This window comes from Yokenella regensburgei (assembly GCF_051486985.1).
In the GTDB taxonomy this organism is placed as follows: Bacteria; Pseudomonadota; Gammaproteobacteria; order Enterobacterales; family Enterobacteriaceae; genus CBFFRJ01.
In genome coordinates this window covers 57,672-115,342 of the sequence record NZ_JAHVDV010000013.1, presented here as the reverse complement: position 1 = coordinate 115,342, position 57,671 = coordinate 57,672, and the positions used below count along the sequence as shown (strand labels likewise).

Sequence of the window (57,671 nt, the reverse complement as noted above, 5' to 3'; positions counted from 1 at the left end):
CATCTTCCAGTGCAGCCTGTTGCGTTATTTTGCTCAAAAATAAAAAGGGATAAGAATGACTACACGCTATTTTTCGTCACTTATTGAACAATCGTTGTCTCGTTCAACTGAAGCAACACTGAGTATCATGGGGGTCACAAACCCGCAGTTGCGTGAGCACCTCGCGCAACAAATGGGCGCCGATTGTGGGAAATCAGGCTCATTCCTTGCTTCTCCCGTTTTCCAACAAATGTTTGGCTGGAAAGCGTCAAACAAAACGATGCGTAGCCTGACGGAAGGCAAGGCATTGCTCAGTAAAGCTGTGGTTGATTCGCTGGATGATCAGAACAATGGACGCTATCGTTTTGGTGCTGACTGGAAACCCTTTACTCACCAGCTAGCCAGTTGGAAGGCTCTGCTGGAAAAAAAACATTCTGTGGTAGTGACCAGCGGTACGGGTTCAGGCAAAACCGAATGTTTTATGGTGCCGGTGCTGGAAGACCTCTACCGGCAATTACATGAAAATGGCAACAACCCACTTATCGGCGTCAGGGCCCTTTTCCTCTATCCACTTAACGCCTTAATTAATTCGCAACGTGAGCGCCTGGACGCCTGGACACGTGGTTTTGGTTCCGGAATCCGATACTGCCTCTACAACGGAAATACCGAAAATCTACACGCCGCAGTGAAAAGCGAACAGGTAAAAAGACCGAATGAAGTACTCTCGCGCGAAAAAATGCGTGAAGAACCCGCTCCAATTCTAGTGACCAACGGCACAATGCTGGAATATATGATGGTCCGCCAGATCGACGCTCCAATTATCCAGCAATCTAAATCACAAAAATCATTACGCTGGATCGTATTGGATGAAGCGCATACCTATGTCGGCTCGCAGGCCGCTGAACTGGCGCTGCAGTTACGCCGCGTGATGACGGCCTTTGGTGTGACTCCAGATGATGTTCGCTTTGTAGCAACCTCTGCAACCATTGCCGGAAGCGATGCCGAAAAGCAATTAAAAAAATTCCTCTCTGAATTATCCGGTATACCGCAAGAGCGCATTGACGTACTGGACGGAAGCCGGGTTATTCCGGAACTGGAACCATGCAAACACGTTTTTATTCCGTTAGAAGAAATTGAGCAAATCCCTGATACAGACATGAAGGGCGTAAGCCCAGAGCGCTTTGATGCACTTACGCATTCACCTGAAGCGCATTACTTGCGTGAAATGTTAGTTACTCAATCGAATCCAATGAAGTTGGATGATATGACGCAGCGGTTGAACTCGCTAACAAAACAGCATTATAGCCAACAGGATGTGTTGCGCTGGATTGACGTCTGCTCTGGCACACAACCCAATACTAAGGATCCCGCATTTCTTAAGGTCAGGGCGCACATATTCCAACGCAATACCCAGGGGGTGTGGGCCTGTGTTGATAAAGAATGCAGATTAAAGCACGGTACCCCGCTGGAAAAGGGTTGGCCTTTTGGTTATGTGTATGTGAACAAACGCCAAAATTGCGATTGTGGAAGCCCGGTTTACGAGCTGGCATTCTGTAATGAATGTAATGAGCCACATCTTCTGGCGCGGGACAAAAAGGGAAAACTTGTCCAATGGGAAAATAAAGGCGGTGATGAGTTCTCTTTGCAAGATGATGTGCATATTGAAAATGATGCCGCAGAAGAAAAAGTTGATAAAGAGAGTCGTTTTCAGCCCCCACTCATTATCGCCGCAGAGAAGACCAGCGCGGCGGGTTATACCCAACAGCGTCTGGACCGTCAGACGCGTCGTATTGGTGTTATTAACAATGACAGCATCCCGCTGGTTATTAACGACATTGAACAAGTATGTAGTGCCAGTAGCTGTGGCTACAGAGGCGCGAGCGGAAAACAACCGTTCCGCCGAGCCTTATTAGGTGGGCCATTTTACGTCACCAATATTGTGCCAACCGTTCTGGAATATTGTCAGGATTTTATTAGTGAAGAAGGAAAAGAGGGCGTCGGACCTGATTCGTTACCAGGTCGAGGCCGTCGACTTATTACCTTTACCGACAGCCGGCAAGGAACGGCCCGAATGGCGGTGCGCATGCAGCAAGAAGCTGAGCGCAGCCGCTTACGCGGTAGTGTGGTCGAAATCCTGAGCTGGCATCAACGAACACAGACTTCTGCAACACCGAATGCCAATGCCGATCTGGAAAAGTTAGCGACGAGGGCAAAACAGGCCCGCCATGAGGCGAAAGAATATAGAAGCTGGGGAATGCCGGAACAAGCAAAACTGGCTGAAGCGCAAGCCGAACAACTTGAACAGGCTATTCAGGCCGCGACCGGTGGCAAAGCTGCGACTATTCTGGTTTCGCGGACCTGGATTGAAATGGTTAATGAACTTAAAGAGAAAGCCGATATTCGCGGCCCTATTCTGCAATATAACCACTATCTGAAGCCTGAAATTTTCAATGAAAATGGCGGGCCGCTGAAGCTTTCTGAAATGTTGTTATTCCGGGAGTTTATGCGCCGACCCAAACGAACTAACAGCCTGGAAACGCAGGGATTAGTTCAGGTTGGTTATCAGGGGCTGGAGAAGGTCCATAAGATGCCGGTGCATTGGCAAGAGAAAGGGCTGACGCTGGATGACTGGAAGGATTTTCTTAAGGTTACACTGGATCTGTACGTACGTGAAAGCAACTTCACACAACTGGACGATGAGTTGAAAAACTGGATTGGTAGCCGTTTTTCATCGAAATTCGTCCGTAACCCGGACACAAAAGATCCCGAAGATAATCAGAACAGACGCTGGCCACAAATTCGTAATGGCAATATATCCCATCGTTTAGTGAAGTTATTAATGCTTGGCGCAGGATTCAAAACCGTTAATACGGCGACGATGGATATTATCAATACGTGGCTGAAAGAAGCGTGGACCCAACTTACCGGGCCACTTGCAGTGCTGAAACCTGATGGTAACCGTTTCTATCTGCCAAAAGAGCACATGACTTTTTCTTTAATCATAGATGCCTGGATTTGTCCGGTAACCAATAAGATTCTGGATACAGCCTTTAAAGGCTTAACCCCTTATCTGCCCACCCACATTTCGTTTGAACACCTTACCAAGACACAATATGACGCTTTTGTCGCGCAAAAGGTCACCATGCCGGAAATCTGGAAGCTGGATCGTTCGCAAGAAGACTACGCTCCGGGTCTGGCGAAGGTACGTGACTGGGTTAGTAAAGAGCCACTAATCGCACAATTACGTTCGGAAAACGTCTGGACGGATATTAACGATCGTGTCGTGGAAGGCGGATTTTACTACCGCACAGCCGAGCACTCTGCTCAGCAATCGTCAGAACGTTTGCAAAGCTACGAAAAGATGTTCAAAAACGGGCAGCTTAATGTTCTCAACTGTTCCACCACCATGGAAATGGGGGTTGATATCGGTGGCATTACCGCCGTAGTGATGAACAACGTACCGCCCCATCCGGCTAACTATTTACAGCGTGCCGGGCGAGCCGGGCGTAGTCAGGAATCGCGTGCGATCTCTTACACACTATGTAAAGGGAACCCGCACGATCAACAGGTTTTTGCCAACCCACTCTGGCCATTTGAGACCATGATCCCCGCGCCAATGGTGGCAATGAATTCCGCCCGGCTGGTGCAACGCCACGTTAATGCGCTATTACTGTCCGACTTTTTATGTCACGTCATTGGCGAAACGGATAAAGAAAAAACCAGTCTTGATAGCCTCTGGTTTTTCGGTGAAGACGACGGGCAATCAAAATGTGAACGCTTTAAAGTCTGGCTCGAGCGTCCGGTTCTTGATATCGACGCGGCGCTGGAACGGCTGGTGAAAGGTACAGCATTACATGGCGCCAGACCCGACCTGTTGCGGGATAAAACAATCCATGCGATTACGTTCCTGCAACAGCGATGGCTTTCCGTCTACCGCGATCTTGTAGCCCAGGAACGAGAATCGCAGCCACAAACACCTTATCGCAAGCGCATAGAACTGGAGAAAAAACGGCACTGTGGCGAGTATTTGCTGCGTGACCTGGCGGCCAGGACTTTCCTGCCGGGATACGGCTTCCCGACAGATGTGGTGACGTTTGATAACTTCACTATGGAAGACTATATCCGTGAAAAATCACAGAAAAGCCGGGATAAAAAAGATCGCGAAGATAATGTTTCACGTTATAAAGGACTTCCCTCGCGTAACCTGGGGGTTGCCATCCGTGAATATGCGCCAGGCGCAGAGATCATACTGGATGGCCGGGTCTTCCGTTCTGCTGGCGTCTCACTGCACTGGCACAATATTAATGCCGATACCAATGAAGCCCAGCGTCTGGATTGCGCCTGGCGCTGTCACAAATGCGGGACCATAGGTTATGAAGAGGGGTTGAGCAGTTCCGGGACGCTATTTTGCACCAACAGCGCCTGTGGCGAAAAAATCATCCAGGATAATCGTCGCCAGGTGCTGCAGCCAGCCGGGTTTGTAACTGATGCGCATGCGCCGGTGACGAACAATATTGAAACCATGAAATTTATCCCGGTTGTCCCTGCCTGGGTATTTGTTAAAGCAGAACCCGTACCGCTGCCTAACCCGATAATGGGGTATATGGCATCTGGCGCTGATGGGCATGTTTTCCAGCAAAGCCTTGGAGAAGGTGGGCATGGTTACGCACTTTGCCTGAGCTGTGGTCGCGCAGAGTCGATGTTGAACGCAAACGATGCGCCGAAAAGTATGGAAGCCCACTACCCGCCGCGTCCGGGAAAAGCAGATCGCGACAGCCAGAATCAACGTCTAATTTGCCCCGGCTCGACGGCGCTCATGAAGAACGTCACGCTGGGGGCATTGGCACGAACGGATGTCTTTGAAATGGTTCTACGCAAGCCGCAAAACGGTGAATATCTCCCGGATAGCACGGAAGAAGGGCGGATTGTTGCCATGACTCTGGCGGTAGCACTACGTCAGGCGCTGGCCGGGGTTTTGGGTATCTCCGCGGCAGAACTGGGCTACGCCGTTCGTCCGGTCAGACTGGAAGATGGACAATCAGTATTAGCCGTTCAACTCTACGATGTGATTAGCGGTGGTGCAGGTTTTGCATCCAGTGCGCCAATGCACATTGAGGCCATTCTGTTGGGAATGGTGAAGCAGTTGGGTTGCCACCACTGCGATACGGCATGCAGTGAATGCCTCCTCGACTCCCAGACTCGCCACGATCACGATTTGCTGGATCGTAAAGCAGCACAGGCATGGCTTGGTGATGACTTCTCGTACTACATCGGTTTGCCGGATGATGAAACATTCTCGCTACCGGATGCCCGATATTGCCCGGGAGCCATTGGCGATACCCTTCGTCGGGCGATTAACGAGGGTGCTGAAAAACTCACACTGTGGATGAATGGGCCACTCAATGAGTGGGATCTTTATGCCCGTCAATTCCGGGCGGCTATTCAGAACTACCGGATTAAAGACAATGTTGCGGTCGACCTTGTCATTCCTGCTGGCGTCGATGATCCGGAGCTGTTGCATGAGCTTTCGCAGTTTACTGCTTTGGGCGTGCGTTTGTGTCATAGCGAACAGGCTCTGGAATTGCCGATTGTTGCGCAAGTCGCCTTTGCCGATCGCGTAATGACGCTGGCTTCACGCAGCCAGCAGGCAACTATCCCAGGGCCAGGCTGGCACCTGAATGACGAACTGGTCGTTCGCAGCCTCGGCTATAACACGGTAAAACTGAACGAGTTTGTTTTGCCGGGGAAAGCAGCGAACGCGGTTGAGCGTGTCAAAGACATAGAGATTCATAAACAGTTAAATGGTCCACTTTCGCAGTTCGGACAACGCTTCTGGGATTTGCTGTGTAACAACCATGAAGAAGCACAGTCACTGATGAAAAACCAGCGAATCACCAGCGTTCACTATACCGATCGCTATCTGCAAAACCCGGTTGCGCTGGCACTGCTGGGGGCGATACTGAAACCGCTAAAAACAAAGCTGACCGATGACGCGGAGCTTGAGCTTGATACTCTGTTTAAGCCCAAAGATCGTTCAGGAAATCGCCCCTCTCATGACTGGATGAGCGAAGCGGATTTTCAGGATTTCGCCGACCAGTGGTTTACTGCGGCAATGGGCAGAGCGGTAGAACTGACGGTGTTCGATTCGCCACGTGATATTCCACATCATCGTAAGCTGACGGTGACCTTTGAAGATAGTCAGATGTTGAAGATTCGCTTCGACCAGGGAATGGGATACTGGCGTATCGACTTCCCGTATGCATGGCGTAACTTTGACTTTACTGATGATGTGACTTATCAGCTAGTAAAACTGGCGCAAGCCTGCCAGGAGGGCAAAGTCCTTAATAGCGAGGAAAGCTGGGCAACGGATGTGCTGGTAGAGGTGATGCCGTCTTAATGCATTAGCGCTCCCAATAAAGAGTTGGGAGCGCTAAAACGACTCGAGTCAGCGATGGCCGATGACCATCATTACGCTTTTTTACGCGAGGTTTTTTTACCGCCGCTGGCGGCGCGTTCGGCCTTGATTTTTTCCAGCAGGGCGGCGGCGCTGTTTTCACCGCTGATGAGATCAGGGTTTTCAGCACGCCACTGGGCGGTCAGCTCGCCGCGGAAGGCTTTTGCCAGGATAGACTGGGTGAGATTGTTGACGCGGGTCAGGGCGCTGTTGACCTGTTTTTCAATGGTGTCGGCGTAGGCGAAGAGTTGCTCGACGCGGCGGACGATTTCGTGTTGTTCTGGGAGTGGTGGTAAAGGATACATTAATGATTCGACATCAGCTACCCGAAGGTGCTTAACTCCAGTACCTATTGCCTGAGACAACATTCTCGCCTGAAAACTAATTGATAGAATATTCAGCAAAACATATTTATTGCTGAGATAGCTCTGCATGGGGCGAAGTAGCATCATTCTTTGTCCCATGCAGAGACGTGTATTCTCAGGTACAATTCCAGCCTCTCCCATAGGAGCTTCTCGTGTGAAAATTATATCACCACTTCTTGGGGGGCATCGTTTTGACCAAAAATTATAGGTGTCTTCATTGACATATTTAGTATTTTTTAATGAAATAATACCGTTACGAATATCAGGTGTCCTGATAAGATAAATACCTTTCTCTGTATATGGTGCTGTTTTGTTATGACAGTCAACCACTTTTTCCATCGATTGTAAGAAAGTAGTCCATTTCCATCCAACTGGAAGAATAACATCAGGAATATTAAAATGATGGGCGTCAATCTTTGCAAGATATCGCTTAGACTCTGTAGCTAGAGAGTCTGCGCCACTGGTAAGATTTTTTTTTCTTGTTTTACTTATGGTAACGAGAAGTTCTTCCGCTGATTTTTCACTAATGCTCGCATCTCTCCAGTTTTCCGTTAATCTACCACTGACAGCTTCTTCAAGCACCGCCTGACGAAAACGTTTCAGGATTTGTGGGATTTGCTCAAGACGTGCTTTGGTGCTGTCTACCTGCGCCAGCAGCGTATCGAGTTTTTCGGCAATGATTTTTTGTTCGGCAAAAGACGGTAATGGGGCTTTTAATTCCTTAATAAACTGACCTGAAATAGCTTTGAAAGTAGACCCCGTGCCTTGTGTACTTAACCACGGCTCTATACATCTAAAATAGTAAAGAAGATATTTAGGGTCTGTTAAACCACTGTGAGCACTGATGGCTGCCAGCCCTCGACCAATCGCCGTTGTTTCAGTGGCAATGTTCGTTGGTCCAACCGGCGCCCTTATTGATAGCAAAATATCTCCAGCTGACGCAATTTTTGTTGGTTTTGTGCAATATTTTCTGGGGGTTGGATACAATTTTCCAAACTCAGCCTTCCCTTGGAAAAAGACAATACCCTCTCCTTGTTCATTAACATCTGAACTTGAGGGTGATTGTCCCATATTGATTCCAGCAATATCTGGCAGTGAGGATAATATCCATGAGTTGGGAGTATGGAATTTAAAATCACTCATGCCTTCACCCCGCCAAACGCTTCTTCCAGCAACTGACGCTGCGCATCCGCCTCATCCCCCGCCCCCAGCTCGCGCATCAGCGCGTCCAGCTCGCCCAGCGCCTGGACCAGTTCGCCCATCGCTTCTGCGGCGAGCACGTCCGGCTCAGGCAGGCTGTCGGCGTCGATGCTGTCTTTATCCTTCAGCCAGGAGATATCCAGTGAATCGGATTTCGCGCTGCGGATCCACTCGCGGCTGAACTTGCGCCAGCGGCTGGTGGCCTGGTGCTGGTCGGTGTTTTTATTCTCTTCGCTGTCGGCGACTTCGCTCTCTTCGGCGTTAAAGCTCCATTCGCCTTCTTCACGCGGGCTTAAGCCGTGTGGATCTTCGCCGTAGACGGTTTCAAACGGCTGCAGGTGCTGCTCGGTAAACGGCGTGCGCTTGCCGAAGCTCGGCATATTGGTACGCAGGTCATACACCCACACGTCGTCGGTGCAGTTTTTATCCTGATGCGGATTGGCCACCGTGCCTTTGGTAAAGAACAGAACGTTGGTTTTGACGCCCTGGGCGTAAAAGATGCCGGTCGGCAGGCGCAGGATGGTGTGCAGATGGCATTTATCCATCAGGTCGCGACGAATATCGGTGCCCTTACCGCCTTCAAACAGCACGTTATCCGGCACCACCACCGCCGCGCGGCCGCCGGCGTGCAGGGTTTCAATAATATGCTGCATAAAGCACAGCTGTTTGTTGCTGGTCGGGTGCACGAAGGTACGGGTGATGTTGGTGCCCGCGGCGCTGCCAAACGGCGGGTTGGTGGCGACAATATGCGCCTTCGGCAGGTTTTCACCGTCGCTGCCCAGCGTGTTGCCCAGACGGATGGCGCCGCCGTGGTCGAGGTTGCCTTCAATATCGTGCAGCAGGCAGTTCATCAGCGCCAGACGGCGGGTGCCGGGCACCAGTTCAAGGCCGATAAACGCGCGGTGGATCTGGAAATCTTGGGTGTCGCCATCCAGGTCATCGAGATCGTGAGTCTGGGATTTCACGTAACGGTCGGCTTCAATCAAAAAGCCCGCCGTTCCCGCCGCCGGGTCCTGCACCACTTCACGCGGCTGCGGCTTCAGCAGATGGATAATGGTTTTGATCAGCGGACGCGGGGTGAAGTACTGGCCCGCGCCGGATTTGGTTTCGTTAGCGTTCTTTTGCAGCAGCCCTTCGTACATATCGCCGAAGTCGTCGCGGGACTTGCCGTGGTCGCCATTGTACCAGTCCAGCGCGTCCATATAGCTGACCAGTTCCGTCAGCTGTTTGGGCTGTTCAATGGTGGTGCTGACATTATGGAATACCGCCTGCACCAGCTTTTTCTCATCTGAGCCTAACTGAACCAGCAGGTTACGGTAGAACTGCATCTGATCCTGACCAATACGCGATTTCAGGTCATCCCAGCGGTAGCCTTCCGGCAGGTAGTCCGCTTCCTGGCCGGTCTCTTTGCACATTTTCAAAAACAGCAGCGAGGCGAGTTCATTGACATAGTTTTGATAGGAGACGCCGCCGTCGCGCAGGTTGTCGCACAGTTTCCACAGTTTGGCGACCAGATCGTTATTGTTCATTGAAGATCCTATGTAAAACAGCGGCCCTTATCGGGGCCGCAGAAGAAGAAATTGCCTGGGATGATAACGCGTCAGGCGAGCTCATCCCAGATGTAAGCGCTGAACTTATCCAGCACGCTATCGAGGTTGTCGTCAAAGGCGCGCTGTAACATGGGCTTACCGCCGCGACGGTGGAAATTGCCGGTTTTGAAGACGTCGTCGTCGAGCACCACTTTCTCTTTGAGCGCCTGCGCTAAACGGTCGAGCCAGCTTAGCTGTTCATCGCTCCAGTCGTTCTCGCCCTTGATACGTGCCAGCGCGTGATCGACACGCTCGTCGAACGGTTTGAGCGCATCGCCCACCGCCGCACGACGGATGTGGCCGATCAGCCGGGCGGCGATATCCTGATTGCGCGTTGCTTTCCATGCGCTGCGCAGGGAGGACTCTTCAAAATGCTGGCGGTCAAACCACTCCTGCAATTCCACCAGCCCTTTACGGGTGAGGTCGCGCGGACGATTGATCACCGCCTGCAGCGCAGGCTGGGCGTTAGGAGCGTGCTGCACCAGCGCATCGAACGCTTCCAGGAAATCCTGCGGCGTGTCGTAATCACCGTACAGCGATTTAACGCTCACCACCTCATCGTCAATATCGAGGAAAATAGGGGCCTCGCGCAGGGCGTTGATATCGGTTTTCAGCCTTTCGAGGCGCGCGATAAAGCCGGGAAGCTTATTGAAAATCTCGGCGCTCCAGTGCGGTCCTTTTTCCCGCAGGCGTGAGGCCAGACCGCCAAAGTTGACGCCCGCGGCATCCAGGCACAGCTCGTCCAGACGGCGAACCTGCTTATCCACCGCTTCGCTGCGATCGCGGTTATAAATGGCGAGGCCGATGATTCTCTGCAACTTAGCGACCAACTGTTCATGGCTGTGCTCGGCAAAACTGCGGCCATCCGCTTCAATGGTTTTGTAGGTTTCTGAGTCGGTAATTTCATTGACCAGCGTTTGCAGTTCCACCTGTGGACGCACAACCACCGGGCGCATGGTATCGACGCTTTCCAGCGAGCTGTAGATATCAACACAGTCGAAAATCTTAAAGCTTGTTTTCCCCACCGACGGGCACAGACGCGTGGCACGGCCCTTCATCTGCTCGTAGAGAATGCGGCTTTTGACTTTGCGCAGGAACACAATATTACAGATTGACGGGATATCCACGCCGGTGGTCAACAGATCGACGGTAACCACAATATTGGGTAGCCGCTCTTTGTTGAAGCGGACGATCATGCTTTGCACTTTCTTCGCGTCTTTATCGGCATCACCGGTGATCTTGATAATGGCGTCGTGTTCAAGCTGCGGATACTTTTTCTTAAACGCGGTGCGCAGCTCGTCAACCACCATGTCGGCATGGGCGTTGGTGACGCAGAACACCAGCGTTTTTTGCTGTCCGGTGGGATCCAGGTATTTGGTGAGCTCACCGCATACCGCACGGTTAAACGCCGGGATCACCAGGCCGCGGTTAAAATCGGCAACCTCAAAATCCTGATCGTCAGCCAGCGTATCGTTGATCAGCTCGCCTTGCGGGTTCAGGCGCTCCACCTGTTCGCCCTCGGAAAGATAGACCCCATCCTGCGCGTTACGTGTGACAATCTGAATGGGGGGATCCTGGTCGATCAAGTAGCCGTCGATCACCGCCGTTCGGTAGGTGTAGCGGTAAACCGGCTCGCCGAAAATATCTACCGTGTGCAGCGCTGGCGTGGCGGTCAGCGCAATTTTTACCGCATCGAAATGATCGAGAATGCGGCGGTAGGCGGAAACATAATCCAGCTGGCTTCGGAACTGCAGCTCGCCTTCGGTCTGCTCTTTATCAAGAATGTAGCCGCGATGTGCTTCATCGACGACAATACAATCGTAACGGCCGACCGGCATCGGTTCATCTGATTGCAGCGTGCGTTTAACCAGCGACTGAACCGTGGCGACGTGAATTTTGGTGCTGTCTTCCGGGAATTTATCGGTCAATCCTTTGATATCGAAAATGCTGTTAAAAGTGTCGCCGTTAATCCGTGTATCTTCAAACGATCCCAGCGCCTGCTCGCCGAGCGAGCGACGATCAACCAGGAACAAGACGCGTTTGAAACGCTGCGACTGGATCAGGCGGAACATCAGGGCGATGGCGGTACGGGTTTTACCGGTACCGGTCGCCATTGCCAGCAGGATCTCTTGTTGGCCGTTAACAATGGCCTTCTCTACCGCGCGAACGGCATCCTCCTGGTAATAACGCAGACCCAGTTCGCTCATTCCGGGGTTATCGGCAAACCACTGATTCTGTTTTTGCGGGTCGCTGCCCAGCATATCCAGCAGCTCTTCCGGGCGATGCCATTCCGGCAGCGCTTTCGACATATTGGTGGTGTGGCGGACGTCGCGATACCAGATACCGCTTTTGGTCTTCATTGCCGCGCGGTATTCACGCCCGTTGGTGGAGTAGCAAAAGGGGATTTTAAAACGCTGTGTGCCGCTGGTGTCCTGCCAGCTAATTTCGTAAGCAGGTACCGCTTCATGTACTTCATCAGGAGAGTAGTGTTCTAACAACGTGTCGCGTAAGAACGCGTTATCGAAGTATTTACTGTAGCGATACGATTCGTTGAGTTTGCCGGGAACATCGATATTTTTACGTTTTGCTTCGACCACTGCGATAGGCTTAAGGCCCACGAACAGAACATAATCCGCAAAACCTTGCTTCCCGGTTTCATCTTTGCCAGTTGGCCATTCGGCAATGGCTTTATTTACACCCGGTTCTGGACGCTCACCTTTGGAGAAACGTAACGTTTTACTATCGGCCTGCCAGCCCGCTTTACGCAGTTGGGCATCAATCAGGAAGCGGCTTTCTTCCTCGCTGAGATTCAGTGTGCGCTTGATAGCCTGGTCGATAATCTCTTTATGATATGCCTTGCGTTCCTGTTCGGTTTGTTTTGCTAACTCGGCGTTTTTGGCGGCGAGTTGCGCTTCCAGTGCGGCCACGCGTGCTTTGGTTTGTGCTTCGGTTTCCTGCTGTTTGCCTTCGAGAACGGCAATGTAGCCGTTGAGTGCAATTAATCGTTGCTGCTGAGCTTCCAGTTCTGCCTGGCTTTGTACTTTTTCCTGTGTCTGCTGTTCCAGTTGCTGTTTGAGGGTGAGAACTTCGGCGTGGTAGCGATCCTCACCGTGCTCAGGCAGCACAAAAACCGGCACAGGAAAGTCGTAATCTTTGGTTACCAACCGGTAATACCAGACGGCAAGACGGAAACCCAGGCGCAGGCACATCTGGGCATCATCCAAATCATTATGGTATTCGTGGACGGCCTGGTTACCAATTCGGCGCAATTTATGGAATACAGAAAGGATGTTGTCATCAACAAAGGAAATTTTGCCCAGTTCACGCAGAAGATCGTGTTGATTCTCACAGAGGGGGATATCCAGCAGCAGGCCAAGGTGTTTAGCCGTCGCTTCGCCAAACATACGCATTTTCACCAGTGCGGTGTTGGGATCATCCGGGTAATTATTTTCCGCCGCACAGGCGATGGCATAGGTGAAATCGTTGACGCCCTTCAGGAACTCAAAATTGGATTTAGTCATCATTAGGTTTTAATCCATCGCTGTGCGAGCCTATCCATATATTTAAGGCTCATAACTCTTTATCTTAGCTTTCCACATCTTCCCGGGCAATGACCAACGTCACAGCAACTGACTAATTCTTAAGGGTTCGTCTATTTTGTAGTGTTGAACTAAACACAAAAAGTCCCAAACACTTCAACCACGTCAGCTGACCATATCGAGCGCACACTTTTAAATTATAAAATCGATAAATAATTAAATCATTTCAACACATTACCATTATTTCCAAAATCAAACGGACTAACCCCCTTCTCCCGATTCGCATCCAGATAATCCGCCCACCACTGCAGCATCAGTCTCCTCTCTCCCAGATGTTCCGCCTTATGGATGTAAGCTGCCCGTACAGAACTACGCTCTTGGTGACTCATCTGCCGCTCCACTGCATCCCTCGACCACAATCCTGATTCAATAAGTGAACTACACGCCATCGTCCTGAAACCATGTCCACAAACTTCAGTTTTCGTGTCATAGCCCATCACCCGTAAAGCCTTGTTCACCGTATTCTCACTCATCGGCTTACGCGGATCGTGATCGCCAACGAAGATCAGCTCTCGGTTTCCATTCATGCCTTTGATCTTTTCCAAAATAGCTAAGGCCTGACGCGACAAGGGAACAAGATGTGGCGTCCGCATCTTTGAACCACGCTGAGAATGTTTAACACCTTCCAGCGGTTCACGCTCACCTGGAATCGTCCACATAGCCGTTTCAAAATCGACTTCTGACCAGCGGGCAAAACGCAGCTCGCTTGAACGGATGAAAACCAATAACGTGAGTTCGACAGCCAGTCGGGTTAACGGTCTTCCAGAATAGTGATCGATACGGTGAAGCAATTCAGGTATACGATTGAGTTCCAGAGCAGCACGATGCTGTCTTTTCGCCGTAGCCACCGCACCGGCAATTTCTTGCGCAGGGTTGTAGTCGATTAAGCCGCTCTGAACGGCAAAGCGCATAATTGCGGTAGTACGCTGCTGTAAACGGGCAGCAACTTCAAGGCGCCCGGACGACTCGACTGCTTTGATGGGTACAAGTAGGTCTCGCGTTTTCAGTTCTGCAATGTTCCGCTTACCAATGGCAGCAAAGAGATTATCTTCGAGGCTTTTCAATACACGAGCACTATGCGATGCAGACCACTTTTGATTGCTGGCGTGCCAGTCTCTGGCTACCACTTCAAAAGTTATCACTTCTTGCTCCTGCTCTACCTTAACGGCTTTTTTGCTCTCACTGGGGTCGACACCATTAGCTAACTGCTTACGCGCATCGTCACGTCGTGCCCTTGCATCCGCCAGTGAGACTTCGGGGTATTTCCCCAGTGCCAGCATCTTCTCTTTGCCACCAAAGCGGTAACGTAGCCGCCAGTATTTTGAGCCATTCGGGTGAACCAGCAAAACCATACCGTCGCCGTCAGTAAGTTTATAGGCTTTTGCTTCAGGCTTAGCCGAACGAACCTTCACATCACTCAGAGCCATGATGAGTATCCTTTCAAGAGTTCTGTGTGGGTACAAACATTATCGAACCGGGATATACCCGCAGTTGTACCCGCATCAGTAAGTTGATGTAGATTGAATCAGGTTGACTTAGGTAGAGTGAAAAAGCGAGGAAAGCCTTGCGGATACTGGATTTCAGACACAAAAAAAGACGTCCGTTGACGTCTATTGATGTTCCGATGGTGCGAAGGCCGCACCGCGACTCTCTACGTAACCAACTGAAATAGCTTAAATTACAAAATAAGAGAACCGCTATGTATACTCACATGTATACTCATACGCAATTCTCTGAAAACTCAGCTAACTTAAAATCACTCCTCATCTTCTTCTACAGGCTCCAGCGCATCAAGTGGTACTCGCACCATCGCAATAGAACCAATACGGATAAAAGCATCTTCTCCATCTATGTCGGTTAACTGATATCGCTCTGTTGATTCCGGCTCTAACTCCAGAATGTCAAAAAATGCATTCAACTGACCGATATCGCCATCACTTTCGTCCTCAGACTCATCTGGCTCGCAACAAAGTTCAATAACTGGGCCACCATTCACCATGGTGATATGGACATTCCCATATCTTCCTTCATCTGCATCACCATCCTCGTCATCAGGGATAGGTGGAAACGCTTCAAACAAGAATTGGTGGAAAATCACCTCTCGCGCATTTAAGGCATAACGATGCTGTTCAGAGTCGAAAACAAAGAAATGCTCATAACCAGGCACTGCTCTTTCCTGAAAGTGTGAGTAAAAACGACGCTTATCAGCCGGGGAAATAGGTAACAGCAAATAATCTTGCTGCCCTCGTAACCAGAGTTTCACCATCCAAATGCAGCCATCCATTTCAATACCACTAGCAGCGATGCTTTCCAGATCATCATCACTACGGCTACTTTGATTACGCACTTTTTGCAATAAAGTATCGTTACCAGGAAAAACTGCATTCAATGGTTTCTTTAAGACAGCGCTTATCGCCTGCGCCAGTCCTAACTTGGCCGCAACTTTCCCTGTCTCTATACGTTGGATCTGTTGTTGGCTGGTACCAACCATATCTGCCAATTCACGCTGAGTGATTGATAGTTGAGTACGAAGTTCTTTGATTTTGTTTTGCATGATGCCCTCCTCACTTACCAAGAAGTAATGGATATCATTAAAACACAAAAAAGAGTAAAAAACACAAAAATGAGTTTTTAAACGAGTGGGCTGTACTCGCTAATGTGAAGAGCAACTTTTCAACGTTCTTCTCTGGTATGCCAGAGATCCACGATATAAATGTTATTGTCACGAAGTTCGTAGTGAACCTCATAGTCATCAAATAACACTTTTCGGACTTCCCGAGGTTCATACCGAGTCTGCTGTACGCCAATAGCCGGATGCGCTGTAAGACCAGCACAGCCAGTAATCAGGCGATCCAAAACGTCATCGGCGTGCTGGCGGCTGTACTGAAGGGCAAAACGGTAGATACGTTCCAGGTCATCCTGAGCTTTAAGCGTCCAGTAAATTTCCATTTATCAGGATTTCTTTAAACGATTAGCAAAATCCACCATGTCCGAGTGGCTCACCACGCGACCGGCATCCACATCCGCAAGACCGGCCTGGATGCTCTGGTGACGCCGTTCTCTTTCGGCCAGCATACTGGTCAACGCTTCCTTAATAATCCAGCTCTTAGAACGATCTAACTCAATTGCCAGATTCTCTACAGCAGCGGCCAATTCAATAGGTATCTGTGCGCTGATGGTTTGTTTAGTAAGCGAACCCATAGGGATTACCTCTTTTAATAACACTTAATAACTCCTATTAAGATTAGCATAGAGGTGCCTATAAAAACATCACATCTTATTTCGCAGGCAACATCCCCGGATAGTGTTTCGCCACAATATCATTCATCTTCTCCACCAGATCCAGACGCTTGAACGTGATATGCCCGCTGCCCTTCTGGAAGTAGCGAATAAAGAATAAATCATCCTCAAAGACCTGCTGATGCGGGTTATCACGCACAAAGTCCATAAACCGGATAGAGACATCATGCCGGTTGTCGGGAATAGTCTTCCCGTCAAGCAGATACAGCATCCGCTCCAGATCGGCGAGCTGATCGCGCCGCCAGCCCCAATTCAGGCTGTAGCCCCATTTGTCGTGCTTTACCAGGCCGTTAACGATGATCCGCTTACCAAAATAGCAGGGATTATTGGTTTTATAGTCCCAGCTTAGCCCTTTGAACACGTTGATAATTCCACGTTCAAAAACATCCTGCTTGTTATGGTGCAACTGTTCAAAGGTACTCAGGATATTGGCTTCGCTAATGGCCGGAAGATCGCCCTCCTCCAGATTCTTCGCCCACTGGCTACGGGCTTCGGCATCCATCAACGTTAACATCCCGGACTTCAGCATCAGATCGCGCCAGATGCTACGGTCGATATTGCGGGTGATGACAGGCATCGCTTTATCTACAGGTTGCACCAGCCAGCAGTCGAAAGCATGGCCCTGCCGCATCGCCCAATGACTCGCTACGTCGCCACCAATCCCGGAAGTGAGTCGGGAAACGTCATCAAGCTGACGAATTAGCGCCTCAATCTGTTTCAAGGCAGCATCACGTCCGGTGACGATACGCTCAATGCTGGTTGAGCAAATTAGCTCATTATGGTCAGTTAAGACTTCAGCTTCTGTTTGCATGTTTTTTTGTCCGTATAAAAGCAAACACGCCTGCCGGGAGTGGCAGGCGCATTATGCAATGAGTTAATAAGGAAATAAGATTGGTGATGTAATTCGGGAAGACGGCTCGCAAGATTCAGCGTATCGAAGGATGAGGGCTTTGCCGCAACAGGCCGGTTACCTGCCGCGCCCGCAAAATATCCACTGCACCCAGATAAGGGGACTGCTCCTGACAGTTAAACCCTCTGCGATCGATACGAACCAGTTCGTACTTTTCCACCAGAAAATTAACGGCATCAACCAGTGTGATGCCTGCGTTGATATGTTCCTGAATAGCGGTTTCATCGCTGAACGGCGTGTCATTCAGGGTGAGGCCATAATGCTGCTCCAGCAGACGGGTAAGTAGCATCTGCCAGACAGCCACGGGCGACGGGCACGACTTCGCCGCCCGCTGAGTTGTTGCAGGTATGGTTTTCATTTTGTTCTCGCGAATGAAAAAGATTTAACGTTGAGTGGGATAAATAACGATGTAGACGTAACCACAACTGCCGAGAGTATCGGCTTCACAGGTGAAAGCGTTGTGGTAGAGAGTGACGCTGTGCGCATGACGGGGATTAAGTTCGCCAGTGCTCAGCATCAGTTCCATCTGGCGGATAAAATGCGGGAATGCTTCTTCCAGCTTCTGACATTCGGCATCAACAAATTTACCGGTGATATTGGCCCGGTCAGCCAGGTAATGCAGTCGGTTGCCTTCCTGTACCAGCCTTGCGCCAAAATTTGGTGTGAAACTTCGCTGTAACCCCCAATGTTTTGCATCAGTCAGTGGCATCTTTTGCCCTCCTTCATAACCAGCCTCGTTCGGCAAATGAAACCACTGTCATGCCTCCGACGATACAGTGATCCAGCACCCGGACGTCTACCAGCGTAAGAGCCTTTACCAGTCTGGCGGTAATCTGCCTGTCGGCCTGGCTGGGCTCAGCTTCACCGGAGGGATGGTTGTGAGCAAAAAGCACGGCGGCGGCATTATGGTGCAGGGCTGATTTCACCACTTCGCGGGGATGCACTTCCGTACTGTTGATGGTGCCGGTAAACAGGGTTTCGTGAGTAATTAACTGATTTTGCTGGTTAAGGTACAGCACCAGAAACACTTCGCGCTTCAGCCCGGTCATTTTCAGGCGCAGCCAGTCCCGGACAACCGAGGTAGACGTGAATGCCACACCAGGCTCACGCAGATGGTGCTCAAGAAGGGATAACGCACGTTTTACCGTTCGCTGCGCGGTTAAAGGTAACGCGCTGTCTGTCGAATAAGAGGATATAACCATAATGTTCTCTCTGGTCATTCAGGATAGTAAAAAGGAGTGGGGTTTTACTGCGGTTTGCCATACAGTTTATGGGCCACGGAAAAGGCCGGGGCCATGGCTTCGAACCACATCCAGACCGTGGTAAGGTGCGTTCCGGCAGGAAAATGCAAAAAAGGTTCGCTGATAACAATATCTTCATCCTCCTCTGTGACCGGAATGCGTTTCAGCGATTCCCACAGGGTGTCTGATAGCGACAGTTCGGTTGTATTCATACCGGCCCCCTCAGTCGATGATGTGCATGATGGCGGAGCATTCCTGATGGCGCAGGGCATACTCACGCAGGCGATAATAATGCGTGGTCATGGCATCACACCCGGTACGAGAGGCGTGATGGCTGTACTCAATCAGGCAGACGGTAATTCCGGCGGCCTCTGCACTCATTTGCGCATCATTGCCATTCATGCTGTTAAAGAGTTGCCATTGTGCATCGCGGTCAGTGTACGGAGCCATAAAAGCCCCACCGTTGCTGAGTGTGTAAAAATTCCAGATACCGCCGCTGTAATCCGCACAGAAACGGTCCATCCAGGCAAAGATACGTGGCTCCAGTAATATCCACTGTGGAATGGAGCCAAAGTGCAGCGGCCAGAAACCGGGGCGCTGTTCATCTGCGACAGGCACGGCGAAAATAGTGTCTGACGATAAGGTGGCGTCAGTAATTGCAGTAGTCATGATTAATCACTCCGAAAATAAAAAAGCCAGCCGGTCAGGGCTGGCGTGATGATGAGTCGTTAAATCAGGGTGTTAAAACACGGTGAGCCAGTCATTTATGCCTGCTCTTGTGGTAGGTGATGCAATGAGTGAGGCGGCATAAAAGCAAAAAGGCCATGCTTCCCGATGGAGGCACGGCCTTTATGACTGAGTCAGAAATGATACCAGGGGGTTATTGCCCCATGTACTCCACCTTTGCACCGGTGGCGTTACCATCAGACCCTACAGTAACAACGATTTTATCGTAGGTGCGGTAAGCGGCATTGTAGACTTCATATACCACCGTATTTCCCTTCACTTCATAGCTGCCAAAATCAGCGGCGTCTGCCGTTTCACGGTCATATTCTTTCGTGTACGCCTGTCTGGCCGCTTTCATTACCGAACCTTTGTTGACTTTCAGCGGCTTGTTCCCGGTGGCTTCTGCTGATACGCCTGCAAGGGCGCTGACATATTTCGGGCAAACCTGGAGCATATCGCCACGGGTAAATTTCATTTGTGTGCCGAAGGCCTGTACGCTGGAAATATCCTGACCGGCAATTGATTCAATGGCTTTCCGGGCTGCGGCGGGTGCCTGCTCACCTTCAATTTCAACAGCTTTATAGCCTGTTTTTTGGTTACACATCTGTGAGGTGGGGATCAGATTCCCGTTAATACTGATACGGCTTCCCATCAGTTCCTGCTGACCGTTGGGGCAACCCTGCAACAGGCCGAAGATGCCGATGGTATCTTTTTTCAGCATAACCAGCGCCTGACCGTCTTCCGTCATGGTCTGGCACCATCCATTTTTCACCATCCAGTTGCCTGCCTGCGCAGAAACAGAGGCGGCGGAGAGTAAAAGAGCAATTATTGTTCTGGTTTTCATAAATCACCTGTGGATTGGCAGCAGTGGTCAGGAGAGAACCACTGCATAAGTTATTAATCAGTCGACATCTGTCAAAGGAGCAAGAAAACGGTGCTAAACGAACCAGAATATCCTTACTTCTTGATAGGTTAAGACGATCAATTCATGGATATCGAAAGCTATTATTGATAGATAATAACGATCAATTTATCATTATTGATCGTTTATACAGATCGATATATTCTTTTCTGACACACAATGCCCCTGAAAAGTGCAATGTTTGACCATAAGGCGCGTACCGGGGGAAATTCATAGATTCCAGGAAAGAGAGGAACAACGGATGTCAGGAACAGTACAGATTGAGTCGTTTAATGCAGAATTTCTAACCAGAGAGGAACTGAATGACCTGATTTTTTACCGGAAAAGTTTTGATATCACGAATGTTACTGACATCAGTGAAACCGTCAAAAGAGTGGAGTATGCGATAGAACATCAGCAGAAGAAGTTAACCTGCCGTGTATACACCGAATACAGAAGCACTGCGGTGGCAGGCTCCCTGTGGTCACCAACCGCACTTCTGGGAGCGGTGAGCGCCGCCGCAATCGGTGTCCATAATCTGGCGACATGGAACCCGGACTATGAAATTGGTAAGAATTACGTTAAAAGAACCATATCTGTAAGGTATAAAAAGTAACGGGTTTATGTCTGTCCGTGGCTGAGTCTGTCCGGTTCAGCCAAAAATCCTTTCCCATAATTCAGACGCAAGCTGTATCAGCTTTTTCCGTAGCCTCCTCAGCAACAAGCTCCAGCCAGAAGGCAGACGCTCAGAAGTGATCACCGTATCAAAAGCCGAACCGGCTATCTCACCAAAACGCTGACGTACAGCGACATCACTCTCCTCCGTATGATTTTCTGGCTTTAACTGACAATAAAATGCGCTACTGGCCTGTACGGGTAACGCATGTATCATCAGTTCCACCAGAGCATGCAGGTTGTAGCCGGTATGTGCTGAAACAGCCATCACCGGGAAAGAGGACGGCAACTGACCAGCAATCTGCGAACTGATAACCGCAAGTGAAAGGCACTGCTCCGTTGAAGGAACAACCTGTCCGGCAAGTTCTGGCAACGGAGGAATCCGGTCTGCCTGGCTGACAACAAACAGGAAACGGGAAGCATCCGCGCCATAAGCAAGCAGTGACCGGTGCGTGACGATATCGACCGCACGCGCACGATCATCAGCACGCAGGACCCAGATAATCAAATCCAGCTCCGTCAGCAAGTTCTGATACAACGCCGAATATTCTGCATCGTATTCCGGTGTCTCGCCAACTCCAGGCAAATCTACCAGTGTCATGCAGCGCTCGCCCACGGTGAGCACTATCCGCTGAGGTTCACGGGTACAGCCCAGCAAATCGCTGGTCAGACATACCGGTTGTTGAAACAGGGCGTTGCAAAGCGAACTCTTACCCGCACCGCTTTTGCCCATAATACCAATCACGGGCTCGTAGTGAATTGCCTGTTGCAGACGGGAAATAATACGTTCGGTCGTTTGTTGGGGTAAGAAATTAAGGCAAGTACGCAGGATATCACTGGTATCCTGCGATTCGGGGGTTTGAGGCATGTTTACTCCTGTGAAAAGCAAAGTCGGAAGATGAGTAACCGACTGTTCACATGAGTAATATAGCCGTGAGATTTTCTGGGATATGGTTTACAGGTTAATCTGAGAAAAATAAGGCATTGTAATAAAATCGAATAGTTTTCAGTCAATGCTGTCAGGCAGGAAATAATTTTTTAGCGAGGGGTATTACAGAAAGCAGGAGAAAGCTAAAAAAAGACCACATCACGGTACAGGTGATGTGGTCTGATTGTTTAGTGGTTAAAAAGGCAAATCACCTCCTATCAGATGCCATAATTCGATAGAGTTATCTTTGTCTTGGGGAGATATATAGAAAAACGTGCTGGTGGACCTTCTGACTCCCCTTGAATACTGGTAACAGATTACCAGATCCTTGACTGGGCTCACCGAGACTATCTCCTGTGAATAGAATTTATTGTAGAAAGCCACCACAGCCTCTTTACTTTCAATTTCCACGCTAAAATATCGACGTAGATATTTACGCAATAGAAGATACATCAGCCCTGCACATCGCTTGTGTGGACGGGATATCCGCGAGGTAAAACCGAAATACTTGTTAAACACGCGACATAAAAGTGCCATAAAACGATCTGGATCACCGGATAGAACTGCATGAAAACCGATGACAGCCAACAACTCAAGATATAAAGGATAATACGGATATAACTGCCGGATCTGCGCAAGACATTCTGTGATCTTCCGGTATCCCAGACGCCAAAGTTCTTCATGCAGTAAGGTAAATAGGGGGAGCAATTGATCAATCCCGCTGAAATCTATCTCTCTTACGGCATTCCCATGAAAACGCTTAACAGGGGTTATTTTAGCCAAGGAATTATTGACGGCAACTGAGCCGAAGCGTTCAACTAATCCTTCATAAAGGCTTCCACTGAATGGAATATATTCACCTGTTGATTTAATACCATCGAAACCATGTCCCTGAAAAGGTAGTATATCTCTGTTTCTGCGGTTTAATAATTCAGGAGCTATAATCAAATTACCTGCTATGTTTGCACCTCCTTTTCCATTTGGATACATATGACATATTTCAATACACAGCAATGCTACAAGCTTCAGTTTTCCCTGGTACCCCTCGTAAGCAGGAATGGCATAGCTTCGCTGATGACGGGCTTTTATCTGATATAGCTGGTGAAAATCCACCACATCCCCCGGTCCAGTAATAGAGCCTAATGAGAGTGGATTTCGTTTAATCGTTTCATCAATATGCTGCGAGTATGATGAACTCAGAATACTGACAACGCTATCAGAAGGGATTTTACGTGAACCTTTCTGGCGGCATCCAGTACTGCAATACTTTTCATTTCTTGTCTCTGCCAAAGAACAACCGCAATACTGGCAGATGCTTAATAATTTCTTCTCCTTATTTTGTTGATTAAACATAAACTTCTGATAATGCTCTTCACAAAGACCTACATTACCAGAAGCTGTACGTCTGAGTATATCCTTTTTACAGTTACCCCGATCACATTGTGTCATGATAGTATTCTTAATGATAATTAATAGATAGAATAGTTAATTATTAATAAATGATAGTAATAAGATAATGTAAGATGGGTTAAATGAGACAGAAGCCACCTAGAGACTATCTCATTAAAATTTTAAATATTCATTCATTATAAATTTTATATTTCCTCCCCTGATAGGTATATTTAATGAAGCCCTTCAGTTGCTACTAATGTACTCAAAGTGATAACAGAGTGACTATGAAGGGCGAGTTTTACTGATGAACAAATGCGTTCCACGTGACTAATTATTCGGTTTTGAAGGTTTTACCTTTTAGGTCATGCCGCCCCCAAAATAGCTTTACAACTCAATTTTCAACCAAAAATAAAAATGCAGACATAACCATTGCCGTGATCCTGCGAAAATTCGCAAGAATCAGGGCTTGTGAAGTCATAGTAATTGCATTTTGATGAAAAAACACTCAGCCGCCTTATGTGGATACCGAGACACACAGTGAATAAATAATCACATCGAGTATCCGGTAATGGGCACCGACTTCACCAAGAGAAAGTCAGATTAGGTAAGTTCAGTGCCACCCTTTCAGATAAATCGCTGGGCTCAAGGTATCTGCATCCCTGAGGGAATAAGTCTCGCTGCATGTCGGGATTCTGAAAAAAACCGAGTGAATTAGGCAGAATGATATAAACAGGTCCTCCTGTGTAATTCTGAATCAAATAAATTCTTTTTTGCCATGCCAGTTGTGCCAGGATGGGTTCCAGTTTGCTGGCTAACCGGAGATTATTATCCTTATGCGTGGGTCCCAGACGCATAATTTCGGACTTTGCGATTATCGCTCTTCCCTCTATCGTCATTCTGTTGTGGATCCAGTGGTATACTTCCAGCACATCTTTTTCAAAAAGGAAAAGACGTGAATTTCTATAAAACACTCTTCCAGCCTGTTGCATATACCAGTCAATGACCCTATGTGCACATTCCATTACTGAAAGCGATATTTCATTTTCTGGCTGCTCATCAAAGTGGTGAAGCATTGCAGCCAGTCGTATCGCGTTAGAGCCCGATTTAAGAGCAATATCCTTAATATGTTCCCATGGTCCTCCCTCGCTTATTTTTTGCTTCATTTCGGCGCGTTTTTCGCCCATAAATGCAATGGCCTGAGGTGACAGGATTAATTGCTGCTTATCAGTGATGCCATCATAAAAACGTTGCTTTGCCCGTTCCAATAGCTCCAGGACTCTGTTTTCAAATTCGTCAAGAGCGCGGTTCATATGACTAGAATCGCCATCCTGATATTGACATTCACCCTCGACTTTGACTGACAGAAAGCGGGCAAGGAAACCGCTCCCTCTCCCTGTTGTCTGATTTCTGGTGATATATTCATCAAAAATATCGGGCTGAACCATCAGGCAAAACATCAGGCGAAGATTGATTTCACAATCCACGCCGTCGCGTTGATATGAGTATGGAGCACCGTCCCACCCGAGGTTAAATATACCCGGATCGTTTTTAGCCCTAGATTTAAAAAATGTAACGGCTTCTTCAGAGAAAATACCCGCATCAGGATTATCTCCGAGGCTTTTGATAAGCTCACCGTTAGATATATCCTGATATAAGAATTTAAACCTGACAGGTTTCTGCGGTTTATTTTTCAGATGCTCCTCCATAGCCCCTTCTGCATCTTCACGACCATAATTGCGGGACGTCGCCTGCCGTAGGTTTCGGGCCAGGGCCTTTTTATTTTCCTCCCACAGGCTTGTATCGGCCTGAAATTGGTTCAATAGATTTTTATATTCTTCATTCACCTCTGATGAAAAATCATGAAAGACCTGCATAACAGCTCTCAACACCGTAGACTTTCCGCTACCGGACCCGGCAATAACCAGAAAATTGAGCACGGCGGGCTCAGGGATCTTTGTATGTACAGGTATCACTTCAACCAGCGGGAGGCAGGCAAGAGAAGCAGCAGCCAGAAATGAACTGGCAGCAATCTCTACAGAGACTCCTTTATTTACACTAGTAGCGATGATTGCATTACTGATTTTTTTGGGAAGAGACCTTATTGGAAATGATAGTGTTTCAGAGGCGTTAACAGACATATTTCGTTGTTCAGGAGTTTCCCCCTGATAATTCTGCAGGGGCAGATTCATGATAATGTTCCCTTATTGTTAAAGAGCATAAGCCATATACCAGCTGATGAACAGCAGGTATAGCTGTTCCCCTCACGGGGTTAATGTGATAAATATGCTGGTACAGATAACTTATTTTTCAATTACAGGCGTGCGTATTTTCTCGTACTTTAGATAATCCCATTAATACAAATCGTTTCAGTAAGCGATATTGCAGTCCAGATTACTTGCGATTTGTGTCCCGCTCATTTAACCATGCTTCATAGTCACTTTTTCTCCAGCGACTTGAGCGACCAATTTTCAGCGGTCGGGGAAACATACCTCTGGAAATAAGTGAATAGTAATGCTTGTCACTAAGGCCACTGTGAGCGGTGATGTCTTTCATGCTGAGCAGGATGTCATCGCCCATTGCAAAGTGGATCCGTTTTTCAACGTCTGGTAGGGGTGGTCGTCCAGTCTCTATGTTGTTATGCCAGCTTGCATAAACCGGATAATCGGTTCGTGGCGGGTTGATCATCGTTGGTTCCTCCTTAAGTTGATAGCCGGAGAATTCCCCGGAGTGCTATTGACTTTAAGAGCAAGATATAAAGGTAAAAATACGTGTGCAGAAAATATTTTCTTGAGATAGCGCACAACACCTGACACTTTTTCGTTTATGATAGAAAAATCATAATGTTGGCAAGGATACCCATGAGGCATGGTACGAAAAAGAAACAATAACTTTGAAGGTAAATTTGGTAAAACGCCTACTGATTACTATCTAGAACACTTTAATAAGCCCACACCGCCTGTTCCAGGTAGTTTCCTGAATGATCACTGGCTCAGTTTTTCCTCGTCAGAACAACGTCTGGTAAGTTATCTGAATGACTCGTATCCCGACTGGATACATCACATTACATTGAGGAAAAACTCGGTAAAGGAACGACACCCGTCAACTATTCTTCAAAACTACGTTGTCAGCACACAGTGCAATTTTGATACTTTTATGCGCTTCCTTCTTGAAGACTTAAGTGAGGAAGATGAAATTGAAACTGGACTTAGCGACCTGAAAAAACTTAACGACCAAGAATCTGTAGAAGACCCAGATTTTACTTCACTGCATGTCAAAGGCTTGCGCAAGGGACTTGATACGGTAAATGAGTTACTGAATACCAATGGAATGGACAGGTTTGAAGCAGCTTCTTACTTTTTTACTCTGGCCTTTCATTACCTGAGTGAAATGGGCCGCGAAGCCGAGAAGTCGAATGCAATGTTTGAAGCCTTCGAACAGCTGGGAGAGTTTCGGGGATGGTGCAGCAACGTGCAGGCCCTTGAGTCAGCGTTAAAAAAACACGAGGATGCAAAAAAAGCTGCAAATGTAAAGGCTGAGAAGAGTTTTGGTGCTCACAAAAAAGAAGTTACTCGCATCCTGAAAGAGGAAATACTGCCAGAACCAAACTCTAAACTGAAAACAGCTACTGCATTACACAATGAACTGGGTGGGAGGCTTGATGAATTCATCATAGCTAACAATTTGAATGAATCAGCTAACTCAGCAAGCATGATAAAAGGGTGGGCGCGTGAGGGGGATTTTAAAGAACTTTTCGATAAAGCTCTATCTGCGTGCAAAAGACAACACAATAATTAAAACCCATAGATAAATTCATGTAATCCAATAACAGGCTTTCCGAAGTATCGCCAGTTGCGGGAGAACGGACAGCCCGTTACCGTCTTCAGGGTTCTTCTGAGCCCAAAGTATAAAAAATCATGCTATTGACTGTAATTAATAAATGCTTGATCTCTTTACAGTTGTTACGGCAGTCAATTCATAGCCCCCATATGCCATCCGGCTCACTTCGTCAGCCAAAATAGTGTGATATTCTTTCCAGAATTCCTGTTGTATCCACGACATAAGGCGATGATTGATGGAGCAGTCTCTCAATTTTGAAATGTTGCGTAGCCAGTGGCCGGAACTGGCGGAACTCGCGTGTATGGCGGAACGCTATGTTCACTCCGATCCTGAAAGCTGTCTGGTTAAGCTGCGTAACTACACCGAATTGATAGTGCGCTGGTTGTATCGTCAGGAGCGGTTGCCGGAAGGCATCAAGGCTAATCTGTACGATTTAATGAACGCCGATGTGTTTACCAGCATGATGCCGGAAGCCATCATCATGAAAATGGATGCGCTACGTATCCACGGCAACCGTGCCGCGCACGGTGGTCGTATCAAAGCTAAAGATACCTACTGGCTGCTCAAAGAAGCGTATTTGTTGGGAATTTGGCTATATGTCCGCTACGCCCACGGTAATGTTGATAACTGCCCCAAATTTACTCTTCCTCCATTAACGCAATCTTCAGGTCGTGCAGATGATAAACGTCTGGAAGATGCAATCAGGGCTCAAGATGAAAGCCGTGAGCGAGAACTGGCGTTACAACGCGCACTACAGCAAGAGCAGGAAAAGGCCGAACACCTCACCCAGCGCCTGAATGAAGCCAGAGCGCGTAACCAGCATGTTGCCGATATCCTCTCTATTGATGAAGCGGAAACCCGCCGCCGCCTGATTGACTCCCGCTTGCTTGCTGCTGACTGGAATGTAGGGGAAGAGCTAAAAGATACCGATCAGGTTACGCAGGAACACCCTGTTAAAGAACAGCCTACCGCAACCGGTGACGGTTATGCGGATTATGTCTTGTGGGATGAGGCACATAAACCGCTGGCGGTGGTGGAAGCCAAAAAAACCAGCGTCAATGCCGAGCAGGGGCGAATTCAGGCCCGGCTGTATGCCGACTGGCTAGAGAAGGAATATGGTCAGCGTCCGGTCATCTTCTACACCAACGGCTACGATATCTGGCTGTGGGACGACCATAAAACTCATGGCTATCCGCCGCGTCGGGTATTTGGCTTCTACAGCAAGGAAAGCCTGCAATATCTTATTCAGCAGCGTGAAACCCGTCTGCCGCTCAACAGCGTGCCGCACGTTAAGGATAATGAAGGCAAAGCAGTTGCCGGACGTCTATATCAGCTTGAAACCATTGCCCGCGTCAGCGAACGTTTCACCAACAAGTATCGCCAGTCGTTGATTGTTCAGGCTACCGGTACAGGTAAAACCCGCGTGGCTATTGCACTGAGCAAACTGATGATTGATGCCCGCTGGGTAAAACGCGTCTTGTTTCTTTGTGACCGCAAAGAGCTACGTAAACAGGCGGCGAATGCCTTTAATCAATTCACCAATGAGCCGCTGTATGTGGTCGGGAAATCGAAGAAAGCAGACAGGCAGAATGCCAGGATCTACATCGCCACCTATCCCGGCATGATGAAAATCATGGACCATTTTGATGTTGGTTATTTCGATTTGATTATCGCCGATGAATCCCACCGCTCTATCTACAACGTCTACGGCGACCTGTTTAAGTATTTTGATGCCCTCCAGATTGGCCTGACGGCCACGCCGATCGACATGGTGAGTAAAACCACTTTCGGCCTGTTTGGTTGTGAAGGACGTATCCCTACCGCCAACTACAGCCTGGAAGATGCCATCGCCGATAACAATCTGGTTCCCTATGAAGTTGTTACGCACACCACGGAATTCCTGCGCGAAGGTATCAAACGGGAGAAGTTAAGCGACGCACAAATCCGCGAACTGGAAGAACAGGGTATCGATCCCAATACGCTGGAATTTGATGGCAAGGCGCTGGATGAGGCAATTTATAACAAAGATACCAACCGCTATATCTTGCGTAACCTGATGGAAAACGGCCTGAAAGATCAGGACGGCCAACTGCCAGGTAAAACCATCATTTTCGCCCGTAACCACAAACACGCGCTGCTATTGAATGCATTGTTCGACGACATGTACCCGCAGTTTGCTGGACGCTTCTGCCAGGTCATCGACAACTACGATCCCCGCGCCGAGCAACTGATTGACGATTTTAAAGGGCTGGATGAAAGCACCAACAAAGAGCTGACCATCGCTATCTCTGTTGACATGCTTGATACCGGTATTGATGTTCCGGAAATTGTAAATCTGGTCTTTGCCAAGCCGGTCAAATCAAAAGTGAAGTTCTGGCAGATGATTGGCCGTGGTACGCGCCTCTGTGCGGGGCTGTACGGCTACGATGACAACGGCAAACCGCTGGATAAGCAAAAATTCCGTATCTTCGATCACTGGGGCAATTTTGAGTATCACGAGTTGCATACCGAAGAGGCCGAAGTCACAGCGACAAAATCGCTGGCGCAAAAACGCTTCGAAGCGTGGGTTATGCTGGGGGCTGCTGCACAGCGTAAGTTCGACAAACAGGCGGTGGATTTAGTCGCTCACCAGCTCCGCGAACAGATCAACGCGCTGGATGAAAAGTCGATTGCCGTACAGGAGAAGTGGCAGCAAAAAGCGCAGTACAGCGATGAAAAAGTGCTGCGCCAGCTTTCCCCGAAAACACAGCAGGATCTGCTATCTGTCCTGGCCCCGCTGATGCAGTGGCTGGACGTTCGCGGGCAAAGCGATGCCATGCGCTTTGATATGGATATTCTGGCGGCGCAAACTGCCCGTTATACCAACCCGGAAGAGCTTGATGTGCTCTGGCCGGTCATCATCGAGAAAGTGGAACGTCTGCCGCCGCATCTGACTCAGGTGCAACAGCAAGGACAACGGATTAATCAACTTCGTGATTTAGGCTGGTGGAAGCAAGCCAGCCTGGAAGAACTGGAGGATATCCGCATTCATTTGCGCGGCATCATGCACCTGATGGAAAAAGACGCGACGCCGAAATTTGGTTCGATACAGGTGGATATTACCGAAGATGCGAACCTGATCCAGACGGAGACCCGCAAAACCAACATACGCTCGATTGATTTCAAACTCTATCGTCAGCAGGTTCAAGGAGCGTTGGAGCCCCTGTTTCAGCAAAATCCGGTACTGAAAAAAATCCGCAACGGCGAGCCGGTAACACAAGGCGAACTGGATGAGTTGGCAAAACTGGTACTGATCCAAAACCCCAACGTTGATATCCGAGCGCTAAAAGAGTTCTACCCGCAGGCAACCGCAAGCCTGGATAAACTTTTGCGTACCATTATCGGGATGGACAGCGACGCGGTGGAAGTGCGCTTTGCCCGGTTCGCCGCTGACAACAGCCTGACCAGCCAGCAACTGCGTTTCCTGTCATTGCTGAAAAACCACATCCGCGATTACGGCACCATTGAAATGCGACAGCTCTTTGAACAGCCGTTTACACACATCCACAACGAAGGTGTTACTGGTGTTTTCCCAGACATAGAGCAGATCGCCCGGTTGCAAAAGATAGTCGAAGAGTTGGGTGTTGTGACCGACGTAGCGACGGTATAATACGCATATGACAAGCCCCGGCTGCGGGGCTTTTATTTTTATAACAGGGTATAGACGTTAACAATGATCACCGGTGACTTAAAAAGTAAAATCGACGGGCTGTGGGAAGATTTCTGGGTGGGTGGTATCACAAACCCGCTGACCGTTATCGAACAGATCACCTACCTGATGTACTCCAGGATGCTGGATACCCAGGAACAACGGGACGAGAAGCGTAAGCAAATCGCGGGTATTGATTTTAAACCGCGCTTTGCGCCTGAGCAGCAGGAGTTTCGCTTCAGCCACTACAGCAACCTTGGCTCGGATGAAATGATGGACGTGGTGCGTGATGGCGTGTTCCAGCATTTCCGACAGCTCGGCCAGGCTGATGCATCAAAGGTGACACTGCTGGGCAACTTTATGAAAGATGCCCGTCTGGAGATCGTCAAACCGTCGCTGTTAACCAAAGCCGTAGAGGTGATTAAAAACCTGCCGCTGGATCGTGGCGACACCAAAGGCGATCTCTACGAATACCTGTTAAGCAAGCTGACCACCGCCGGAATCAACGGTCAGTTCCGTACGCCGCGCCACATTATCCGCACGATGGTTGAAATGATGGAGCCGAATCCAGCGCGTGGTGAGACGATTTGCGATCCGGCCTGTGGCACTGGTGGTTTTCTGGCGACCAGCTATGAGTACCTGCTGGAAAAATACAGCTCGCTGGAGTCCATCCATACAGAGATTGGCAGCAACGAACGCGGTGAGCTGGAAGAGCAAAAAATCTTTACTGGCGATCTGCTGACGCCGTGGCGTGACCATGTGGATAACAACATGTTCCACGGCTACGACTTTGACACTACTATGCTGCGTATCGCCGCTATGAACCTGATTATGCACGGCGTGGAAGAGCCGGATATCCACTATCAGGACACCATGAGTCAGAGTTTCAGCACCAACTTCCCACAGGCCAGCAAAAATGCTTTCAATCTGATATTGGCGAACCCACCGTTTACCGGTTCACTGGATGAGGAAGATATCGACGCCACGCTGTCGGCGATGGTGAAAACCAAGAAAACTGAGCTGCTGTTCCTGGCGCGCATCCTGCAAATGCTGAAAGTAGGCGGACGCAGTGCCACTATCGTGCCGCAGGGTGTACTGTTTGGCTCCAGTAAGGCGCACCAATCACTGCGTAAAACGCTGGTAGAAGATAACCAGCTGGAAGCGGTGATCAATCTGCCTTCCGGCGTATTTAAACCTTACGCTGGTGTGGCGACGGCGATCCTGATCTTTACCAAAGGTGGTCAGACGGACGAGGTCTGGTTCTACGATCTGCAAAATGATGGTTACAGCCTGGATGACAAGCGTAACCCGATAAAAGACAACGACCTGCCGCATCTGCTGGCAAGCTGGAAGCATTACCGTACTTTACGCGGGCTACCGGTTGATAACTTTATGGGTGAGAAATTAGCCTCATTGTTGAAACAACAGTCCCCGGAAGGGATTGATGCTGGCGTTGATTTTAAAGATCGCACTCAGGCGGTGTTTGTGGTGCCGAAGGAGGAACTTGCGGCGCAGAAATACGATCTCTCCATCAACCGTTATAAAGAAGTCGTGTATCAGACGGAGAAGTATGAAGATCCGAAGGTGATACTGAAGCGGTTGAAGGATCTGGAAAAAGAGATTCTGGCGGATTTGGATGAGCTGGAGGGGATGCTGTGAGCTGGCCAATGGTGAAGTTAGGGGATGTTTTATCAATCATTCGAGGAGTAACGTTTAAGCCAAATGATCAGGTTGAGCCATTGAGTGAAGGCTCAACCATTGTCATGAGAACAAAAAATGTTCAAAGGGGTGGGTTAGATATTTCGGATTTAATTGCCATTCCCGATAGTTTTATCAAGCGGGATGAGCAATATTTACGTTCTGAAGATATGCTTATTTCCAGTGCAAATAGTTGGGAGCTTGTTGGGAAAATTAGTTTTATTGAAAAATTACCGGCAAAATCTACTGCTGGTGGTTTTATATCAATCATTAGAGCAAAAAAAGAAAAAGTCATTCCAAAATATTTATACTTTTGGCTGACACTTGAACACACTCAAGTAATAATAAGAAATTGTGGGCAAAAAACGACTAATATATCGAACTTAAATCTTGAAAGATTTAAAGAATTGCTTATACCTCTACCATCTTTAAATGATCAGAGACGTATAGTTGCTATTTTTGATAAAGCAGCGAGCATACGCCAAAAACGCGAACAAGCCATCAAACTGGCTGATGATTTTTTGCGTGCTACGTTTTTAGCGATTTTTGGTGATCCTGTTGAAAACCCGAAGAGATGGGATGTGGCTTCTTTATTAGAATATGGTTCATTTAAAAATGGAATGAATTTTACGAAAGGTGAGTCAGGCTCTGTACTGAAGTGTCTGGGAGTTGGCAATTTCAAATCACTAGCAACGATTACCTGTATGGACAATATCGGTGAAATTGAATTAAATACGCTCCCTTCAGATGATTATCTTTTGAAAGATGGTGATATTGTCTTTGTCCGTTCTAATGGTAATAAAGCCTTGGTCGGAAGATGTCTTACTATTTATCCAAATAAAGAAAAAGTCACATTTAGTGGATTTTGCATTCGATACAGAATAGAAAATTCTGCAATCACGGCAGAATATCTTAACTTTCTCTTCCGTACACCTTCAATGAAACGGAAAATGTTAAGCGGAGGCCAAGGGGCGAATATTCAGAATATTAGCCAAGGTACCTTATCTGCACTCAGGATACCTGTACCTCCTTTAGAAAAACAACAGACATTTTCTAAAATCGTTAGTTTTCACTCTGAACTAATGAAAAAACTTAATATTAATATAGTTGAAACAAATGATATGTTTGGTTCAATTAGCCAAACATACTTCAATTAATCAGGGTGAGTATTAATAAAGATGAAAAAATGACCCACGAATACTGGTCTTGGCTATATTGGCAGTGATGTCTTTATAGCCTCATCTTTATATTTTCATGAGGGCTTTTCCCCGTCAGTGTCGTATCTATTAAAACAAACTCATCAAGCCTAGAAACCAGCGTGAAAATAATTCTATAACCATCATCAGATTAGCCCAATGCTTTCCCGCCATAGTTGAATGTCACATTGTAATGTAAGAACGCCAAGTCTGACTTAACCTGTTAACCATGTTGATATTAATACTATATTGACTATATGCCGTACAGGTGGTAATGGTTTGTTACAACCATACAGGAAAAGGCAGAAAATGACCCTTTTGGTAACGGCTGAGTGTGTCGACGATCTGATAAACGATGTTCATCAAGCTATCTTGGCTGATGGTCTCAGCAATGATCCTACAAAAGGATCAACTCTAGAGATTCTTGGTGCCTATCTTGTCCTTACCGACCCTCGGCGAAGAATAAGTAGAACGGAATCCCGAGGAAAACTAATTAGTTGCTTAGGTGAATTACTGTGGTACCTCTCAGCTCAGAACGATCTCGAGTTTATCAAACACTTCATACCACGTTACGCTGAATCCGCTGAGTCAGATGGGAAAATACATGGTGGTTATGGCCCGCGGTTGTTTAATATGCGTGGTTTATATAATCAGCTGAAAAATGTCATCAACCTTTTGCAGGAGAAAAAACCTACCAGACGTGCAGTAATACAGCTTTTCGATGCTTCAGACTTGGTGCCCTCAAAAACTGAACAGCAAGAATACGTAGATATTCCTTGTACAATATCTATGCAGTTTATTGTCAGACGTGGGGAGCTGCATCTATTTGTTTGTATGCGTTCTAACGATGCCTTTATGGGGCTGCCCCATGATGTATTTGCTTTCACGATGCTACAGGAATTAGTCGCCCGCTTGATAGGATGCGAATTGGGCCACTATCATCACTTCGTATCCAGTCTACATCTCTATAAAAATGATTTAGAAAAAGTGGAGGCACTTCAGAAAGAGGGGTTCATGAGCACTCTACCAGTCATGGGATCGATGCCTGAAATGCATTCCTTAGATGATATATTACCCCTGCTTGAGGCAGAAAAAGCTCTTCGAGAGAATAAGGAATTTGATATTGACACTACTTCCTTGAATGACTACTGGAAGGATTTACTGCGTATTTTAAAAATCCACTTTTTGTTACGTTCACGTACATCCAACCACAAAGAACTAGCCTTCCAAGAGTTGGCTGCAATGAAAAATCAGGAATATCGATTTATTTTTGATGGAAAATTACAATGAAAAGACACAATCAAATCAGTCAGTTGGTTGTTAGTTTGCAAAATTTTAGTCGCAATGAACACAACCTAAATGGCCTAAGTTCTCCCGCCTGCTTTGATGTTTTAGCCTGTCAGATTATCGACAGTATACGTCGTATACGCTATGTGGAAACTCTTGCATTACGGACTGATTATATGACTCCGTTACGAAAAGAGCCGAATTCTGATGTTTTTGATCCTCTCCGTGCTGCCTGCCTTCATCTTCGTGAAAACAATTATGACGAAGCCTGCTGGCTGGTTTTCCTTGCCACACATTTCGGCAAGAGTAACAAAACCGGCTGGATTTTGTGTCGAGATATATACAGTGGACTCGGTACACAAACGTGGACATGGGATACGATAACTGATGACTTTGCTGCTTTTGAACAATGGTTTGCCAGCGTCTCTGATGAGCTGACAGCAAACAGCAGCCTAAGGCAGTATGGTAACCACCGGAAATATGAAACGAAGAAATATCACTCTCGTCGTTCAATACCTGCGGTTTTTCGCTCTTATATCGGATTCATTGGTACCACACACAGTCATGAGGCTAGGTTTGCAGAGGCCAGGAGTTTTTCATCTTCACCCGAAGCTTTATTCGAACTTTTGTATTCAGGGCTGAATGCTGTGATCTCATTTGGAAGAACCGCAAAATTTGATTACCTAACTATGCTCAAGAAAACTGGACTTCTGGAGGCAGAACCAGGTCATGTCTTTCTGAATGGGGCAACAGGTCCCCTCCAAGGAAGCCGACTACTTTTCAGCAATAGCCGGACTGCTGGTGACACAATAGATGTATTGAATGAAAAACTGGCTGACCTTGCGGCAATTATTCCTGCACCCTACCTGAGAATGCAGATCATTGAAGATGCATTGTGCAACTGGCAGAAGTCACCTGACCGTTATGTCTATTTCGGCGGCTAATATCAGACGATATCTTCTTTACGGAATCTCACTTTAAACCGATTAAGGTGAGAAAAGGGTATATTACCTTCGTGCTGCAAATATCCCAGCACGATCCCTTTGGATACCCCCATTTTCCTAGCTAACCGGATGATCTCTTTCCAGTGCCGGACACCATAGCGACCAAGCTGCTGCCGGTATTCTTCTGGGATAAGAACATCAACGGCAAATTTATCAGCTTCCTTTTCCTCTTTCGTCGAAAGACCATCTTTACCTTCTACGCGAACTCGGACAGCTTCATGCAAGATAAGATGCCCAATCTCATGAAACAGCGTAAACCAAAAATGGTCATCGGTCAGATAACGGAAACTCATGACTAGGGTAGCACGGTCTGGTGTAAAAAAGCAGGTAGCACCACTTGCCCGACATCCCCTTGGCGTTGGCAACACAACAAGAGAAACTCCAGCAGTGGCGAGAAGGCCGCGAATGTAAGGGATAAAAATCCCCATGTCGGGTTCATTTGTGGCTTTGCGCAGTTCTGGCAATAATGCTAGCAGCACCTCTTTATCCCATACTGCACAGTCTTGGTTTGCGGTAAGTTGTGCAGCCCTAGTCAGCCACACCAAATCGGCTACAGGTTCGGTTGCCAGATTAAGAGATTTACGAAAAGCGACCAAAGGAGCATCTGTCTGAATTTTATAAAAAAAATCATTCACGGAATTAATTCCGAAAAATGACAGGCAGTGTCTGAATTTACTTTCCCGAGTTGTAGTTTTGGGGATCCAACCAAACTCCATCATATCACGTACGGGCAATGATTCGAGCCAATCACTATTCACTCTCTCGAGGTATTCAATTTGCTGGCGATAAGCGTCTTCGCGCTTGATCCAGAAGTCTGTCGATACGCTGAATAGCTCCTCAAGTTTGCAGGCCAGAGACTCATTGAGTCGGATTTTCCCTTCGAGAAGTTGCTGACCCCGGACAAGAGACAATCCAACTCTCTTGCTCAGTTCTTCACCAGAAAGCCCATGTTCATCCATTAGATCTATAATCGTATCACCGGGTGGAGATACCCAGTCAGGCTGGAAGTCCTGCGTTACCATCATTTCACGTCACCTATGAACACTAACCGTATCCGGCTGACTCGAGACCAGTCAATTGTATTGTCTTGATTTCTTGGCTGAATTGTATGCCCACAGACAAATCCCATTTCTACATCACCTAAAAGAGTAATTGTAATACACTCTTCCCCATCCTCAAAGCATACCTCCGGCGAACCCACTGGCAACAGTAATATGTTGTCCGTCACGGAAAGGTCGGAAAGTCGCGAGCGCAGTCTTGATGCCAGTTTGTCACCAAAGATCTCATTTGCCTCGTGCATACTCTCGCAAATAGCCCTTAACTTTTTGCTTTGAAAGGTAATGAACAAAATTATCCACTTTTATTTTTCTTGGTTGCTACGTTTATAGCAAACTCAACGCTCATTCACAAAATGAGATGTATCGAATTAATGGACTCTGCACATATTTAATGTTAATGATGGCCTTAAAATAGCAGATTCGTAAGGGAAACATGAAAGGTAAACATCAAGACACTAAAGCCCTATCTGACGTATTAGCAGAAATGCATCGGCAGGATGACAAATGGGGGGCAGACCGTAATCAAGACCCTTTTATCTGGGGAGCTATTCTCGGGGAAGAGGTGGGTGAGTTTCATCAAGCCGTCCTCCATGATCGTTTTGGTGGTAAAGCAGCCGGTACCAGTAGGGAGGAAGCGGTGCAAATTGCTGCCGTGGCACTGCAAATCATCGAATATTATGATCGCGTAAAAGAGAGATAAATAAGAATTAATCAACAAAGACTTTTGAACATGCAATGATTCGTTCTGGCAGTACATCTACCTTGATGGGCCTGTGGAGAGCCTCTAACTGCAATACCCCCTGTAAAATCACCAACCAGCCTCTCCAGTAAGGCTGGCCGACTAGGTTTAATTAAACAGGTATAATGAGCAACTCACTCTCCATTACCCCGGTTAATCTTCGCATAGTCAAACGGCGTAATCCCCTTCTCCCGGTTTGCATCCAAAAAATCGGCCCACCACTGCAACATCAGCTTGCGTTCATCCAGATGTTCCGCTTTATGGATATACGCCGCCCGCACCGAATTGCGTTCCATATGGCTCATCTGCCGCTCCACCGCATCCTTCGACCATAGCCCTGACTCAATTAACGAACTACAGGCCATTGTGCGGAAGCCGTGGCCGCAAACCTCGACCTTAGTATCATATCCCATCACCCTTAGCGCACTGTTTACGGTGTTTTCACTCATTGGCTTACGCGGATCATGATCGCCAATAAAAATCAGCTCATGCTTATCACCACAAAACTGTTTTATCTGCTTTAGGATCGCCAGCGCCTGCTTTGAAAGCGGCACCAAATGAGGTGTACGCATCTTTGATCCCCGCTGAGAATGTTTCACGCCCGGAATAGGCTCTCGCTCTGGCGGGATGGTCCACATTGACGTTTCAAAATCGATCTCTGACCAGCGAGCAAAACGCAGTTCACTGGAGCGAATAAAGATAAGCAAAGTCAGTTCCGTTGCCCAACGGGTTAGTGGCCTGCCGGTGTAGTCATCTATTTTCTCAAGTAACTCAGGGATGCGCTTTAACTCTAGTGCCGGACGATGCTGCCGATTACTGGAAGCTACCGCCCCCGCCATCTCCTGCGCCGGATTGTAATCAATTAACCCGCTTTGCACTGCATAACGCATGATGGCCGTGGTGCGCTGTTGAAGACGGGAGGCCACCTCAAGACGTCCAGACAGTTCCACCGCTTTAATGGGTGCCAGTAAGTCACGAGTACCCAATTCAGTAATGTTGCGAGTACCAATTGCCGGAAAGATATTGTCCTCTAGGCTCTTTTTTACGCGATTAGCATGATCTTCCGACCATTTTTGGTTGGTCACGAGCCACTCTCTGGCAACCTTCTCGAAAGTAATAATCTCTTTCGCCTGCTCTTCTTTCACAGCACGTCTATGCTCACGAGGATCGATACCAGCAGCTACCAGCTTTCTGGCTTCTTCCCTTTTCTTCCTGGCATCCGCCAGTGAAATTTCAGGATAGACACCGAACGCCATCAAATGCTGTTTACCGCCAAAACGGAAACGAAATCGCCAATACTTGGAACCGTTAGGTTTTACAAGTAAGAACATGCCGTCACCGTCAACAAGTGAATACTCTTTCTCCTCAGGTTTCGCAGAACGAACTTTAGTATCCGTTAGGGCCATAATGGTCCTCCTTCCATTGGTATTTCGTGAGTATACAAGCAATATCGAATCGGCAAATATACTCATTAGTATACTCACAAGCTTGTTGATGTGGGTTGAGTTAGGTTGACTTCAGTTGAGGAGAAAATCGTGGAAAGCCTTATGTGGCGCGGATTTCAGACATAAAAAAAGACCTCAGTTGAGGTCCATTTACATGCCTTTGGTGCCGAAGGCCGGACTCGAACCGGCACGTATTTCTACGGTTGATTTTGAATCAACTGCGTCTACCGATTTCGCCACTTCGGCACTGAAGGGGATGCTGATAGCGGGTTGCATTATACCTGTTGCTGACCCCTGCGCAAGCATTCCCCGGCCTTGTCGCGTCTGAGTGCCGAAAAAATCGACATATTCCCCATTCACTTAGCCTTTCTCTGGAAGGCAGCTCGCAAAACGCTGCAACGTGACGGTAGCGGTTTACATTTTTCCCGTCTTGTTATCTGATCCTGTTACAAGTTGTTGGTATTCACCGCATCTATAACTCAGGACAAGACATGCGTTTCTATCAGGTCGAGCCCACGCTGGAGAACTACTGGCGCGGCATCATCCTCTTTGGCAAAAATGTCGCTTCCTACAAGTTCGCGCTGGCGCATGCGATGTACGACGTAAAGCGCGACGGCAGTGACCTCATCCTGCTGGAAGACCTCGCCGTGCCGTTCAGCCAGCATCTGTGCCGTCACCTGGCGCAGGCCCCCAAACAAATCACCTCTGCCAGAAGTCAGTATCTTGATGCCTGTCGCCAGTTTAACGCCGGGGAGATCGACCAGAACGCCCTCACCGCAACCACCGTGCGCTTCGGCTTTAACAACGTGATTGATGCCTTCCACAATGTGAATCAGGGCGAGATTGAAAAGCGCTTTTTCATCGATGAGCGCAAAAGCCATAAAGGCATCCGCCTGACGACAAACTTCCATCAGCTCACCGAGCGTCAGCAGTTCCAGAACCTGAAGTGTGAGACCGACGCGCGCTGGAATCTGGTTGAACAGGGCTGGGCGATGGGCGTGTCGCGCAACCTCATCGCCGTGGAGCATGACGCGCAGGACAACATGCTGTTCAGCATCCAGAATAACCGCCGCATCACCATCACCAGCTGTCGCGACAGCCTCAACGGATACCAGAAAGGACGCTGCTTTTACTGCTTCGCGCCCATCAGCGTGGAGCCGGGCGACGCAAACCTGGCCGATGTCGACCACTTTATTCCGTGGATGCTCAAAGACCAGGTGGGCAATGTGAACGGCGTCTGGAACCTGGTGCTGGCCTGTAAATGTTGTAACCGGGGTAAGCAGGGAAAATTTGCCCGCGTCCCGTCGGCCAAACTGCTTCAGCGCCTGCACGATCGCAACGAATACTTCATTACCAGTCACCTCCCGCTGCGCGAAACTCTCATCCGTCAGACCGGCGCAAACAGCGCAAAACGGCATGATTTTCTGTCAAATGTCTGGAACACTGCGCGGGTAACCTTATTCCACGAATGGGAGCCAAAGGCCGCCGGGCCGGATACCTTCTGATGACCATCAACTACTATCAACACCATGCGCAGGCGTTCTTCTCCGACACCATCGGCGTCGATATGTCCTCGCTCTACGCCCCCTTTGTCGCGCACCTCGCGCCCGGTGCCCGCGTGCTGGATGCCGGGTGCGGTTCCGGCCGCGATGCCCGTGCCTTTGTGGAGATGGGCTATGCGGTCGAGGCCTTCGATGCCTCGTCGGAAATGGTGCGCCTGGCAACCGAGCACAGCGGTCTGCCCGTCAAACAGATGACCTTTAACGAGGTGCAGGGCAGTCATCATTACGATGGCATCTGGTGCTGCGCGTCGTTGTTGCACGTGCCCGCGCAGGAGTTGCCGCAGGCGATGAGCAGCCTGGCGCAGGCGCTGAAGCCGGGTGGCATCTGGTACGTCTCATTCAAATACGGCGACAGCGAGCGCGAAAAAGGTGGTCGTCATTTCAGTGATTTAACCGAAGCGGGGCTGAATGCGCTGGTCGCGCAGCTTGCGGGCATCCGGGTGCAGTCGATGTGGACGACGCAGGACAAACGCCCCGATCGTGATGAAACCTGGCTTAACGCCTTGTTACGCAAAGATTAGCTCAGACTATTTCTCTATCCTCTACACTCAATTCTCAACCATCATGAGGGAAAGGCGATGTCGATTATCAAAAGCTATGCCGCTAAAGAAGCCGGGGCTGACCTGGAGCTGTTTGAGTATGACGCGGGAGAGTTAGGTCAGGAAGACGTGGAAGTGCAGGTGGACTACTGCGGGATCTGCCACTCTGACTTGTCGATGATCGACAATGAATGGGGCTTCTCACAATATCCGCTGGTCGCCGGGCATGAAGTGATTGGCCGCGTGGTGGCGCTGGGTAGCACGGCGCAGAGCAAAGGGCTGAAGGTTGGTCAGCGCGTGGGCATCGGCTGGACGGCGAAAAGCTGCGGCCACTGCGACGCCTGTATCGACGGCGACCAGATCAACTGTCACGAAGGTGCTGTGCCGACCATCCTGAATCGCGGTGGCTTTGCCGACAAAATTCGTGCGGGCTGGCAATGGGTCATCCCCCTGCCGGACAGCATTGACATTGAAACCGCGGGTCCGCTGCTGTGCGGTGGCATCACCGTGTTCAAACCGCTGCTGATGCACCATATCACCGCCACCAGCCGCGTCGGGGTGATTGGTATTGGCGGACTGGGGCATATCGCCATCAAGCTGCTGCACGCAATGGGCTGTGAGGTGACGGCGTTCAGTTCGAACCCGGCGAAGGAAGCGGAAGTGCGTCTGATGGGTGCGGATTATGTGGTAAACAGCCGCGACCCGGAGGCACTGAAAGCGCTGGCGGGCCAGTTCGACCTCATCATCAACACCGTAAACGTCGATCTGCAGTGGCAGCCGTACTTTGAAGCCCTGGCCCACGGCGGTGCGTTCCACACGGTGGGCGCGGTGCTGAAGCCGCTGGAAGTGCCTGCGTTTACCCTGATTGCGGGTGACAGAACCATCTCCGGTTCCGCGACCGGTACGCCGTTCGAGCTGCGTAAGCTGATGAAGTTTGCGGGTCGTGCGAAGGTCGCGCCGACGACGGAGATGTTCCCGATGTCGCAGATCAACGAAGCGTTGCAGCATGTGCGTGACGGCAAGGCGCGTTACCGCGTGGTGCTGAAAGCGGATTTCTGATGATGTCTCGCTGAGGGAAAGGCGGGAGCAGGTGTGGGGGTGAGGTGCAGGCGTTTCCACCCTCCCCCCTGCCCTCTCCCTGAGGGAGAGGGAGAAAAGCGCACTTCCAGTTCACTCCGAGCTTTCTCTCAAAGAGGGAGAAAAGCGCAGTCCCAGTTCACTCCAAGCTTTCTCTCAGAGAGGGAGCAAAACGCAGTTCCATTTCACTCCGAGCTCTTCCTCAGAGAGGGAGAAAAGCGCAGTTCCATTTCACTCCGAGCTCTTCCTCAGAGAGGGAGAAAAGCGCAGTTCCGGTTCACTCCGCGCGTTCTCTCCGGGAGAGGGAGAAACCATCCCCTCGCCCCTTTGGGGAGAGGGTCAGGGTGAGGGGTGTTACCCCTTATTCAACGCCGCAAACACTTCTGCAATCGCCACGGCACCGGGGTCCTGCACCCCTTCAAGATTCTGGCTGTTCACATACGACGAGCGGCCTGCGCCGGCTTTCTGCATGGTCGCCGTTTTCTCAGCACCCGTCTTCGCGGCGGCAGCGGCGGCATTCAGCCCGCGGTCACGCAGGGCCTCCAGCGCCGGTTGCAGTGCATCAATCAGTGTGCGATCGCCAAGGTCTGCCCCACCGTAGTGTTTCATCTGCGTTAAGCCACGTAGCAGCGCCTCGGGCAGCGTTTTGCCGTCGTGCACCGCCTGACCCGCAGCGGTGAAGAAAATCGACATCAGCACGCCGCTTGAGCCGCCCATCACCGTCGCGAGTCGTTCGCCCACCAGTTGCAGCAGTTGCGCGGTGTTGTTAAGCGGCAGCTTGCCCTGCTCAAGCAGGCTGGCAATTTCCCGCGCCCCGTCGGCAAAGGTCGAGCCGGTATCGCCATCGCCGACTTTGGCATCCAGCGCGTTCAGGCGGTTTTCCAGCCCGATTAGCGTCTGTGCGGCGGCAGAAACCAGCGCTTTTACCTGCGCATTTTCAGAAGGTTCAGTCTCAAGCTGGTTGTAGACCGGGCTATGACGCTGGGTTTTCATCGGCGCGAAGGGTACCGGTTTTTGCCAGCCCACGGTCTGCACATCGGCGCAAAGCGCCTTCTCGAAGGTCTCATTGAGCCGGAGCACGGAAAGGGAGAAGCCTTTCATATCGAGCGAACTGACCAGGGTTGCAGGACCAATCAGATATGCAATCTGGTCTTTCAGCGACGAGTGCGCCAGCTCTTTAGTAAGCAGGGCCATCTCCAGCGCCGAGACACCGCCCAGATTGTTAATCAGCACCGCAACGCGGTCGTTACCCGCCAGCGCTTTCAACGGCGTCACCAGCGCCTCAATCAGCTGCTTGCTGTTGTGGCTGTCGACAGTACTGGCGCCGGGTTCACCATGAATGCCCAGCCCCAGTTCCACCTGCCCGCGTGGAATGCGGTCATCCTCTTCGCTGCCCGGCAGGTTACAGCTCTCCATCGCCAGTCCGAGGCTCCGGACGCTCTCGCTCGCCTGCTGAGCGATGTCACGCACTTCGCTTAAGGATTTCCCTTGCTCAGCCGCATAGCCTGCAATTTTGTGCACCAGCGCTGTCCCGGCGATCCCGCGCGGCTGCTTATTATCCGGCAGGGCAATATCGTCGGCGACAATCACCATTTCCACTTTCAGGCCGTAACGTTTGGCTTTCTCGGCGGCAAGGCCGAAGTTCAGCCGGTCGCCGGTATAGTTTTTGACGATGAGCAGGCAACCGCGATCGCCGGTCACCGCCACAATGGCGTTAAGCACCGCATCGACGCTTGGGGAGGCAAAGACGTCGCCGCATACGGCGGCAGTAAGCATTCCCTTACCGACGAAGCCCGCATGGGCCGGTTCGTGGCCGGAGCCGCCACCAGAAATGACCGCGACGCGGGATTTATCCCAGTCGGCACGGGCAACAATGCGAATAGCGGGATCGATGTCGAGGCGAACCAGGTTGCCGTGAGGGGCGGAAATCACCATTCCTTCAATGGCGTCATTGACCAGTTGTTTACGGTCATTAAAAAAGAATCTGGACATAGCTTCCTGAATTTTTTGAGAACCATAAGCCAAGCATAGTCGGCGCTGCGTATTACGTTTTCAAGAACCGCGTAAACGATGGAGAAAGTTATGGGCATTATGTGCGGTCTGGTGCCCTCACCCACGGGGGCTGAGAGATCCCCGCCAAATAATACGAGCAAGGAAAGTTCCCTCGCCCCTTTGGGGAGAGGGCCAGGGTGAGGGGAAACATGCGGCGCTTGTGGTCATTCCGTTCACCTTATGTTCCTTGCTTTTCTTTCACGCCAGAACCCGTGAACGTGCCAGGGTGGTTCACCGCCACCACCCTGGCGACCCGGGCTCCCGGCCAGGAAAATCGGCGCTTCGCGGTCCATGATGCTTATGTCGTCTGACTATCGGGTCGGGGACCAGCCTGGATCCTTGTAGGCTATCCCCTCCGCCCGCTTCCCTGCGGGCGGCCCCGGTCAGCCGTCAACACCTCATCGATTTTCAGCCGGACCCTGTCATCGCGGTGACTGTTTTATTCTCATGGGAGTGTAATATCGCTGCAAAACGTCATATTACTGGGGATGCTTCAGCCCACGGGACGAGGGAGAAAACACAAAAAACGGCAACGCAGGTTGCCGTTTTGCTTTTACCTTGTGCGGTCTGCTGCCCTCACTCCGACCCTCTCCCACGGGTAGAGGGAGAAAAGTCGGGGCCCTCATCTACAGGCGGAGGGAAAGAGCAGAACTAACTCTTACGCATCAACAGCCAGAGGCTGATAAGGAAGAACGAGGCGCTCGGGAGCAGGGCACCGATTATCGGTGGAATGCCATAGACGAGAGTCAATGGGCCGAAAATCTGATCAAGCACGTAGAAAACAAAGCCGAAACTGATACCCGTCACCACACGCACGCCCATTGGCACGCTACGCAGCGGCCCGAAGATAAAGGACAGCGCCATCAGCATCATCACCGCTACCGACATGGGCTGGAAAATTTTGCTCCACATGTTGAGCTGATAACGCCCGGAATCCTGGCCGCTCGACTTCAGGTACTTCACGTAGTTGTGCAGGCCACTAATGGAGAGCGCATCGGGGTCCAGCGCCACCACACCCAGTTTGTCGGGCGTGAGGTTGGTCTTCCAGGTGCCGGTCAGCGTCTGCGCGCCCGTCACCTGTTTCGGGTCAGTGAGGTTCGATTCATCCACCTGCGAGAGGCGCCAGACCTTATGGTCTTTGTCAAATTTGGCAGTCGCCGCGTAGCGTACCGACTGCAAACGACGCTGATCGTTAAAGGCGTAAATACTCACCCCGCCCAGTTCGTCATCGCCCTTCACCCGTTCAATGTAGACAAAACTGTTGCCATCTTTGGCCCACAGACCGGTTTGCGTGGAGAGCAGCGAGCCGCCGTACATTGACTGCGCACGCTGGTTGCGCGCCATTTGCTCGCCCTGGGGGGCCACCCATTCGCCAATCGCCATTGTCAGCAGCACCAGCGGGATGGCGGTTTTCATAACGGAGAGCGCCACCTGCATACGGGTGTAACCGGATGCCTGCATCACCACCAGTTCACTACGTTGCGCCAGCATACCGAGGCCTAACAGGGCACCGAGCAGTGCAGCCATCGGGAAGAAAATCTGAATGTCTTTCGGCACGCTAAGGATGGTATAGAGCCCCGCCCCCAGCGCGTCGTAGCTCCCCTGCCCGGCTTTTTTCAGCTGATCGACAAACTTGATGATGCCGGAGAGCGACACCAGCATGAACAGCGTCATCATGATGGTGGTGAAAATAGTTTTACCGATGTAGCGGTCAAGTACGCCAAACGCCTGCATTATACCGCTCCTCTGCCCATCACGCGGGCGCGAATCCGGCGCATCGGCACCGTATCCCATAGATTCAGGCCGATTGCCAGCGCGAGGTACGCGAGGTTCACCGCCCACATCCAAATCAACGGATCAATTTTTCCCTTCGCGGCATTGGATCTCAGGGAGGTCTGCAGCAGGAAGAACACCAGATAAAGCAGCATCGCTGGCAGCATCGACAGCACACGGCCCTGGCGCGGGTTGACCACGCTCAGCGGCACAACCATCAGCGCCATCATAAAGACGGTGAAGATGAGCGTCAGACGCCAGTGGAACTCTGCCTGCGCACGCGGATTATCGGTACGCCACAGGGTGCCGAGCTTCATCTGCTCGGTGTCGTCCGGGTCCAGGGCTACGGCCTGATGACCGATAATTGCCTGATAGTCTTTGAAATCGGTGATGCGAAAATCACGTAGCAGCGCGGTGCCTTCAAAGCGCGTGCCCTGATTTAAGGTCACCACCTGAGAGCCGTCTTTCATCTGCGCAAGATGACCGGAGTCTGCGACCACCACTGACGGGCGCGCATTGCCTTTCGGGCGTAGTTGAGCAAGGAAGACCTCGTGAAACTGGCTACCATCAACGCTCTCAATAAACATTACGGAGTTGCCATCAGAGGCCTGCTGGAACTGCCCCTGCGCCAGTGCCGCCATGCCGGGGTTGGCTTTGGCATCGGCCAGTACCACTTCCTGATGGCGCGATGACCACGGGCTTAACCACATCACGTTGATGGCTGCCACTGCACCGGTCAGTAGCGCGAGGATCATTGCCGCCTTTACCAGCACCGCCCGGCTAAGGCCGCAGGCGTGCATAACGGTAATTTCACTTTCAGTATACAATTTGCCCAGCGTCATCAGCAGACCGAGGAACAGACTGAGAGGCAGGATAAGTTGCGCCATTTCAGGCACGCCGAGACCCAGTAGCGAGAGCACCAGGTTCGTTGGAATTTCGCCGTCGACCGCTGCGCCAAGGATCCTGACCAGTTTCTGACAAAAGAAGATCAGAAGCAGGATGAATAGGATCGCAAGCTGGCTTTTAAGCGTCTCCCGCGCAAGATATCTTATGATTATCACTTTACATTACGCCCGTAAAAACCAGTCTTTTTACTGGAAAATCGCTTGTTTCGTGGCTTAAACGTCATTTATTCTCTTGAGTCGTCGAAATCATCGCTAAGATTATTATACTCAGCGGTTAAACGTATCCGACCCCGATCTGACGTGCCGAAACCCAAGTAACGTTAAGATTAACACGAAGTCACCGCAACAGCGGAACCGAGTTACGAAAGCTTGCAATTCTATCCGTAGCCGCCGCTGTTGTCTTTAAGATTCAGGAGCGTAGTGCATGGAGTTCAGTGTAAAAAGCGGTAGCCCCGAGAAACAGCGGAGTGCCTGCATCGTTGTGGGTGTTTTTGAGCCGCGCCGTCTCTCGCCGATTGCCGAGCAACTCGACAAAATCAGCGACGGTTACATCAGCGCCCTGCTGCGCCGTGGCGAACTGGAAGGCAAACCAGGACAAACCCTGCTGCTGCACCACGTTCCAAATGTGCTCTCCGAACGCATTTTGTTAATTGGTTGCGGTAAAGAACGTGAGCTGGATGAACGCCAGTATAAGCAGGTCATCCAGAAAACTATCAATACCCTGAATGACACCGGTTCTATGGAGGCCGTCTGCTTCCTGACCGAGCTGCACGTGAAAGGCCGTAACACCTACTGGAAGGTGCGCCAGGCGGTGGAAACCGCAAAAGAGTCGCTCTACAGTTTTGACCAGTTGAAGACCAATAAGAGCGAGCCACGTCGTCCGCTGCGTAAAATGGTCTTTAATGTGCCGACTCGCCGTGAACTGACCAGCGGTGAACGTGCCATTCAGCACGGTCTGGCCATTGCCGCCGGCATCAAAGCGGCAAAAGATCTCGGCAATATGCCGCCCAATATCTGCAACGCGGCCTACCTGGCCTCTCAGGCGCGCCAGCTGGCTGACTCCTACAGTAAAAACGTCATTACCCGGGTGATTGGCGAGCAGCAGATGCGCGAGCTGGGCATGCACTCTTACCTGGCGGTCGGTAACGGTTCGCAGAACGAATCCCTGATGTCTGTCATTGAATACAAAGGCAACCCGTCAGAAGAGGCGCGCCCGATTGTGCTGGTGGGCAAAGGGCTGACCTTTGACTCCGGCGGTATCTCCATCAAGCCTGCCGAAGGCATGGACGAGATGAAGTATGACATGTGCGGTGCGGCGGCGGTGTACGGCGTAATGCGCATGGTCGCAGAGCTGCAACTGCCGATTAACGTTGTGGGCGTACTGGCTGGCTGTGAAAACATGCCGGGTGGACGCGCCTATCGTCCGGGTGACGTGCTGACTACCATGTCCGGCCAGACCGTTGAAGTGCTCAACACTGATGCTGAAGGCCGTCTGGTACTGTGCGATGTGCTGACCTACGTTGAGCGTTTTGAGCCGGAAGCGGTTATCGATGTGGCGACCCTGACTGGTGCTTGCGTGATTGCGCTGGGCCATCACATCACCGGGCTGATGTCGAACCACAACCCGCTGGCGCATGAGCTGATTGGTGCTTCAGAACAGGCGGGCGACCGCGCATGGCGTCTGCCGCTGGGTGATGAGTACTACGAACAGCTGGACTCTAATTTTGCCGACATGGCAAACATTGGCGGACGTCCCGGCGGTGCCATCACGGCGGGCTGCTTCCTGTCTCGCTTTACCCGTAAGTACAACTGGGCCCATCTGGACATCGCCGGTACCGCATGGCGCTCCGGTAAAGCCAAAGGCGCGACAGGTCGTCCTGTTGCCATGCTGTCGCAGTTCCTGCTGAACCGTGCGGGTTTTAACGGCGAAGAGTAAGCAAAATCCCCCTCACCCTAACCCTCCTCCCAAAGGGGCGAGGGTTAGGTTTTCTCCCTCTCCCTTGAGGGAGAGGGTCGGGGTGAGGGTGTACGATTTAAATCCACCACAAGAAGCCCCATATCATGAAGAACGCCACGTTTTATCTTCTGGACAACGACACGCAGCAGGATGGCCTGAGCGCCGTCGAGCAACTGGTGTGTGAGATTGCCGCAGAACGTTGGCGCACTGGCAAACGCGTACTGATTGCCTGCGAAGATGAGCAACAGGCTATTCGCCTCGACGAAGCGCTGTGGGCAAGGCCAACGGAAAGCTTTGTGCCGCATAACCTGGCGGGTGAAGGCCCACGTGGCGGCGCGCCGGTCGAAATCGCCTGGCCGCAAAAGCGCAACAGCAGCGCCCGCGATGTGCTTATCAGCCTGCGCACGAACTTTGCAGATTTTGCCACCGCTTTCACAGAAGTGATAGACTTTGTCCCTTACGAAGACACTCTGAAACAACTGGCTCGCGAGCGCTATAAAGCCTATCGCATGGCTGGTTTCAACCTGAACACGGCAACCTGGAAATAATGGAAAAGACATACAACCCACAAGATATCGAACAGCCGCTTTACGAGCACTGGGAAAAGCAGGGCTACTTCAAACCCAATGGCGATGAAAGCCAGGAAAGCTTCTGCATCATGATCCCGCCGCCGAACGTCACCGGCAGTTTGCATATGGGTCATGCCTTCCAGCAAACCATCATGGATACCATGATCCGCTACCAGCGTATGCAGGGTAAAAATACTCTGTGGCAGGCCGGTACCGACCACGCAGGTATCGCCACCCAGATGGTGGTTGAGCGTAAAATTGCCGCTGAAGAAGGGAAAACCCGCCACGATTACGGCCGCGACGCCTTCATCGATAAAATCTGGCAGTGGAAGGCAGAATCCGGCGGCACCATTACCCGCCAGATGCGCCGTCTGGGTAACTCCGTGGACTGGGAGCGCGAGCGCTTCACCATGGACGAAGGCCTGTCTAATGCCGTGAAAGAAGTCTTCGTCCGCCTGTATAAAGAAGACCTGATTTACCGTGGCAAGCGCCTGGTGAACTGGGACCCGAAACTGCGTACGGCGATTTCCGACCTCGAAGTGGAAAACCGTGAGTCCAAAGGGTCCATGTGGCATATCCGCTACCCGCTGGCCGACGGCGCAAAAACCGCAGACGGTAAAGATTATCTGGTGGTTGCGACCACCCGTCCGGAAACCCTGCTCGGTGATACCGGCGTGGCAGTTAACCCGGAAGATCCGCGCTACAAAGACCTGATTGGCAAATTCGTGGTGCTGCCGCTGGTGAACCGCCGCATTCCTGTTGTGGGCGACGAACACGCCGACATGGAAAAGGGCACCGGCTGCGTGAAAATCACCCCGGCACACGACTTTAACGACTACGAAGTGGGTCGTCGTCATCAGTTGCCGATGATCAACATCCTGACCTTTGACGGCGACATCCGTGAAAGCGCCGAAGTCTATGACACCAAAGGCGAAGAGTCTGACGTCTATTCCAGCGCCATCCCGGCTGAGTTCCAGAAACTGGAACGTTTTGCCGCGCGCAAAGCGGTGGTTGCCGCTGTCGATGCGCTGGGCCTGCTGGAAGAGATTAAACCCCACGACCTGACCGTGCCTTACGGCGACCGCGGCGGCGTGGTTATCGAACCGATGCTGACCGATCAGTGGTACGTTCGCGCTGACGTGCTGGCGAAACCGGCGGTGGAAGCGGTTGAAAACGGCAGCATTCAGTTCGTGCCGAAACAGTATGAAAACATGTACTTCTCCTGGATGCGTGATATTCAGGACTGGTGTATCTCCCGTCAGCTGTGGTGGGGTCACCGTATCCCGGCGTGGTACGACGAAGCAGGCAACGTCTACGTGGGCCGCACCGAAGCTGAAGTGCGCCAGGAAAATAACCTGAGCGCTGACGTTGCCCTGCGCCAGGACGAAGACGTGCTCGACACCTGGTTCTCCTCCGCCCTGTGGACCTTCTCCACCCTCGGCTGGCCGGAGAATACCGACGCCCTGCGTCAGTTCCACCCGAGCAGCGTGATGGTCTCTGGCTTCGACATCATCTTCTTCTGGATTGCCCGCATGATCATGATGACCATGCACTTCATCAAAGATGAAGATGGCAAGCCGCAGGTGCCGTTCCATACCGTCTACATGACCGGTCTGATTCGTGATGACGAAGGCCAGAAGATGTCCAAATCCAAGGGCAATGTTATCGATCCTCTGGATATGGTCGACGGTATCTCTCTGGCAGATCTGCTGGAAAAACGCACCGGCAATATGATGCAGCCGCAACTGGCTGAGAAAATAGCCAAACGCACCGAGAAACAGTTCCCGAACGGCATTGAGCCACACGGCACCGATGCCCTGCGTTTCACCCTGGCCGCGCTCGCCTCCACCGGTCGTGACATCAACTGGGACATGAAGCGCCTGGAAGGTTACCGTAACTTCTGTAACAAACTCTGGAACGCCAGCCGCTTCGTACTGATGAACACCGAAGAGCAGGACTGCGGCTTTAACGGCGGCGATATGGTGCTTTCTCTTGCCGATCGCTGGATCCTTGCGGAATTTAACCAGACCGTGAAAGCCTACCGTGAAGCGCTGGATAACTTCCGTTTCGATATTGCGGCGGGCATTCTGTATGAATTCACCTGGAACCAGTTCTGCGACTGGTATCTGGAGCTGACCAAGCCGGTGATGAACGGCGGCTCTGAAGCGGAACTGCGTGGTACCCGCAACACGCTGGTCAACGTGCTGGAAGCGCTGCTGCGTCTGGCGCACCCGATCATTCCGTTTATCACCGAAACCATCTGGCAGCGTGTAAAAGTGTTGAAAGGCATTACCGCTGACACCATCATGCTGCAACCTATGCCGCAGTACGATGCGTCTCAGGTTGATGAAGCCGCTGCCGCTGACACCGAATGGCTGAAGCAGGCGATTATCGCCGTGCGTAACATCCGCGCCGAGATGAACATCTCTCCGGGTAAACCGCTTGAGCTGCTGCTGCGCGGTTGCAGCAAAGATGCGGAGCGTCGTGTGAATGACAACCGCAGCTTCCTGCTGAACCTGGCACGCCTGGAGAGCATCACCGTACTGCCAGCTAACGAGAAAGGTCCGGTTTCCGTGACCAAGATTGTTGACGGCGCAGAGCTGCTGATCCCGATGGCGGGTCTTATCAATAAAGACGATGAGCTTGCACGTCTGGCGAAAGAAGTGGCGAAGATCGAAGGTGAGATTGGCCGCATCGAAAGCAAACTGTCCAATGAAGGCTTTGTGGCCCGCGCACCGGAAGCGGTGATTGCCAAAGAGCGTGAGAAGCTGGATGGCTATGCCGAAGCCAAAGCCAAGCTGATTGAGCAGCAGGCCGTTATCGCCGCACTGTAATCGGGTTGCAAAATAAAAAGCCAGGCTTTTACGCCTGGCTTTTTTATTTACTGAGCGTAATCAGAACACCGCAGGGAAGAAGGAAAGCCCACGCGCCAGCAGGTTCGCCGGGTCTTTCGCCGGTTGCTGACCATGATTTTCCAGCGTCAGATTCTGCAACTCGCCGTGCACATGGGTGTTTTCCAGCACATAGCGGGTAAAACGCACTTTCGCCCACGGCCACGCCAGGAACAGCGTTACCATGCACACCAGAACGTTGGTTACCGACAGCCACATCACACGACCAATAGTGACGGTTGAGGAGAAGTGGATGTTTTGCGCCAGCGAAACCTGCGAATAGATGTAGTTACGCATTTTCACGAAGGCGAAAATAAAGCAGAACAACGCCCCGAAAATATAGACAAAGTAAGCCAGCACCATTCTGCTGTAGAGCGGCCCGGCCAGCACTGCCAGTTGCTCAGGATCGCCCCCTACCACCGATGAGTACTGCATCAGGGTCATCAGGGCCGGAACGACAATAAACATCGCCAGCGCAAGGAACGGGAACAGCAGCAACATTGAGAACAGCGCAATCATAGTACATTTCTTGATGGAGAAGCTGCCGGCAAATTTCTGCGTGCCATACTGCAGGTTATTTACCAGCATACCGTACCACTGCGCCGTGTAGATCCCCTGCATTACGGCCATACCGAGCAGCAGACAGAGCGAACCAATGCCAATACCCACAAACATCGCCGTATAAGAACCCGTGCTCATGGTGCTGGTCATTATTCCGGAGAAAATAAGAACGGAGACCACCATGATGAGCAACGGACAACCCAGCATCACCCACCAGGCGCGCAGCGGGCTGGCATAGAAGCTGAAACGGACATTGTTAATTTCCGTCATCAGCATCTGATAGCGCAGACCCTGTGTCACCAGCCAGGGAAAGAAGATCAAAAAGAGCCCAATCATACAAAAGGATAACAGGACGTTATTGTGGACCATGTTTACAAAAAAGATAACGTAAAGCACCACCAGGCAGAGCCAGCCGATGAATACCGAACTGCCGGTGGCATGGTAAGAAAAACGCGCCCCTTCCAGTTCCGTATTAGCATAAAAATAACGGCGTGCACGTACTAATGCCCAGGGTAAAAAAAGTCCCATCGTGACAATAGTCAGTAAAATATTAACCAGCCAGATCCAGAAATAGCCGGCACCGCTCCCCTGGAACGTAAAATTCCGTGAGGGTGCTGCCGTAGCACCTTGAGTTTCGAAAGACATAACAATCCTTATCGTAAATAGAACAACACCAAATAAGCCACACTACCATTGCGGTTTTTATTGCCGTTATTAAGTTTAGTTAATTTTGTACTAAAAATGTAGCGACTAATATTACTGGGATTGTCAGGGTATGCTGATGATGCTATAGCGGGAAAACAGGCGGAAAAACTGAGAGTGAAATAAAGGCCGAAGTACGCTTCGGCCGGCAAGGTTAAAGAAAGGGAATCACCGGCATCACGCCGCGAGACACCGTTGCAACCACACCTTTATCCACCTGTTCATTGTGGTCAGTCAATGCCACGCTGGAGAGGCAACCTTCTACCCAGGAGTGGCGGGCCTGATAGCGGATAAAGCGCATCTTCATCCACGGATAGGCTAAGCCACAGGTTATCATCGAGACGAAAACCAACTGCAACAACTGGACAACAACACCGTAAAATGTCAGGGTTGAGGCAAAACGAATGCGCCCGTCTGCCAGGGTTAGTCCATTCATAAAGTGGTTGCGATAGGCCTGCCAGATATAAGCAGAGGAGAGCAAAATCGCCGCGAAGTAGAGCAGGTAGCACAACAAAATCAGCCCAGGGAAATGCGAAATCACCTCGTTGTCTGAACCGCCCATCCTCCGCAGCATGTCCATATTGCTAAACGACAGTGAGAAGCAGTAGAAAATCAGCCCTAAAAAAGGGATTAAAATACACAGCGAGAACAGGCAGGCTTTAATACAGAATTTCGTGCTGACATGAATATCAAATTTATGCACGCCAAACTGCCCGCTCTGCCCAATCAGGGAGAGCCATCTGGCATAGACATAGCCATTGATCCCGCTCAGGCCCGTTATTCCAATTAGCGCAAGGAGAATGATTTTCACCAGCAAACCGTCAAAATTATAACCGTTGAACATCATATACCCGAGGCTAAATAAAACCGTGCATAAAATAAGGGTCAACAGCGTGGGCAGCCCCATTATTATCCACCAGGCGCTTTTCATCGAACAATGAAATGCAAAGCGGATATTATTCAGCGTGGTCATCAGGGCATTATATTGCAGGCTTTTTACCATCAGAAACGGCATCACCAGCATGATAACAAACAGAGTCAATGAGCTTACAAAAGGATGGAGCAGCCCGGCGACAAAGACAACAATAAACAGGATTATCGCCATGAGTAGCCAGCTCAGAAACAGTGCACTCCCCTTTGCGTGGTAGCCAAAGCGTGCGCCGTTGAGTTCGAGATTTTCATAGAGGTAACGGCGGGATCGCACCATCGCCCAGGGCATGTAAATACCAATAGTGATAAGCGACAGAAAAATATTGACTAGTGAAATTAAAAAATAGTCCAGACCTTTACCATGAAATATAAACGACTGCCTTACATCATTCTTAAAACGGATATCTCCGTGCATAAAAACATCATCCTTAAATATAAGCATTGAATAAGCAAATAATGATTATCACTTCCGTGAGCGCGCTACGATAACGTATCGACCAATAAATGGCATCTGTATTAAACAACTTGCACGCACTTTCAGAGAGTGCTATTAAATACGCCAATTAATAAGTTTGTATTATTGAGTGTATGTATGAATGTAGTGGCTAAACAGTGCGTAACATTACGCCCAATTCGTGCCTGTGATAATGCCGTTATCGCCGCCGTTATCCGTCAGGTTTCCGCAGAATACGGTCTGACTGCTGACAAAGGCTATACCGTGGCCGATCCTAATCTTGATGAGCTTTATCAACTCTACAGCCAACCGGGCCATGCCTATTGGGTGGTTGAGCAGGATGGCGTTGTTGTGGGCGGCGGCGGCGTAGCACCACTGAGCGGTAGCGAGCCGGATATCTGCGAGCTGCAAAAGATGTATTTCCTGCCCTCAGCGCGTGGCCTGGGGATGGCAAAAAAACTGGCCCTTCTCGCCCTTGATCACGCGCGTGCGCAGGGGTTTACGCGCTGTTATCTGGAGACTACGGCCTTTCTGAAAGAGGCAATAGGCCTGTACGAACACCTTGGCTTTATGCATATTCATGAGCCGCTCGGCTGTACCGGGCATGTGGATTGCGAAGTAAGGATGTTGAAATCACTTTAAACCATGCCTCCCTCACGTTGTACGGGAGAGGCAAACCGCTTACTGATATTCCGCGGTCAGCCGAATAACGCCCACAACACTCACCAAAGCGGTAATGCCGCCTCTTTAACCGCCCTGGAAAGATGTCACGCCGTGAGAAACAGAACAACCGCTTCTGACAGGTCAGAGCGGCACGCCGCTGTGAAAGCGGAATTCGGCATCAGGGGTGCTGATCAAGGCGGCTTCAACCTCACCAAAATAGCGAATACGTGGCGTAATGTCGGTCTTTGAAATTTGCTGCGCCAGCGTCAGGTAATCCTGATAATGGCGGGCCTCCGAGCGCAATAGTGACAGATAGAATGCTTTTAGCTCATCGTCCAGATGCGGTGCCAGCGCCGCAAAGCGCTCGCAGGATCGCGCTTCGATATAGGCGCCACAGATGAGCTTATCGATAAGAGTCAACGGTTCATGCGTGCGCACCCCTTTCAGCATACCTTTGGCGTAACGACTGGCGGTGATTTTCACATAGGGAATATTGCGCGCTGTCATGGCTTCACGAACCTGCCAGAAATGGTGCAACTCTTCTTTAATCAGCAATACCATGCTGTCGATTAATGCCTGTCCCCACGGATCCTCCGTTTTGGGCATCGCGCCTTTGGCTACCTGTTTTTGCAACGTATTGAAATCGGGCTCTGGCCCTTCACGAAAGGCGAACGCCTCGTAGGGTTTCAGCCATTCCAGCAGCATGTTGGCCCCTTCTTTACTGGCAACGTATTTACGCACCAACAGCATGGCCGTTTGCGCCGCTTTCAGTTCGCAGATCAGATGGTCGGTGAGTAACAGAGGCAGATGTGCCGGGTCACGGGCTTTGTCTATCCAGGCTTGCGGGGTCGTGCAGTGCAGAAAGTGTAAAACCGGAGAGAGTATTTGCGGGTAATCCATGCCTGTTCCTTGCAGTGCGGCAGCCGAAGCCGCCGCAGGGGGATTTAGTGACGCACGCCGTCGTCGTCTTCATCCTCATAATCGTCATCACCTTCGTCGCCGTCTTCACCGTTCGGGTCTTCGTAGTAGGTGCCCCAACCGTCGTATTCGACTTCAAATTTTTCTGCGAGATCCATCAGTTGTACAACCTGAGCATCAATCAGATCGGCATTCAGTGCGCTCTCAGAAAGCAGGTCGCAGCAGATAACGACTTCGCCATCTTCCAGCTCCAGCTCTTCCGGCTCGGTCACTTCATAGCCCATCTTAAAGGCTTCGACCGCCACTTTTTCCAGAGTTTCGAAGTCATCTGCCGACAGGTGATGCTCAATGGTGTACAGCGCATCAGGATCGCTGCCGTCTTCCAGCAATTCTTCAATAATCAAACGCGTCTCTTCGCGCTGCTCTTCCAGTTGTTCCGGGTTCGCCATGGCTCATTCCTCATAATGTGGCAGATAGACTTATTGTCACATACCGCCGTCAATGCCTCCACTCCTGGGAGAAAAGATTTATTCATAGCGCTTGAAAATGAATATTAATACATATAAATTGAATTTTAATTCAATAAGTGGCCAGCCAGGTGAGGGAACCATGACGACGTTTTACCAAAAGCACTTTTTAAAATTACTCGATTTTACCCCTGAACAAATCAACACCCTGCTACAACTTGCCGCCCGGTTAAAATCTGATAAGAAAAAAGGTCAGGAAGTACAAAAGCTTACTGGTAAAAACATCGCGCTCATCTTCGAAAAAGACTCCACTCGCACCCGGTGCTCTTTCGAAGTTGCCGCATTTGACCAGGGCGCTCGCGTCACTTATCTCGGCCCAAGCGGCAGTCAGATTGGGCATAAAGAATCAATTAAAGATACTGCGCGCGTGCTGGGAAGAA

General features: G+C 50.2%; 46 protein-coding genes and 1 tRNA gene (2 of these 47 cut by a window edge). 18 read left to right on the top strand and 29 right to left on the bottom strand.

Translation table 11 applies throughout. The features are described from left to right. Positions 1-43, top strand: the end of a protein-coding gene (locus KXR87_RS11395) for an STY4851/ECs_5259 family protein (protein ID WP_437432373.1). The gene continues 3,245 nt to the left of window position 1, outside the view; only the last 43 of its 3,288 coding nucleotides appear in the window; the start codon falls outside the window, past its left edge; its stop codon occupies positions 41-43. 12 nt (positions 44-55) lie between these two features. After that, a complete protein-coding gene (locus tag KXR87_RS11390) occupies positions 56-6,376 on the top strand; it encodes a DEAD/DEAH box helicase (protein ID WP_437432372.1) in 6,321 nt (2,106 codons plus the stop codon). A 71-nt stretch (positions 6,377-6,447) separates the two neighbouring features. Here KXR87_RS11390 and KXR87_RS11385 read toward each other — a convergent pair whose 3' ends face one another. The 14 genes from KXR87_RS11385 to KXR87_RS11320 form a co-directional block, all read right to left on the bottom strand. Continuing rightward, the gene (locus tag KXR87_RS11385; protein ID WP_437432378.1) at positions 6,448-7,869 is read right to left on the bottom strand and encodes a restriction endonuclease subunit S; all 1,422 of its coding nucleotides are present in this window, start codon (positions 7,867-7,869) and stop codon (positions 6,448-6,450) included. A 68-nt stretch (positions 7,870-7,937) separates the two neighbouring features. Continuing rightward, a complete protein-coding gene (hsdM, locus tag KXR87_RS11380) occupies positions 7,938-9,527 on the bottom strand; it encodes a type I restriction-modification system methyltransferase (protein WP_101700326.1) in 1,590 nt (529 codons plus the stop codon). 71 nt (positions 9,528-9,598) lie between these two features. Further along, a complete protein-coding gene (gene hsdR / locus KXR87_RS11375) occupies positions 9,599-13,111 on the bottom strand; it encodes a type I restriction-modification system endonuclease (RefSeq protein WP_437432371.1) in 3,513 nt (1,170 codons plus the stop codon). Between the two features lie 236 nt (positions 13,112-13,347). Then, positions 13,348-14,613, bottom strand: coding sequence for a tyrosine-type recombinase/integrase (locus tag KXR87_RS11370; RefSeq protein WP_437432370.1), 1,266 nt, complete (start codon positions 14,611-14,613; stop codon positions 13,348-13,350). A gap of 329 nt (positions 14,614-14,942) precedes the next feature. Then, positions 14,943-15,740, bottom strand: coding sequence for a helix-turn-helix transcriptional regulator (locus KXR87_RS11365; protein ID WP_437432369.1), 798 nt, complete (start codon positions 15,738-15,740; stop codon positions 14,943-14,945). Positions 15,741-15,859: 119 nt separating this feature from the next. After that, complete coding sequence (locus KXR87_RS11360; protein WP_045411006.1) at positions 15,860-16,135, bottom strand: type II toxin-antitoxin system RelE/ParE family toxin; 276 nt, start codon at positions 16,133-16,135, stop codon at positions 15,860-15,862. Between the two features lie 3 nt (positions 16,136-16,138). Beyond that, a complete protein-coding gene (locus KXR87_RS11355; protein WP_000535212.1) occupies positions 16,139-16,387 on the bottom strand; it encodes a CopG family ribbon-helix-helix protein in 249 nt (82 codons plus the stop codon). Positions 16,388-16,463: 76 nt separating this feature from the next. Next, positions 16,464-17,297, bottom strand: coding sequence for a DUF4942 domain-containing protein (locus KXR87_RS11350; protein WP_437432368.1), 834 nt, complete (start codon positions 17,295-17,297; stop codon positions 16,464-16,466). Positions 17,298-17,412: 115 nt separating this feature from the next. Then, complete coding sequence (locus KXR87_RS11345) at positions 17,413-17,754, bottom strand: TA system toxin CbtA family protein (RefSeq protein WP_045411008.1); 342 nt, start codon at positions 17,752-17,754, stop codon at positions 17,413-17,415. 24 nt (positions 17,755-17,778) lie between these two features. Beyond that, the gene (locus KXR87_RS11340) at positions 17,779-18,105 is read right to left on the bottom strand and encodes a type IV toxin-antitoxin system YeeU family antitoxin (RefSeq protein WP_437432367.1); all 327 of its coding nucleotides are present in this window, start codon (positions 18,103-18,105) and stop codon (positions 17,779-17,781) included. Positions 18,106-18,118: 13 nt separating this feature from the next. Beyond that, entirely contained in the window at positions 18,119-18,598 is a 480-nt protein-coding gene (gene radC, locus KXR87_RS11335; protein WP_437432366.1) for a RadC family protein, read from the bottom strand. A 44-nt stretch (positions 18,599-18,642) separates the two neighbouring features. Continuing rightward, the gene (locus KXR87_RS11330) at positions 18,643-18,849 is read right to left on the bottom strand and encodes a hypothetical protein (protein ID WP_437432365.1); all 207 of its coding nucleotides are present in this window, start codon (positions 18,847-18,849) and stop codon (positions 18,643-18,645) included. Positions 18,850-18,859: 10 nt separating this feature from the next. Continuing rightward, entirely contained in the window at positions 18,860-19,306 is a 447-nt protein-coding gene (locus KXR87_RS11325) for an antirestriction protein (protein ID WP_437432364.1), read from the bottom strand. A gap of 211 nt (positions 19,307-19,517) precedes the next feature. Beyond that, positions 19,518-20,207: a hypothetical protein gene (locus KXR87_RS11320; RefSeq protein ID WP_437432363.1), complete on the bottom strand. Its 690-nt coding sequence runs from the start codon at positions 20,205-20,207 to the stop codon at positions 19,518-19,520. 319 nt (positions 20,208-20,526) lie between these two features. Here KXR87_RS11320 and KXR87_RS11315 point away from each other — a divergent pair, with 319 nt between their 5' ends. Beyond that, positions 20,527-20,880 (top strand): hypothetical protein, encoded by a 354-nt coding sequence (locus KXR87_RS11315; RefSeq protein ID WP_437432362.1) that lies wholly within the window; start codon positions 20,527-20,529, stop codon positions 20,878-20,880. Positions 20,881-20,916: 36 nt separating this feature from the next. On the opposite strand, the gene KXR87_RS11310 is transcribed toward KXR87_RS11315, so the two are convergent. The 4 genes from KXR87_RS11310 to KXR87_RS11295 form a co-directional block, all read right to left on the bottom strand. Next, positions 20,917-21,807, bottom strand: a complete 891-nt coding sequence (locus KXR87_RS11310) for a GTPase family protein (protein WP_437432361.1) — start codon at positions 21,805-21,807, stop codon at positions 20,917-20,919. Between the two features lie 255 nt (positions 21,808-22,062). Further along, the gene (locus KXR87_RS11305) at positions 22,063-23,316 is read right to left on the bottom strand and encodes a hypothetical protein (protein WP_437432360.1); all 1,254 of its coding nucleotides are present in this window, start codon (positions 23,314-23,316) and stop codon (positions 22,063-22,065) included. A 524-nt stretch (positions 23,317-23,840) separates the two neighbouring features. Beyond that, positions 23,841-25,448, bottom strand: coding sequence for a YfjI family protein (locus tag KXR87_RS11300; RefSeq protein ID WP_437432359.1), 1,608 nt, complete (start codon positions 25,446-25,448; stop codon positions 23,841-23,843). Between the two features lie 202 nt (positions 25,449-25,650). Continuing rightward, positions 25,651-25,944, bottom strand: a complete 294-nt coding sequence (locus KXR87_RS11295) for a helix-turn-helix transcriptional regulator (RefSeq protein WP_437432358.1) — start codon at positions 25,942-25,944, stop codon at positions 25,651-25,653. Between the two features lie 180 nt (positions 25,945-26,124). On the opposite strand from KXR87_RS11295, the gene KXR87_RS11290 reads away from it, so the two are divergent. The 6 genes from KXR87_RS11290 to KXR87_RS11265 all read left to right on the top strand — a co-directional run bounded on the left by KXR87_RS11290 (position 26,125) and on the right by KXR87_RS11265 (position 35,909). Next, complete coding sequence (locus KXR87_RS11290; protein WP_437432357.1) at positions 26,125-27,054, top strand: hypothetical protein; 930 nt, start codon at positions 26,125-26,127, stop codon at positions 27,052-27,054. Between the two features lie 277 nt (positions 27,055-27,331). Next, the gene (locus KXR87_RS11285) at positions 27,332-30,745 is read left to right on the top strand and encodes a DEAD/DEAH box helicase family protein (RefSeq protein WP_437432356.1); all 3,414 of its coding nucleotides are present in this window, start codon (positions 27,332-27,334) and stop codon (positions 30,743-30,745) included. Positions 30,746-30,808: 63 nt separating this feature from the next. Then, positions 30,809-32,443, top strand: a complete 1,635-nt coding sequence (locus KXR87_RS11280) for a type I restriction-modification system subunit M (RefSeq protein ID WP_437432355.1) — start codon at positions 30,809-30,811, stop codon at positions 32,441-32,443. Continuing rightward, the gene (locus KXR87_RS11275; protein WP_437432354.1) at positions 32,440-33,639 is read left to right on the top strand and encodes a restriction endonuclease subunit S; all 1,200 of its coding nucleotides are present in this window, start codon (positions 32,440-32,442) and stop codon (positions 33,637-33,639) included. The genes KXR87_RS11280 and KXR87_RS11275 overlap by 4 nt, the downstream gene beginning before the upstream one ends. Positions 33,640-33,987: 348 nt before the next feature. Continuing rightward, entirely contained in the window at positions 33,988-34,968 is a 981-nt protein-coding gene (locus KXR87_RS11270) for a thymidylate synthase (RefSeq protein ID WP_437432353.1), read from the top strand. Further along, positions 34,965-35,909 carry a hypothetical protein gene (locus KXR87_RS11265; RefSeq protein WP_437432352.1) on the top strand — a complete coding sequence of 315 codons (945 nt, stop codon included), beginning with the start codon at positions 34,965-34,967 and terminating at the stop codon, positions 35,907-35,909. The genes KXR87_RS11270 and KXR87_RS11265 overlap by 4 nt, the downstream gene beginning before the upstream one ends. 2 nt (positions 35,910-35,911) lie before the next feature. On the opposite strand, the gene KXR87_RS11260 is transcribed toward KXR87_RS11265, so the two are convergent. Beyond that, a complete protein-coding gene (locus KXR87_RS11260) occupies positions 35,912-36,994 on the bottom strand; it encodes an ImmA/IrrE family metallo-endopeptidase (RefSeq protein ID WP_437432351.1) in 1,083 nt (360 codons plus the stop codon). A gap of 466 nt (positions 36,995-37,460) precedes the next feature. Between KXR87_RS11260 and KXR87_RS11255 the strand changes: the two genes are divergently transcribed. Then, on the top strand, positions 37,461-37,727 hold the full coding sequence (locus KXR87_RS11255) for a MazG-like family protein (RefSeq protein WP_063149787.1): 267 nt from the start codon (positions 37,461-37,463) through the stop codon (positions 37,725-37,727). Between the two features lie 173 nt (positions 37,728-37,900). Here KXR87_RS11255 and KXR87_RS11250 read toward each other — a convergent pair whose 3' ends face one another. Both KXR87_RS11250 and KXR87_RS11245 read right to left on the bottom strand, forming a co-directional pair. Continuing rightward, a complete protein-coding gene (locus KXR87_RS11250) occupies positions 37,901-39,172 on the bottom strand; it encodes a tyrosine-type recombinase/integrase (RefSeq protein WP_437432350.1) in 1,272 nt (423 codons plus the stop codon). Positions 39,173-39,372: 200 nt separating this feature from the next. Continuing rightward, positions 39,373-39,457 (bottom strand) — tRNA-Leu (locus tag KXR87_RS11245). 245 nt (positions 39,458-39,702) lie between these two features. On the opposite strand from KXR87_RS11245, the gene KXR87_RS11240 reads away from it, so the two are divergent. From KXR87_RS11240 to ahr, 3 genes are read left to right on the top strand one after another with little or no spacing between them, the layout of a single operon-like run. Then, the gene (locus KXR87_RS11240; protein WP_437432349.1) at positions 39,703-40,716 is read left to right on the top strand and encodes an HNH endonuclease; all 1,014 of its coding nucleotides are present in this window, start codon (positions 39,703-39,705) and stop codon (positions 40,714-40,716) included. After that, on the top strand, positions 40,716-41,294 hold the full coding sequence (locus KXR87_RS11235; RefSeq protein ID WP_437432348.1) for a class I SAM-dependent methyltransferase: 579 nt from the start codon (positions 40,716-40,718) through the stop codon (positions 41,292-41,294). The genes KXR87_RS11240 and KXR87_RS11235 overlap by 1 nt, the downstream gene beginning before the upstream one ends. A gap of 57 nt (positions 41,295-41,351) precedes the next feature. After that, positions 41,352-42,371 (top strand): NADPH-dependent aldehyde reductase Ahr, encoded by a 1,020-nt coding sequence (gene ahr / locus KXR87_RS11230; RefSeq protein ID WP_437432347.1) that lies wholly within the window; start codon positions 41,352-41,354, stop codon positions 42,369-42,371. 372 nt (positions 42,372-42,743) lie between these two features. Here the strand turns inward: ahr and KXR87_RS11225 are convergent, their stop codons facing one another. From KXR87_RS11225 to KXR87_RS11210, 4 genes are all read right to left on the bottom strand, one after another. Next, on the bottom strand, positions 42,744-44,381 hold the full coding sequence (locus KXR87_RS11225; protein WP_437432346.1) for a dihydroxyacetone kinase subunit DhaK: 1,638 nt from the start codon (positions 44,379-44,381) through the stop codon (positions 42,744-42,746). Between the two features lie 711 nt (positions 44,382-45,092). Continuing rightward, positions 45,093-46,175 (bottom strand): LPS export ABC transporter permease LptG, encoded by a 1,083-nt coding sequence (gene lptG / locus KXR87_RS11220; protein WP_437432345.1) that lies wholly within the window; start codon positions 46,173-46,175, stop codon positions 45,093-45,095. Continuing rightward, entirely contained in the window at positions 46,175-47,275 is a 1,101-nt protein-coding gene (gene lptF / locus KXR87_RS11215; RefSeq protein WP_437432344.1) for an LPS export ABC transporter permease LptF, read from the bottom strand. The genes lptG and lptF overlap by 1 nt, the downstream gene beginning before the upstream one ends. A 64-nt stretch (positions 47,276-47,339) precedes the next feature. After that, complete coding sequence (locus KXR87_RS11210) at positions 47,340-47,390, bottom strand: hypothetical protein (protein ID WP_215195782.1); 51 nt, start codon at positions 47,388-47,390, stop codon at positions 47,340-47,342. Positions 47,391-47,543: 153 nt separating this feature from the next. Between KXR87_RS11210 and pepA the strand changes: the two genes are divergently transcribed. The 3 genes from pepA to KXR87_RS11195 all read left to right on the top strand — a co-directional run bounded on the left by pepA (position 47,544) and on the right by KXR87_RS11195 (position 52,479). After that, positions 47,544-49,055: a leucyl aminopeptidase gene (gene pepA, locus KXR87_RS11205; RefSeq protein WP_437432343.1), complete on the top strand. Its 1,512-nt coding sequence runs from the start codon at positions 47,544-47,546 to the stop codon at positions 49,053-49,055. 125 nt (positions 49,056-49,180) lie between these two features. After that, positions 49,181-49,624, top strand: a complete 444-nt coding sequence (holC, locus tag KXR87_RS11200) for a DNA polymerase III subunit chi (protein ID WP_437432342.1) — start codon at positions 49,181-49,183, stop codon at positions 49,622-49,624. Beyond that, complete coding sequence (locus KXR87_RS11195; RefSeq protein ID WP_437432341.1) at positions 49,624-52,479, top strand: valine--tRNA ligase; 2,856 nt, start codon at positions 49,624-49,626, stop codon at positions 52,477-52,479. The genes holC and KXR87_RS11195 overlap by 1 nt, the downstream gene beginning before the upstream one ends. 60 nt (positions 52,480-52,539) lie before the next feature. Here KXR87_RS11195 and KXR87_RS11190 read toward each other — a convergent pair whose 3' ends face one another. Continuing rightward, complete coding sequence (locus tag KXR87_RS11190) at positions 52,540-53,742, bottom strand: YjgN family protein (RefSeq protein WP_437432340.1); 1,203 nt, start codon at positions 53,740-53,742, stop codon at positions 52,540-52,542. A gap of 211 nt (positions 53,743-53,953) precedes the next feature. Beyond that, positions 53,954-55,144, bottom strand: a complete 1,191-nt coding sequence (locus KXR87_RS11185; protein ID WP_437432339.1) for a YjgN family protein — start codon at positions 55,142-55,144, stop codon at positions 53,954-53,956. A gap of 177 nt (positions 55,145-55,321) precedes the next feature. On the opposite strand from KXR87_RS11185, the gene KXR87_RS11180 reads away from it, so the two are divergent. Next, on the top strand, positions 55,322-55,825 hold the full coding sequence (locus tag KXR87_RS11180) for a GNAT family N-acetyltransferase (protein WP_437432338.1): 504 nt from the start codon (positions 55,322-55,324) through the stop codon (positions 55,823-55,825). Positions 55,826-55,987: 162 nt separating this feature from the next. Here KXR87_RS11180 and miaE read toward each other — a convergent pair whose 3' ends face one another. Both miaE and rraB read right to left on the bottom strand, forming a co-directional pair. Continuing rightward, a complete protein-coding gene (gene miaE / locus KXR87_RS11175) occupies positions 55,988-56,746 on the bottom strand; it encodes a tRNA isopentenyl-2-thiomethyl-A-37 hydroxylase MiaE (RefSeq protein ID WP_437432337.1) in 759 nt (252 codons plus the stop codon). 44 nt (positions 56,747-56,790) lie between these two features. After that, complete coding sequence (gene rraB, locus KXR87_RS11170; protein ID WP_437432336.1) at positions 56,791-57,213, bottom strand: ribonuclease E inhibitor RraB; 423 nt, start codon at positions 57,211-57,213, stop codon at positions 56,791-56,793. Positions 57,214-57,373: 160 nt separating this feature from the next. Between rraB and argF the strand changes: the two genes are divergently transcribed. After that, positions 57,374-57,671, top strand: partial view of an ornithine carbamoyltransferase gene (gene argF / locus KXR87_RS11165; protein WP_437432335.1) — the 5' end (the start) only. 707 nt of this gene lie beyond the right edge of the window; 298 of the gene's 1,005 nt are visible here — the first part of the coding sequence; its start codon is at positions 57,374-57,376; the stop codon falls past the right edge of the window.

Coding starts and splice junctions, on each gene's coding strand:
- KXR87_RS11390 (WP_437432372.1), top strand. CDS start 56: ATGACTACACGCTATTTTTCGTCACTTATTGAACAATCGTTGTCTCGT.
- KXR87_RS11385 (WP_437432378.1), bottom strand. CDS start 7,869: ATGGGACAATCACCCTCAAGTTCAGATGTTAATGAACAAGGAGAGGGT.
- hsdM (WP_101700326.1), bottom strand. CDS start 9,527: ATGAACAATAACGATCTGGTCGCCAAACTGTGGAAACTGTGCGACAAC.
- hsdR (WP_437432371.1), bottom strand. CDS start 13,111: ATGATGACTAAATCCAATTTTGAGTTCCTGAAGGGCGTCAACGATTTC.
- KXR87_RS11370 (WP_437432370.1), bottom strand. CDS start 14,613: ATGGCTCTGAGTGATGTGAAGGTTCGTTCGGCTAAGCCTGAAGCAAAA.
- KXR87_RS11365 (WP_437432369.1), bottom strand. CDS start 15,740: ATGCAAAACAAAATCAAAGAACTTCGTACTCAACTATCAATCACTCAG.
- KXR87_RS11360 (WP_045411006.1), bottom strand. CDS start 16,135: ATGGAAATTTACTGGACGCTTAAAGCTCAGGATGACCTGGAACGTATC.
- KXR87_RS11355 (WP_000535212.1), bottom strand. CDS start 16,387: ATGGGTTCGCTTACTAAACAAACCATCAGCGCACAGATACCTATTGAA.
- KXR87_RS11350 (WP_437432368.1), bottom strand. CDS start 17,297: ATGCAAACAGAAGCTGAAGTCTTAACTGACCATAATGAGCTAATTTGC.
- KXR87_RS11345 (WP_045411008.1), bottom strand. CDS start 17,754: ATGAAAACCATACCTGCAACAACTCAGCGGGCGGCGAAGTCGTGCCCG.
- KXR87_RS11340 (WP_437432367.1), bottom strand. CDS start 18,105: ATGCCACTGACTGATGCAAAACATTGGGGGTTACAGCGAAGTTTCACA.
- radC (WP_437432366.1), bottom strand. CDS start 18,598: ATGGTTATATCCTCTTATTCGACAGACAGCGCGTTACCTTTAACCGCG.
- KXR87_RS11330 (WP_437432365.1), bottom strand. CDS start 18,849: ATGAATACAACCGAACTGTCGCTATCAGACACCCTGTGGGAATCGCTG.
- KXR87_RS11325 (WP_437432364.1), bottom strand. CDS start 19,306: ATGACTACTGCAATTACTGACGCCACCTTATCGTCAGACACTATTTTC.
- KXR87_RS11320 (WP_437432363.1), bottom strand. CDS start 20,207: ATGAAAACCAGAACAATAATTGCTCTTTTACTCTCCGCCGCCTCTGTT.
- KXR87_RS11315 (WP_437432362.1), top strand. CDS start 20,527: ATGTCAGGAACAGTACAGATTGAGTCGTTTAATGCAGAATTTCTAACC.
- KXR87_RS11310 (WP_437432361.1), bottom strand. CDS start 21,807: ATGCCTCAAACCCCCGAATCGCAGGATACCAGTGATATCCTGCGTACT.
- KXR87_RS11305 (WP_437432360.1), bottom strand. CDS start 23,316: ATGACACAATGTGATCGGGGTAACTGTAAAAAGGATATACTCAGACGT.
- KXR87_RS11300 (WP_437432359.1), bottom strand. CDS start 25,448: ATGAATCTGCCCCTGCAGAATTATCAGGGGGAAACTCCTGAACAACGA.
- KXR87_RS11295 (WP_437432358.1), bottom strand. CDS start 25,944: ATGATCAACCCGCCACGAACCGATTATCCGGTTTATGCAAGCTGGCAT.
- KXR87_RS11290 (WP_437432357.1), top strand. CDS start 26,125: ATGGTACGAAAAAGAAACAATAACTTTGAAGGTAAATTTGGTAAAACG.
- KXR87_RS11285 (WP_437432356.1), top strand. CDS start 27,332: ATGGAGCAGTCTCTCAATTTTGAAATGTTGCGTAGCCAGTGGCCGGAA.
- KXR87_RS11280 (WP_437432355.1), top strand. CDS start 30,809: ATGATCACCGGTGACTTAAAAAGTAAAATCGACGGGCTGTGGGAAGAT.
- KXR87_RS11270 (WP_437432353.1), top strand. CDS start 33,988: ATGACCCTTTTGGTAACGGCTGAGTGTGTCGACGATCTGATAAACGAT.
- KXR87_RS11265 (WP_437432352.1), top strand. CDS start 34,965: ATGAAAAGACACAATCAAATCAGTCAGTTGGTTGTTAGTTTGCAAAAT.
- KXR87_RS11260 (WP_437432351.1), bottom strand. CDS start 36,994: ATGATGGTAACGCAGGACTTCCAGCCTGACTGGGTATCTCCACCCGGT.
- KXR87_RS11255 (WP_063149787.1), top strand. CDS start 37,461: ATGAAAGGTAAACATCAAGACACTAAAGCCCTATCTGACGTATTAGCA.
- KXR87_RS11250 (WP_437432350.1), bottom strand. CDS start 39,172: ATGGCCCTAACGGATACTAAAGTTCGTTCTGCGAAACCTGAGGAGAAA.
- KXR87_RS11240 (WP_437432349.1), top strand. CDS start 39,703: ATGCGTTTCTATCAGGTCGAGCCCACGCTGGAGAACTACTGGCGCGGC.
- KXR87_RS11235 (WP_437432348.1), top strand. CDS start 40,716: ATGACCATCAACTACTATCAACACCATGCGCAGGCGTTCTTCTCCGAC.
- ahr (WP_437432347.1), top strand. CDS start 41,352: ATGTCGATTATCAAAAGCTATGCCGCTAAAGAAGCCGGGGCTGACCTG.
- KXR87_RS11225 (WP_437432346.1), bottom strand. CDS start 44,381: ATGTCCAGATTCTTTTTTAATGACCGTAAACAACTGGTCAATGACGCC.
- lptG (WP_437432345.1), bottom strand. CDS start 46,175: ATGCAGGCGTTTGGCGTACTTGACCGCTACATCGGTAAAACTATTTTC.
- pepA (WP_437432343.1), top strand. CDS start 47,544: ATGGAGTTCAGTGTAAAAAGCGGTAGCCCCGAGAAACAGCGGAGTGCC.
- holC (WP_437432342.1), top strand. CDS start 49,181: ATGAAGAACGCCACGTTTTATCTTCTGGACAACGACACGCAGCAGGAT.
- KXR87_RS11195 (WP_437432341.1), top strand. CDS start 49,624: ATGGAAAAGACATACAACCCACAAGATATCGAACAGCCGCTTTACGAG.
- KXR87_RS11190 (WP_437432340.1), bottom strand. CDS start 53,742: ATGTCTTTCGAAACTCAAGGTGCTACGGCAGCACCCTCACGGAATTTT.
- KXR87_RS11185 (WP_437432339.1), bottom strand. CDS start 55,144: ATGCACGGAGATATCCGTTTTAAGAATGATGTAAGGCAGTCGTTTATA.
- KXR87_RS11180 (WP_437432338.1), top strand. CDS start 55,322: ATGAATGTAGTGGCTAAACAGTGCGTAACATTACGCCCAATTCGTGCC.
- miaE (WP_437432337.1), bottom strand. CDS start 56,746: ATGGATTACCCGCAAATACTCTCTCCGGTTTTACACTTTCTGCACTGC.
- rraB (WP_437432336.1), bottom strand. CDS start 57,213: ATGGCGAACCCGGAACAACTGGAAGAGCAGCGCGAAGAGACGCGTTTG.